General features: G+C 55.4%; 53 protein-coding genes (2 of these 53 running past the window's edge). 34 read left to right on the plus strand and 19 right to left on the minus strand.

The genetic code is table 11. The annotated features are described in order from the left end of the window. Nucleotides 1-1230: the 3' portion of a flagellar hook-associated protein FlgK gene (gene flgK, locus ABFV38_RS08380; protein WP_334762331.1), read on the plus strand. 411 nt of this gene lie to the left of the window's left edge; the window shows 1230 of its 1641 coding nt (coding positions 412-1641); the start codon falls outside the window, past its left edge; the stop codon is at nt 1228-1230. 14 nt (nt 1231-1244) lie between these two features. Further along, nucleotides 1245-2198: a flagellar hook-associated protein FlgL gene (gene flgL / locus ABFV38_RS08385; protein WP_048027417.1), complete on the plus strand. Its 954-nt coding sequence runs from the start codon at nt 1245-1247 to the stop codon at nt 2196-2198. Between the two features lie 74 nt (nt 2199-2272). Here the strand turns inward: flgL and ABFV38_RS08390 are convergent, their stop codons facing one another. Then, complete coding sequence (locus tag ABFV38_RS08390; RefSeq protein ID WP_045910194.1) at nt 2273-3487, minus strand: MFS transporter; 1215 nt, start codon at nt 3485-3487, stop codon at nt 2273-2275. Between the two features lie 109 nt (nt 3488-3596). Here ABFV38_RS08390 and ABFV38_RS08395 point away from each other — a divergent pair, with 109 nt between their 5' ends. Continuing rightward, on the plus strand, nt 3597-4535 hold the full coding sequence (locus ABFV38_RS08395) for a LysR family transcriptional regulator (RefSeq protein ID WP_048027425.1): 939 nt from the start codon (nt 3597-3599) through the stop codon (nt 4533-4535). Between the two features lie 48 nt (nt 4536-4583). On the opposite strand, the gene rne is transcribed toward ABFV38_RS08395, so the two are convergent. Further along, nucleotides 4584-7703: a ribonuclease E gene (gene rne / locus ABFV38_RS08400; RefSeq protein WP_348959102.1), complete on the minus strand. Its 3120-nt coding sequence runs from the start codon at nt 7701-7703 to the stop codon at nt 4584-4586. Nucleotides 7704-8275: 572 nt separating this feature from the next. Between rne and rluC the strand changes: the two genes are divergently transcribed. Further along, complete coding sequence (rluC, locus tag ABFV38_RS08405; RefSeq protein ID WP_048027428.1) at nt 8276-9223, plus strand: 23S rRNA pseudouridine(955/2504/2580) synthase RluC; 948 nt, start codon at nt 8276-8278, stop codon at nt 9221-9223. A gap of 79 nt (nt 9224-9302) precedes the next feature. On the opposite strand, the gene ABFV38_RS08410 is transcribed toward rluC, so the two are convergent. Continuing rightward, entirely contained in the window at nt 9303-9887 is a 585-nt protein-coding gene (locus ABFV38_RS08410) for a nucleoside triphosphate pyrophosphatase (RefSeq protein ID WP_048027429.1), read from the minus strand. 140 nt (nt 9888-10027) lie between these two features. Here ABFV38_RS08410 and yceD point away from each other — a divergent pair, with 140 nt between their 5' ends. From yceD to fabF, 8 genes are all read left to right on the plus strand, one after another. Beyond that, nucleotides 10028-10549, plus strand: a complete 522-nt coding sequence (gene yceD, locus ABFV38_RS08415) for a 23S rRNA accumulation protein YceD (protein ID WP_014883375.1) — start codon at nt 10028-10030, stop codon at nt 10547-10549. 16 nt (nt 10550-10565) lie between these two features. After that, complete coding sequence (gene rpmF, locus ABFV38_RS08420) at nt 10566-10739, plus strand: 50S ribosomal protein L32 (RefSeq protein WP_003857964.1); 174 nt, start codon at nt 10566-10568, stop codon at nt 10737-10739. A gap of 80 nt (nt 10740-10819) precedes the next feature. Beyond that, nucleotides 10820-11854 carry a phosphate acyltransferase PlsX gene (gene plsX, locus ABFV38_RS08425; protein WP_063621375.1) on the plus strand — a complete coding sequence of 345 codons (1035 nt, stop codon included), beginning with the start codon at nt 10820-10822 and terminating at the stop codon, nt 11852-11854. A gap of 6 nt (nt 11855-11860) precedes the next feature. Then, nucleotides 11861-12814: a beta-ketoacyl-ACP synthase III gene (locus ABFV38_RS08430; protein WP_008500797.1), complete on the plus strand. Its 954-nt coding sequence runs from the start codon at nt 11861-11863 to the stop codon at nt 12812-12814. A 15-nt stretch (nt 12815-12829) separates the two neighbouring features. Further along, on the plus strand, nt 12830-13759 hold the full coding sequence (fabD, locus tag ABFV38_RS08435) for an ACP S-malonyltransferase (RefSeq protein ID WP_045910200.1): 930 nt from the start codon (nt 12830-12832) through the stop codon (nt 13757-13759). 12 nt (nt 13760-13771) lie between these two features. Next, nucleotides 13772-14506: a 3-oxoacyl-ACP reductase FabG gene (gene fabG / locus ABFV38_RS08440; protein ID WP_008500795.1), complete on the plus strand. Its 735-nt coding sequence runs from the start codon at nt 13772-13774 to the stop codon at nt 14504-14506. A gap of 154 nt (nt 14507-14660) precedes the next feature. Beyond that, nucleotides 14661-14897, plus strand: coding sequence for an acyl carrier protein (acpP, locus tag ABFV38_RS08445; protein ID WP_003857954.1), 237 nt, complete (start codon nt 14661-14663; stop codon nt 14895-14897). Nucleotides 14898-14988: 91 nt separating this feature from the next. After that, on the plus strand, nt 14989-16230 hold the full coding sequence (gene fabF, locus ABFV38_RS08450) for a beta-ketoacyl-ACP synthase II (RefSeq protein ID WP_348959106.1): 1242 nt from the start codon (nt 14989-14991) through the stop codon (nt 16228-16230). 56 nt (nt 16231-16286) lie between these two features. Here the strand turns inward: fabF and ABFV38_RS08455 are convergent, their stop codons facing one another. From ABFV38_RS08455 to ABFV38_RS08480, 6 genes are all read right to left on the minus strand, one after another. Further along, nucleotides 16287-16742, minus strand: coding sequence for a fimbrial protein (locus ABFV38_RS08455; protein WP_348959107.1), 456 nt, complete (start codon nt 16740-16742; stop codon nt 16287-16289). Nucleotides 16743-16825: 83 nt separating this feature from the next. Continuing rightward, the gene (locus ABFV38_RS08460; protein WP_348959109.1) at nt 16826-17344 is read right to left on the minus strand and encodes a fimbrial protein; all 519 of its coding nucleotides are present in this window, start codon (nt 17342-17344) and stop codon (nt 16826-16828) included. 12 nt (nt 17345-17356) lie between these two features. Then, a complete protein-coding gene (locus ABFV38_RS08465) occupies nt 17357-18343 on the minus strand; it encodes a fimbrial protein (RefSeq protein WP_348959111.1) in 987 nt (328 codons plus the stop codon). A 13-nt stretch (nt 18344-18356) separates the two neighbouring features. Further along, nucleotides 18357-20897: a fimbria/pilus outer membrane usher protein gene (locus tag ABFV38_RS08470; protein ID WP_348959112.1), complete on the minus strand. Its 2541-nt coding sequence runs from the start codon at nt 20895-20897 to the stop codon at nt 18357-18359. A gap of 24 nt (nt 20898-20921) precedes the next feature. Beyond that, nucleotides 20922-21596: a fimbria/pilus periplasmic chaperone gene (locus ABFV38_RS08475; RefSeq protein WP_235404171.1), complete on the minus strand. Its 675-nt coding sequence runs from the start codon at nt 21594-21596 to the stop codon at nt 20922-20924. A gap of 74 nt (nt 21597-21670) precedes the next feature. Beyond that, nucleotides 21671-22219, minus strand: coding sequence for a fimbrial protein (locus ABFV38_RS08480; RefSeq protein WP_348959114.1), 549 nt, complete (start codon nt 22217-22219; stop codon nt 21671-21673). Between the two features lie 407 nt (nt 22220-22626). On the opposite strand from ABFV38_RS08480, the gene pabC reads away from it, so the two are divergent. The 6 genes from pabC (at nt 22627) to ptsG (ending at nt 28629) form a co-directional block, all read left to right on the plus strand. Then, on the plus strand, nt 22627-23436 hold the full coding sequence (gene pabC / locus ABFV38_RS08485; RefSeq protein ID WP_348959115.1) for an aminodeoxychorismate lyase: 810 nt from the start codon (nt 22627-22629) through the stop codon (nt 23434-23436). Between the two features lie 2 nt (nt 23437-23438). Next, nucleotides 23439-24461 (plus strand): cell division protein YceG, encoded by a 1023-nt coding sequence (gene yceG, locus ABFV38_RS08490; RefSeq protein ID WP_048027445.1) that lies wholly within the window; start codon nt 23439-23441, stop codon nt 24459-24461. Continuing rightward, nucleotides 24451-25092, plus strand: coding sequence for a dTMP kinase (tmk, locus tag ABFV38_RS08495; protein ID WP_348959118.1), 642 nt, complete (start codon nt 24451-24453; stop codon nt 25090-25092). Before yceG ends, tmk begins: the two co-directional genes overlap by 11 nt. Then, nucleotides 25089-26093 carry a DNA polymerase III subunit delta' gene (gene holB / locus ABFV38_RS08500; protein WP_348959119.1) on the plus strand — a complete coding sequence of 335 codons (1005 nt, stop codon included), beginning with the start codon at nt 25089-25091 and terminating at the stop codon, nt 26091-26093. Before tmk ends, holB begins: the two co-directional genes overlap by 4 nt. A 10-nt stretch (nt 26094-26103) precedes the next feature. Then, nucleotides 26104-26898, plus strand: a complete 795-nt coding sequence (locus tag ABFV38_RS08505; protein WP_045910206.1) for a metal-dependent hydrolase — start codon at nt 26104-26106, stop codon at nt 26896-26898. Nucleotides 26899-27195: 297 nt separating this feature from the next. Then, nucleotides 27196-28629: a PTS glucose transporter subunit IIBC gene (ptsG, locus tag ABFV38_RS08510; protein ID WP_008500788.1), complete on the plus strand. Its 1434-nt coding sequence runs from the start codon at nt 27196-27198 to the stop codon at nt 28627-28629. Nucleotides 28630-28773: 144 nt separating this feature from the next. Here ptsG and fhuE read toward each other — a convergent pair whose 3' ends face one another. Beyond that, complete coding sequence (gene fhuE, locus ABFV38_RS08515) at nt 28774-30963, minus strand: ferric-rhodotorulic acid/ferric-coprogen receptor FhuE (protein WP_348959121.1); 2190 nt, start codon at nt 30961-30963, stop codon at nt 28774-28776. A 350-nt stretch (nt 30964-31313) separates the two neighbouring features. Here fhuE and hinT point away from each other — a divergent pair, with 350 nt between their 5' ends. From hinT to ABFV38_RS08555, 8 genes are all read left to right on the plus strand, one after another. Then, nucleotides 31314-31673 carry a purine nucleoside phosphoramidase gene (hinT, locus tag ABFV38_RS08520; RefSeq protein ID WP_008500786.1) on the plus strand — a complete coding sequence of 120 codons (360 nt, stop codon included), beginning with the start codon at nt 31314-31316 and terminating at the stop codon, nt 31671-31673. Nucleotide 31674: 1 nt separating this feature from the next. After that, a complete protein-coding gene (locus tag ABFV38_RS08525) occupies nt 31675-32049 on the plus strand; it encodes a YcfL family protein (protein ID WP_045910208.1) in 375 nt (124 codons plus the stop codon). A gap of 10 nt (nt 32050-32059) precedes the next feature. Beyond that, the gene (gene lpoB, locus ABFV38_RS08530) at nt 32060-32707 is read left to right on the plus strand and encodes a penicillin-binding protein activator LpoB (protein WP_045326975.1); all 648 of its coding nucleotides are present in this window, start codon (nt 32060-32062) and stop codon (nt 32705-32707) included. Continuing rightward, complete coding sequence (gene thiK / locus ABFV38_RS08535; RefSeq protein ID WP_348959124.1) at nt 32688-33512, plus strand: thiamine kinase; 825 nt, start codon at nt 32688-32690, stop codon at nt 33510-33512. Before lpoB ends, thiK begins: the two co-directional genes overlap by 20 nt. An 11-nt stretch (nt 33513-33523) precedes the next feature. After that, nucleotides 33524-34549: a beta-N-acetylhexosaminidase gene (nagZ, locus tag ABFV38_RS08540; RefSeq protein ID WP_348959407.1), complete on the plus strand. Its 1026-nt coding sequence runs from the start codon at nt 33524-33526 to the stop codon at nt 34547-34549. 34 nt (nt 34550-34583) lie between these two features. Then, a complete protein-coding gene (gene ycfP / locus ABFV38_RS08545; RefSeq protein WP_111966909.1) occupies nt 34584-35126 on the plus strand; it encodes an alpha/beta hydrolase YcfP in 543 nt (180 codons plus the stop codon). Between the two features lie 238 nt (nt 35127-35364). Then, nucleotides 35365-36669: an NAD(P)/FAD-dependent oxidoreductase gene (locus tag ABFV38_RS08550; protein ID WP_008500780.1), complete on the plus strand. Its 1305-nt coding sequence runs from the start codon at nt 35365-35367 to the stop codon at nt 36667-36669. A 193-nt stretch (nt 36670-36862) separates the two neighbouring features. Further along, nucleotides 36863-37402: a glycine zipper 2TM domain-containing protein gene (locus tag ABFV38_RS08555; protein WP_008500779.1), complete on the plus strand. Its 540-nt coding sequence runs from the start codon at nt 36863-36865 to the stop codon at nt 37400-37402. A 59-nt stretch (nt 37403-37461) separates the two neighbouring features. Here ABFV38_RS08555 and comR read toward each other — a convergent pair whose 3' ends face one another. Further along, nucleotides 37462-38097: a TetR family copper-responsive transcriptional repressor ComR gene (comR, locus tag ABFV38_RS08560; RefSeq protein WP_028015740.1), complete on the minus strand. Its 636-nt coding sequence runs from the start codon at nt 38095-38097 to the stop codon at nt 37462-37464. A 244-nt stretch (nt 38098-38341) separates the two neighbouring features. On the opposite strand from comR, the gene bhsA reads away from it, so the two are divergent. Further along, nucleotides 38342-38599, plus strand: coding sequence for a multiple stress resistance protein BhsA (gene bhsA / locus ABFV38_RS08565; protein ID WP_045910210.1), 258 nt, complete (start codon nt 38342-38344; stop codon nt 38597-38599). 75 nt (nt 38600-38674) lie between these two features. Here bhsA and ABFV38_RS08570 read toward each other — a convergent pair whose 3' ends face one another. The 3 genes from ABFV38_RS08570 to ABFV38_RS08580 form a co-directional block, all read right to left on the minus strand. After that, nucleotides 38675-39640, minus strand: coding sequence for a L,D-transpeptidase family protein (locus tag ABFV38_RS08570; RefSeq protein ID WP_048027456.1), 966 nt, complete (start codon nt 39638-39640; stop codon nt 38675-38677). Between the two features lie 587 nt (nt 39641-40227). Beyond that, nucleotides 40228-43674 (minus strand): transcription-repair coupling factor, encoded by a 3447-nt coding sequence (gene mfd / locus ABFV38_RS08575; RefSeq protein WP_348959127.1) that lies wholly within the window; start codon nt 43672-43674, stop codon nt 40228-40230. A 149-nt stretch (nt 43675-43823) separates the two neighbouring features. Then, nucleotides 43824-44897, minus strand: a complete 1074-nt coding sequence (locus ABFV38_RS08580; RefSeq protein ID WP_348959129.1) for an acyltransferase family protein — start codon at nt 44895-44897, stop codon at nt 43824-43826. A gap of 256 nt (nt 44898-45153) precedes the next feature. Here ABFV38_RS08580 and lolC point away from each other — a divergent pair, with 256 nt between their 5' ends. The 5 genes from lolC to cobB are packed head-to-tail and all read left to right on the plus strand — an operon-like array spanning nt 45154 to nt 50092. Next, on the plus strand, nt 45154-46353 hold the full coding sequence (gene lolC / locus ABFV38_RS08585) for a lipoprotein-releasing ABC transporter permease subunit LolC (RefSeq protein WP_045372942.1): 1200 nt from the start codon (nt 45154-45156) through the stop codon (nt 46351-46353). Then, nucleotides 46346-47047 carry a lipoprotein-releasing ABC transporter ATP-binding protein LolD gene (gene lolD, locus ABFV38_RS08590; RefSeq protein WP_008500772.1) on the plus strand — a complete coding sequence of 234 codons (702 nt, stop codon included), beginning with the start codon at nt 46346-46348 and terminating at the stop codon, nt 47045-47047. Before lolC ends, lolD begins: the two co-directional genes overlap by 8 nt. After that, complete coding sequence (gene lolE, locus ABFV38_RS08595) at nt 47047-48291, plus strand: lipoprotein-releasing ABC transporter permease subunit LolE (protein WP_045352893.1); 1245 nt, start codon at nt 47047-47049, stop codon at nt 48289-48291. The genes lolD and lolE overlap by 1 nt, the downstream gene beginning before the upstream one ends. Before the next feature lie 53 nt (nt 48292-48344). Next, entirely contained in the window at nt 48345-49256 is a 912-nt protein-coding gene (gene nagK / locus ABFV38_RS08600) for an N-acetylglucosamine kinase (protein ID WP_023292773.1), read from the plus strand. A 14-nt stretch (nt 49257-49270) separates the two neighbouring features. After that, a complete protein-coding gene (cobB, locus tag ABFV38_RS08605) occupies nt 49271-50092 on the plus strand; it encodes a Sir2 family NAD+-dependent deacetylase (protein ID WP_021240739.1) in 822 nt (273 codons plus the stop codon). 45 nt (nt 50093-50137) lie between these two features. Here cobB and ABFV38_RS08610 read toward each other — a convergent pair whose 3' ends face one another. Further along, nucleotides 50138-52069, minus strand: a complete 1932-nt coding sequence (locus tag ABFV38_RS08610) for a methyl-accepting chemotaxis protein (protein ID WP_348959132.1) — start codon at nt 52067-52069, stop codon at nt 50138-50140. A gap of 237 nt (nt 52070-52306) precedes the next feature. Between ABFV38_RS08610 and ABFV38_RS08615 the strand changes: the two genes are divergently transcribed. Further along, complete coding sequence (locus ABFV38_RS08615; protein ID WP_348959134.1) at nt 52307-53536, plus strand: HDOD domain-containing protein; 1230 nt, start codon at nt 52307-52309, stop codon at nt 53534-53536. 47 nt (nt 53537-53583) lie between these two features. Here the strand turns inward: ABFV38_RS08615 and potD are convergent, their stop codons facing one another. The 4 genes from potD to potA are packed head-to-tail and all read right to left on the minus strand — an operon-like array spanning nt 53584 to nt 57386. Further along, on the minus strand, nt 53584-54618 hold the full coding sequence (gene potD / locus ABFV38_RS08620; RefSeq protein ID WP_045910216.1) for a spermidine/putrescine ABC transporter substrate-binding protein PotD: 1035 nt from the start codon (nt 54616-54618) through the stop codon (nt 53584-53586). Further along, nucleotides 54615-55406 carry a spermidine/putrescine ABC transporter permease PotC gene (potC, locus tag ABFV38_RS08625; RefSeq protein WP_008500765.1) on the minus strand — a complete coding sequence of 264 codons (792 nt, stop codon included), beginning with the start codon at nt 55404-55406 and terminating at the stop codon, nt 54615-54617. The genes potD and potC overlap by 4 nt, the downstream gene beginning before the upstream one ends. Continuing rightward, on the minus strand, nt 55403-56260 hold the full coding sequence (potB, locus tag ABFV38_RS08630) for a spermidine/putrescine ABC transporter permease PotB (RefSeq protein WP_348959137.1): 858 nt from the start codon (nt 56258-56260) through the stop codon (nt 55403-55405). The genes potC and potB overlap by 4 nt, the downstream gene beginning before the upstream one ends. Beyond that, a complete protein-coding gene (gene potA, locus ABFV38_RS08635; protein ID WP_348959408.1) occupies nt 56244-57386 on the minus strand; it encodes a spermidine/putrescine ABC transporter ATP-binding protein PotA in 1143 nt (380 codons plus the stop codon). The genes potB and potA overlap by 17 nt, the downstream gene beginning before the upstream one ends. A 237-nt stretch (nt 57387-57623) precedes the next feature. Between potA and pepT the strand changes: the two genes are divergently transcribed. Beyond that, a protein-coding gene (pepT, locus tag ABFV38_RS08640; protein WP_348959138.1) for a peptidase T crosses the window boundary here: on the plus strand, nt 57624-57671 show its 5' portion. The gene runs 1176 nt beyond the window's last position; only the first 48 of its 1224 coding nucleotides appear in the window; it begins with the start codon at nt 57624-57626; its stop codon lies beyond the right edge, outside the window.

Consider the following 57671-nt stretch of genomic DNA (forward strand, 5'->3'; position numbering starts at 1 on the left):
GGCGGTCTGGTCAATCAGTTTAAAACCAACGATCAGTATCTTCGCGACCAGGATACGCAGGTGAATACCGCGATTAGCACCAGCGTTTCTCAGATCAACAACTATGCCAAACAGATTGCCAATCTGAACGATCAGATTTCCCGTCTGACCGGCGTCGGCGCGGGCGCATCGCCTAACGATCTGCTTGATCAGCGCGATCAGCTCGTCAATGAGCTGAACAAAATCGTCGGCGTGGAAGTCTCTGTCCAGGATAGCGGCACGTTTAACATCTCTTTCGGCAACGGTTACAGCCTGGTACAGGGCAGCAAAGCCAACCAGCTGGCTGCCGTGAAGTCGAGTGCCGATCCGGCCCGTACTACCGTGGCCTATGTCGATGATGTGGCCGGGAACGTCGAGATCCCGGAAAAAATGATCACCACCGGTTCATTAGGCGGTTTACTGACTTTCCGTACGGAAGATCTGGATAAAGCCCGTAATACCCTGAACCAGATGGCGCTGGCCTTTGCCGATTCGATGAACACGCAGCATGAAGCCGGTTTTGACGCTAACGGTGATGCGGGCGGTAAGCTGTTCAACTTTGGTTCTCCGGCGGTGCTGTCCAACAGCAAGAACGGCGGATCGGCGGTTGTTACGGCCTCTGTGACGGACAGCAAACAGGTCCAGGCGACAGACTATAAGCTGCAGTTCAACGGCACTGACTGGACGATCACCCGTACATCAGACAAAACCAGCTTTACGATGAGCCCGGATGCCAGCGGCAATCTGTCGTTTGATGGTCTTAACGTCAACGTGAGCGGCACAGCAAATACCAAAGACAGCTTTACCGTGAAGCCGGTTTCCAACGTCATCATGAACATGGATCTGGCGATCAGCGACGAGTCCAAACTGGCGATGGCGTCAGTGCAGAACGGCGGCGAAAGTGATAACCGTAACGGCCAGAAACTGCTCGATCTGCAAAACGCGAAAGTCGTGGGGGGCAACAAAACCTTCAACGATGCGTATGCCTCTCTCGTCAGTACCGTGGGTAGCTCAACGGCGTCACTGAAGGTGAGTAGCCAGACGAAAGCCAACGTGGAGACGCAGTTAATCAAGCAGCAGCAGACCATCTCTGGGGTAAACCTCGACGAAGAGTATGGCAATTTGCAGCGTTATCAGCAGTATTACCTGGCGAACGCCCAGGTTCTCCAGACTGCCAGTACGCTCTTCGATGCAATTATCAACATTCGTTAAGGTTGAGGTGAACAATGCGTATTAGCACCCAGATGATGTATGAGCAGAACATGCGTGGGATCACCGATTCCCAGAGCAGATGGCTGAGCTACGGTGAACAGATGTCCACCGGCAAGCGCGTCAACCGTCCGTCGGACGATCCTATCGCCGCGTCGCAGGCCATCGTTCTGTCACAATCGCAGTCGCAAAATAGCCAGTTCGCGCTTGCGCGTACCTTCGCCACGCAAAAAGTCTCGCTGGAAGATAACGTGTTAACTCAGGTGAACACCGCGATCTCAAGCGTGCGCGAGAAGCTCGTTTACGCCTCGAACGGCACATTAAGCGATGACGACCGTCTTTCTCTGGCGACCGATATTCAGGGGATCCGCGATCAGCTTATGAACCTGGCCAACACAACGGATGGTAATGGTCGCTTTATCTTTGCGGGATACAAAACCGAGAGCGCACCGTTTGATGCCGCGACCGGGGATTATAACGGCGGCGCTGAGGCCATCACGCAGCAGGTTGATACGGCGCGTAATATGGCCATTAGCCATACCGGGCAGCAAATCTTCGAAAGCATTACCAGTAATGCGGAACAGCTGCCGGGCGGTGGATATGGCGAGACGAACATGTTCAAAATCCTGGATTCTGCGATTGCGTCACTGAAGACGCCGATTGAGAACGATCCGGCTGCCGCAACGGCGCAAAGCCAGGTGATTGCCAATGCGCAAATCGGCATCAAAAACGCCCAGAACAATATTCTGACGGTCGTTGCGGATGTGGGCACCAAGATGAACGAGCTGGAAAAACTCGATACGCTGGGCGATGACCGCGCGCTGGGTCAGACCAAGCAGATGAGCGACCTGGTTGATGTCGACTGGAACGAAGCGATTTCCTCTTACACCATGCAGCAGGCGGCCTTGCAGGCGTCTTATAAAGCGTTTAGCGATATGCAGGGCATGTCTCTGTTCCAGCTGAACAAATAACATCTTGACCTCTTGGAACATGCCTTGAAACTGGGCATGTTTTACTGCCCAATCCGTCTGGATTGGGCATTTTTTTATGCGGCTTCCGCCGGTACGGAGGCGACACGCGCGCTTTCTATCAGACGGATGGCCAGCGCAATGACGCCACAGACGGTGGCCAGTGCGACCACACCCGTCCAGCCAGCCAGCGAGTAGATATTGCTGCCTAACGCGGATCCCAGCGCCATCCCGATAAAGACCACCGTAAAGAGCAGGGCGTTGAGACGACCACGCGCCTGCGGTTCTAGGCTGTACACCAGGTTCTGGTGGGCGACCAGGCTGGACTGCAGGCCCAGGTCGAACCCGACGGCAGAGATGGCGATCAGCATCAGCTGTCCATGAACGCCCAATGCGGGCATCAGGAACATCAGGGCGAAAGAGACGGTCACAAGAACGGCACCAAGCTGCGTGACTTTTCCTGCCCCCAGTTTGTCCGCCAGACCTCCCGCCAGTGGGGCAGCTAACGCACCCGCGGCACCGGCAATACCAAAACCACCTGCGACGGCACTACCCAGGTGGTAGCGTTCCAGCAGCATGACCGCCAGCGTTGACCAGAAGGCGCTAAAGGCAATCGACAGGAAGCCCTGAGCCAGCGCCGCGCGGCGTAGTGCCGGATAACGACGCCACAGGTGCTCCATCGAACGCATCAGCGCGGGGTAGCTCAGCGTGGAGTGAATGGCAAAACGGGGAAGCACAAACCACATCATCACCCCGATGAACGCGATGCTCGCCGCCGCCAGCTGGTACATGACGCGCCAGCCAAACGCTTCGCCCACCACGCCGCTTACGGTTCTGGATAATAAGATACCCATCAGCAGTCCGGTCATTACCGTGCCTACGGTTTTCCCCTGTTTACCTTCCGGTGCGAGAATGGCCGCGGCGGGGACGATATCCTGCGCCATGGTGGCGGCCATGCCGATGAGCAGGCTTGCCAGCAGAAGAGAATGGATCTGCCCGGTCAGGCTACAGCCGAGAAGAAATAGCGCCAGCGCCGCGCTTTTGATCAGAATTAACGTCCTGCGGTCGTGGCGATCGCCCAGAGGAAGCAGGAACAGGATGCCGAGCGCGTAGCCTGCCTGCGTTAATGTTGGCACCAGGCCCATACCTTCAATGCTCAGATGCAGGTCAGCACCCATCAGCGGCAGCAGGGGCTGCGCGTAATAGATTGATGCCACGCTGAAGCCAGCCCCCAGAGCCAGCATAAAAATCACCCAGCGGCTTACAGCATGGGGAGTTGTTGTTGTGTTCATAAGTTGTTCCTCATTCGTCGTGTGCGGCTATTTTTTATCAGTACGCCTTGCGACGGTAGCGGGCCCGGTGGTAAAACGCTTATACGTTAAACGTATAACTGAAAATGCGATGAAAAGAGCTGAGCGTATAGACAGGGTAGAGCTAATGCGGACGTTTGTCCGCATTGTCGAGGCGGGTTCGCTTTCTGCGGCGGCACGGCAGCTGGCGACAACCCAGGCCACGGTAAGCCGACGGTTGCAGTCGCTTGAAACCATGCTGGGCGTGCGCCTGATGTTGCGCACCACCCACACGACGCGGCTAACGGATGACGGCGAGCGCTGCTATCAGCACGCCCGTCGGGTGATCGACAGCTGGCTGGCGCTGGAAGATGAGGTGGGGCAGACGGAAGATGAGCCGGTAGGCGTGCTGCGGGTGCGCGCTCCCCACGCGTTTGGTCAGGATCAGCTTCTGAAACCTGTAACCGAATTTTTGCAACGCTATCCCCAGCTTTCGATTGAGTGGATGCTCAACGATCGGTCGGCAGATTTTCTCGGTGACAATCTTGACTGCGCTATTCGGGTGGGTGTGGAGGTCGATCCGGCGACCGTATCCGTGCTGCTGGCGGAAGTGCCTCGCTCGGTGGTGGCCGCGCCAGCGCTGCTGGCCCGCTTCCCGGCGGTGAATACGCCGGAGGATTTGCAGCAGTTTCCCTGGATAGCCATCAGCTCTTTCTACCAGCGCCACGTGGAGCTATTTCACGATGCTTCGCCCGCCACCGCGCGGATTGCTATTACGCCACGCCTCAGCACCGACAGCCTGTATGTTGCACGCAATACGGCACTCACCGGGCTCGGTGTGGCGGTCGTATCAAGCTGGACGGTACAGGATGATATTCGGGAAGGGCGGCTGGTGCATTTGCTGCCGGAGTGGCAGCCAGCGGCGCTACCGGTGCATCTGGTCTATCCCTGGTCCCGTTATTATCCGGCACGCTTGCGGCGTTTTCTGGAGCTGATGCGGCAGGTCATGCCGGAGGTGACCGGGATGAGGAAGCCCGTACAGCAGCCATAAAAAAAGCCGACCTTAAGGTCGGCTTTTTACTTTCAGCGTTGTTTGTCGTTATTCGACAGACTGTGGACGCGTCGCGGGTGCAGTCGCCTGATGCGTTGCACTGTGGCCGCCTGCAGCGCCTTTACCGTCGAAGCTGAAGGCCGGGCGAACCCAGTCGCTGTGACGCGGTGCTTCTGGCACGTAATCCGGCGCCGGAGCGCGGGTCATCGGTGCTGTCGCCACGTGGGCAGCGGCTGGTGCAGAGACAATCGGCTCAGGTTTCACTTCAGGCGCTTTCGGTTCTTCAACAACCGGTTCAACCTCAATCTCAACGTCCTGAACGATTTCTTCAGTGGTCGTTTCGACGATGGCTTCAGCGGTGTCTTCCACGGCGGCTACAGGTGCAGCTTCTTCAGCGATTTCCTCAGCCACCACGACATCTTCTTCAGCAATAAGCTGCGGTGCGGCATCAACCGGCGCGGCAATCACTTCCGGATGCGTGGTTTCGACATCAGCTGCCTGAGGTGCTTCCGCTTCAACAACCTGAGGTTCAACCACGGTTGCCGCTTCAGTCACAACGTCTTCTACCGCTGCCGCAGGTGCAATGATCTCTTCCGCAACTGGCTGTTCTTCAACAACCTGCTCCGGACGCGCTACCGGGTAGCGGATCCAGACTTTGCCGGACGCCATTTCTGGCGAAGCACAGGCAATGGTCAGCGGCATTGGAGACTGAGTCGGGTAACGCTCGTCACGATAGCGGCGACGGCGCTGACCGCTGACGCGCAGATGACGTGGGGAACGACGTGAACGGCGCGGCATGCCGGCGTTATCACGGTTTTCACCGTTTTCATCCTGCTCAACGTTGTTATCAACGACCGCTGGCAGGTCAACTTTTGCCAGCTGCGTGCCGGTTGCGCTCTCGCGGGTTTCAACCGCGACGATTGCTGACTCTTCGGTTGCTTCAGAGGCGAAGCGGACTTTCTGAGCAAGCTGGCGCTGCTTACGACGCGGCATGACCTGAGTACGTTCTTCCTGCTCGCCGTCCTGCTGTTCAACCGGCTCTTCGCGGTTCAGGTTTTTGACTTCCTGCTGTGCCTGACGCTTCTCGTCGTTACGGCGACGGTTGCGTTCACGGCGCGGCTGCTGGTCGTCACGCTGTTTGCTCTTCTCAGACTCATCGCCCGCCTGCTGGCGAATTTCACGATCTTCAACATTCTGCTGCTGTTTCTCGCGACGGTTGCGGCGGTTGTCTTCGCGTTGCTCACGGCCTTCATTGTTCTCAGAGCGGTTGTCACGGTTGTCACGACGCTCGCTGCGGTCATTACGATCGCTACGGTCATTACGGTCGCGGCGGTTGTTCTGACGCTTACGGCGGTCCTGCTGACGTTCAGGCTTGGCCGCTTTTGGCTCTTCTTTCGGCTGCTCTGGCTGAACTTCCTCACCGGCAAACATCTTCTTCAGCGCGCCGAAGAAGCGGCTCAGCAGACCCGGCTGCGCCGGCTGGGCTTTCGCTGCCGTTGCTTCTGGTTTCTGCGCCGCAGGTTTGGCCGCTGGTTTTTCCAGGGCTGCTTCCGGTGGGGCTTCTGGCATGATGAAGGTGGCTAACGCAGGCTGCTCTGGCAGTTTACGCTCTGCTGGCTCTTCATCTGAAGGCAGGGCCATCTCTTCTTCGTGCAGCTTCGGCAGCAGGTAGCTGAGCGTTGACGTCTCTTCGCCTTTACGGACACGCAGCACGTGGTAGTGCGGGGTTTCCATCTGATCGTTTGGCACGATGATGCAGCGAACGCCACCCTGACGCGCTTCAATCGCACTGACCGCTGCACGTTTTTCGTTCAGCAGGTAAGAGGCAATTGGCACAGGGACAATCGCGTGCACCTCTTTGGTATTCTCTTTCAGCGCTTCTTCTTCAATCAGACGCAGAATCGAGAGGGACAGCGATTCGTTATCACGCACGGTACCGGTGCCGGAGCAGCGTGGGCAGACGTGATGGCTGGACTCACCCAGCGACGGGCTCAGACGCTGGCGGGACATTTCCAGCAGGCCAAAGCGTGAGATATGGCTAATCTGGATACGCGCACGATCCTGACGCACCGCTTCGCGCAGACGGTTTTCTACCGCACGCTGGTGGCGAACAGGGGTCATGTCGATGAAGTCGATAACAATCAGACCGCCCAGGTCGCGCAGGCGGAGCTGGCGGGCGATTTCATCAGCGGCTTCAAGGTTGGTGTTGAAGGCGGTCTCTTCGATATCGCCACCGCGCGTAGCGCGAGCGGAGTTGATGTCGATAGCGGTCAGCGCTTCAGTGGTATCGATAACGATAGAACCGCCGGATGGCAGGCGCACTTCACGCTGGAAGGCGGATTCAATCTGGGATTCGATCTGATAGTGGCTGAACAGCGGGATTTCACCGGTGTACAGTTTAATTTTGCTGGTGAAATCCGGACGACCCAGCGCGGCGATGTGCTGGCGGGCCAGCTCAAGCACTTTCGGGTTATCGATCAGAATCTCACCGATGTCCTGACGCAGGTAGTCACGGAAGGCACGCACGATCACGTTGCTTTCCTGGTGGATCAGGAACGGAGCAGGGCGGCTTTCCGCTGCTTTCTGGATGGCTTCCCAGTGCTTCAGACGGAAGCTCAGGTCCCACTGCAGCGCTTCGGCGGATTTGCCGACGCCCGCGGTACGCACGATAAGCCCCATGCCATCAGGCAGTTCAAGGCTTGCCAGCGCTTCTTTCAGCTCGGTACGGTCATCACCTTCGATACGGCGAGAGATGCCACCCGCACGCGGGTTGTTAGGCATCAGCACCAGATAGCTCCCTGCCAGGCTGATAAAGGTAGTCAGTGCGGCACCTTTGTTGCCACGCTCTTCTTTATCAATCTGAACGATAACTTCCTGACCTTCACGCAGAACATCTTTGATGTTTGGTCGGCCATGGGCGTTGTAGTTTGCAGGGAAATATTCGCGGGCGATTTCTTTCAGAGGGAGGAAACCATGACGCTCAGCACCGTAATCGACAAATGCAGCTTCAAGGCTTGGTTCAATGCGGGTGATTTTACCTTTGTAAATGTTCGCTTTTTTCTGTTCGTGTCCAGGACTTTCGATATCCAGATCGTACAGGCGCTGCCCATCCACAAGGGCGACACGCAACTCTTCTTGCTGAGTTGCGTTGATTAACATTCTTTTCATCGTAACTTACTCGTTATTCTTACATTGACGACAAAGCTGCGGGCAAGGTGACGCTTTCCGGGGTATGAACCGATGGCCTCGTGTCTGTTCACGTCGCCAACCTCACGGTTGTCGCTCGCTTAAGAGGCGCAGAGTGTCGGTTGCCTGTATTTCATACGGAAACACAGCGCAATTATCAGGGGAATTGCCTGGGTAGAACTCTCCAGAGAACAATCCTTATACCGGGAAGTACTGCAACCCGCAGCCCGCTAACTGCCTGAAAGATCAATACGTCTTACGCCATTGCTGCGTGGATGATCGGTCAGACAAAATTGGTCATTCCGTCAACATCCTTACTTAACCAGGATTTAACACGGAAAACAGCCTCATTATTCCACTGCTCGCCGGGTTATAGCAAGATGACTTTTACCAATTATCACCCGGTTACTCACAGTTTCTTCACTTCAGAATGGCGATTGGTTTAATAACCACCAAATCGGTTGCGCGAAACGGGGGACAGGCCGGATAAAAGTAAATATAAGCATAGAAAAATGAGTGGCGCTAATGGCTGTCGATATTTAGAATCGCCAACCATGAAAACAGAGACTCCAGCCGTAAAAATGGTTGCCATCGCCGACGATGAAGCGGGGCAACGTATCGATAACTTTTTGCGTACCCAGCTGAAAGGGGTGCCAAAGAGCATGATTTATCGCATCCTGCGTAAGGGCGAGGTGCGGGTTAACAAAAAACGCGTGAAGCCTGAGTATAAACTCGAAGCCGGTGACGAAGTCCGTATTCCGCCGGTGCGCGTGGCAGAGCGTGAAGAAGAGACCGTTTCACCAAAGCTGCAGAAAGTGGCGGCCCTGAGCGATGTCATCCTTTACGAAGACGACCATATTCTGGTGTTGAATAAACCGTCAGGAACGGCAGTCCATGGCGGTAGCGGTCTGAGCTTCGGCGTGATTGAAGGGCTGCGTGCCCTGCGTCCGGAAGCGCGCTTCCTTGAGCTGGTGCACCGTCTTGACCGCGACACTTCAGGCGTCCTGCTGGTGGCGAAAAAGCGTTCCGCGCTGCGTTCCCTGCATGAACAGCTGCGTGAAAAAGGGATGCAGAAAGACTATCTGGCGCTGGTGCGCGGTCAGTGGCAGTCCCATGTAAAAGTGGTGCAGGCGCCGCTGCTGAAGAACATTCTGCAAAGCGGTGAGCGTATTGTCCGCGTGAGTCAGGAAGGGAAACCGTCTGAGACGCGCTTTAAGGTTGAAGAGCGCTATGAGTTTGCCACGCTGGTGCGCTGCAGTCCGGTGACCGGTCGTACCCACCAGATCCGCGTGCATACGCAGTTTGCAGGGCACCCCATCGCCTTTGATGACCGCTATGGCGACCGCGAGTTTGATAAGCAGCTGGCGGGGACAGGACTGTCGCGTCTGTTCCTGCATGCGGCAGCGCTGAAGTTTACCCATCCGAATACCGGTGAAGTGATCCGTATTGAAGCGCCGCTGGATGAGCAGCTGAAACGCTGTCTTAAGGTTTTGCGCGGCTGATTTTGTGCCGGGTGGCGCTGCGCTTACCCGGCCTACAAAACCCGTAGGCCCATGCAAGCGAAGCGCCGCTGGGCAAAAGTCACATGATCAGCGGATTACACTCTTCTCGCCGTAACATCTGACACAAGGCAATCAGCGGTAACCCCACCAGGGTGTTGGGATCGCGACCGTCCAGCTTGTCGAACAGCGCAATCCCTAATCCTTCACTTTTAAAGCTCCCCGCGCAGTTCAGCGGTCGCTCACGGCGCACATAATCCATAATCTCTTGCTCGCTGAGATGACGGAAGTGTACGTCGAACGGCTCACACTCGGTTTGCAGATGGCCTGACGCGGAGTTATAGAGGGCCAGGCCCGTATAGAAGGTCACGATAGTACCGCGCGCACGCAGAAGCTGCTGGCAGGCATTTTCCTCTGTATGGGGCTTGCCGGTGATTTCGCCGTCCAGCACGCAAACCTGATCGGAGCCTATAATCAAATGCGAAGGATAGCGTGTGGCCAGCGATTGCGCCTTCTCCTTAGCAAGACGCGTCACCAGATGGCGCGGTGACTCGCCCGGCTGTGGCGTCTCATCCACCTCTGGCGCGGCGCATTCAAACGGGATCCCGAGCTTTTCCAGCAGCATTCGGCGGTAGGGAGACGTGGAAGCAAGGACGAGATTTGGCATATTTTTATCACCAGATATAGCGTATCGATGCCAGCCATTTTAAACTACAGGCCGCAATGTGTGCGAATAATTGGCAAAAGGCAGCTCTGGTTGCCTTTTTCTTTGACTCTATGACGTTACAAAGTTAATATGCGCGCCCTATGCAAAAGGTAAAATTACCCCTGACTCTTGATCCGGTTCGTACGGCTCAAAAACGCCTCGATTACGAAGGTATCTATACTTCCGATCAGGCTGAGCGTATTGCCGAATCCGTAGTCAGTGTGGACAGTGATGTAGAATGCTCCATGTCGTTCGCTATCGACAACCAGCGTCTCGCCGTTTTAACCGGTGATGCAAAGGTGACGGTAACGCTCGAGTGTCAGCGTTGCGGGAAACCGTTTGTACAGCATGTTCACACAACGTATTGTTTCAGTCCGGTTCGTTCTGACGAACAGGCTGAAGCACTCCCGGAAGCGTATGAGCCGATTGAGGTTAACGAATTCGGTGAAATCGATCTTCTGGCTCTGGTTGAAGATGAAATCATCCTCACCTTGCCAGTGGTTCCGGTGCATGATTCTGAACACTGTGAAGTGTCCGAGGCGGACATGGTCTTTGGGGAACTGCCTGATGAAGCGCAAAAACCAAACCCATTTGCCGTATTAGCCAGCTTAAAGCGTAAGTAATTGAGGAGTAAGGTCCATGGCCGTACAACAGAATAAACCAACCCGTTCCAAACGTGGCATGCGTCGTTCCCATGACGCGCTGACTGCAGTTACCAGCCTGTCTGTAGACAAGACTTCTGGTGAGAAACACCTGCGTCACCACATCACCGCTGACGGTTTCTACCGCGGCCGCAAGGTTATCACTAAGTAATCACGCGTCAGCGTGATTAGGCTTAGTGAGGAGCTCCCCGTGCAAACGGGGAACTTACCGAACCAGGCTGCGACGATACCTTGACACGTCTAACCCTGGCGTTAGATGTCATGGGGGGAGATTTTGGCCCTTCCGTGACAGTGCCTGCAGCATTGCAGGCACTGAATTCTAATTCGCAACTCACTCTTCTTTTAGTCGGCAATCCCGACACAATCACGCCATTACTTGCAAAAGCTGACTTTGAACAACGTTCACGTCTGCAGATTATTCCTGCGCAGTCAGTTATTGCCAGTGATGCCCGACCCTCGCAGGCGATTCGTAATAGCCGCGGCAGCTCGATGCGGATAGCGCTGGAGCTGGTGAAAGAAGGTCGAGCCCAGGCTTGCGTTAGCGCGGGAAATACCGGCGCGCTGATGGGGCTGTCGAAATTATTGCTCAAACCGATTGACGGTATTGAGCGTCCGGCGCTGGTGACGGTGTTGCCGCATCAGCAGAAGGGCAAGACGGTAGTGCTCGATTTGGGCGCAAACGTCGATTGTGATAGTACAATGCTGGCTCAGTTTGCCGTCATGGGATCGGTGCTGGCAGAAGAAGTGGTCGGGATCAACACTCCCCGTGTTGCGTTACTGAACATTGGTGAAGAAGAGACCAAAGGCCTGGACAGCATTCGCGAAGCAGCTGAATTGCTCAAACAGGTTCCCTCCATCAACTATATTGGTTATCTCGAAGCCAATGAGTTGTTGACGGGTAAAACGGATGTTCTGGTGTGCGATGGCTTCACCGGGAACGTGACGTTGAAAACCATGGAAGGGGTCGTGCGGATGTTTCTTTCTCTGCTGAAATCACAGGGAGAGGGCAAAAAAAGCGCCTGGTGGCTGATTTTATTGAAGCGTTGGTTACAAAAGAGCCTGACGCGGCGATTCAGTCACCTCAACCCCGACCAGTATAATGGCGCCTGTCTGTTAGGATTGCGCGGCATCGTGATTAAGAGTCATGGCGCCGCCAATCAGCGAGCATTTGCTGTCGCGATTGAACAGGCAGTGCAGGCGGTGCAGCGACAAGTCCCTCAGCGGATTGCCGCTCGCCTGGGATCTGTATTAGCTAAAAGTGACTGAGCGTACATGTATACGAAGATTTTAGGTACCGGCAGCTACCTGCCAAAACAGGTGCGTACCAACGCCGATCTGGAAAAAATGGTAGATACGTCTGACGAGTGGATTGTCACGCGCACAGGTATCCGTGAACGTCGTATTGCCGCGCCAGACGAAACCGTGTCGACCATGGGTTACGAAGCCGCACAGCGTGCTATCGAAATGGCGGGCATTGATAAAGAACAGATCGGTTTGATCGTGGTGGCCACGACGTCTGCCACGCATGCTTTCCCAAGCGCGGCGTGCCAGGTGCAAAACATGCTCGGTATTAAGGGCTGCCCGGCGTTTGACGTCGCTGCCGCATGCGCAGGTTTTACCTATGCGCTGAGCGTAGCCGATCAGTACGTGAAGTCCGGTGCCGTTAAATATGCGCTGGTGATCGGTGCGGACGTGCTGGCGCGTACCTGCGATCCGACCGATCGCGGAACGATCATTATTTTTGGTGATGGTGCGGGTGCGGTGCTGCTGGGGCAGTCCGAAGAGCCGGGTATCATCTCTACGCATCTGCATGCTGATGGCAGCTATGGCGAACTGTTGACCCTGCCTAACGCCGATCGCGTAAATCCGGACAACTCGATTTACCTGACGATGGCAGGGAACGAGGTGTTCAAGGTGGCGGTGACTGAGCTTGCGCACATCGTTGATGAAACGCTGGAAGCGAATAACCTTGAACGCTCCGCGCTCGACTGGCTGGTGCCGCATCAGGCGAACCTGCGTATCATCAGCGCAACCGCGAAAAAGCTGGGCATGTCGATGGATAACGTTGTGGTGACGCTGGATCGTCACGGCAACACCTCTGCGGCGTCAGTACCGTGCGCATTTGATGAAGCGGTACGCGACGGGCGAATCAAACGGGGCCAGCTGGTCTTGCTTGAAGCCTTCGGTGGCGGGTTCACCTGGGGTTCCGCGCTGGTTCGTTTCTAGGATAAGGAATAAAAAATGACGCAATTTGCTTTTGTGTTCCCGGGGCAGGGCTCTCAAACCGTTGGGATGTTGTCTGAAATGGCAGCAACCTATCCGGTCATTGAAGAGACTTTCCGTGAAGCTTCTGATGCACTGGGTTATGATTTATGGGCGCTGACCCAGCAGGGTCCTGCCGAAGAGCTGAACAAAACCTGGCAGACCCAGCCCGCGCTGCTGACCGCGTCCGTTGCGCTGTGGCGTGTCTGGCAGCAGCAGGGCGGTAAAGCGCCCGCACTGCTCGCAGGACATAGCCTGGGTGAATACTCAGCGCTGGTTTGTGCCGGTGTGATCGCGTTCGCTGACGCGGTTCGTCTGGTGGAACTGCGCGGTAAATTCATGCAGGAAGCAGTGCCAGAAGGCACGGGTGGCATGTCAGCCATCATCGGTCTGGATGATGCCGCGATTGCAAAAGCGTGTGAAGAGTCTGCTGAAGGTCAGGTTGTCTCTCCGGTTAACTTCAACTCGCCGGGCCAGGTGGTTATCGCCGGTCATAAAGAAGCGGTTGAGCGTGCCGGTGCAGCCTGTAAAGCGGCGGGGGCGAAACGTGCGCTGCCGCTGCCGGTCAGCGTGCCGTCTCACTGTGCGCTGATGAAGCCCGCTGCCGAGAAACTGGCGGTTGAGCTGGAAAAAATTACGTTTAACGCACCGACAATTTCCGTTGTGAACAACGTCGATGTGAAATGCGAAACCGCGCCGGAAGCTATCCGCGACGCGCTGGTTCGCCAGCTCTACAGCCCGGTACAGTGGACCAAAACCGTTGAGTTTATGGCCTCTCAGGGCGTTGAGCATCTGTATGAAGTCGGCCCAGGGAAAGTCCTCACCGGTCTGACAAAACGTATTGTTGACACCCTGACAGCCTCGGCGATTAACGAGCCGGAAGCGATGTCAGCGGCACTCTCGCAATAAAAGAGGAATACCATGAGTTTTGAAGGAAAAATTGCCCTGGTCACTGGCGCAAGCCGCGGTATCGGGCGTGCAATTGCTGAAACACTGGTTGCGCGCGGCGCGAAGGTGATTGGGACAGCAACCAGCGAGAATGGCGCTCAGGCTATCAGTGAATATCTGGGTGCAAACGGTAAAGGTCTGGTACTGAATGTGACCGAACCTGCATCTATCGAATCTGTTCTGGAAAATATTCGCGCAGAGTTTGGCGAAGTGGATATTCTGGTAAACAACGCCGGGATCACTCGCGATAACCTGTTAATGCGAATGAAAGACGACGAGTGGAACGATATTATCGAAACCAACCTGTCATCTGTATTCCGTCTGTCAAAAGCGGTAATGCGCGCTATGATGAAAAAGCGTCATGGTCGTATTATCACTGTCGGTTCTGTGGTTGGTACCATGGGAAATGCTGGTCAGGCTAACTACGCTGCGGCGAAAGCCGGTCTGATTGGTTTCAGTAAGTCGCTGGCGCGTGAAGTCGCGTCCCGCGGTATTACGGTAAACGTTGTTGCTCCGGGCTTTATTGAAACGGACATGACGCGTGCGCTGACTGATGAGCAGCGTGCGGGTACGCTGGCGGCAGTTCCGGCGGGTCGTCTTGGCGACCCTAAAGAAATCGCCAGTGCGGTTGCATTTTTAGCCTCTGACGAAGCGGGTTACATCACTGGTGAGACCCTCCACGTCAACGGCGGGATGTATATGGTTTAACCACGATGAAAAATATTTGCGTTATTAGGGCGAATGGCCTCAAAATAACGTAAAATCGTGGTAAGAACTGCCGGGATTTAGTTGCAAATTTTTCAACATTTTATACACTACGAAAACCATCGCGAAAGCGAGTTTTGATAGGAAATTTAAGAGTATGAGCACTATCGAAGAACGCGTTAAGAAAATTATCGGCGAACAGCTGGGCGTTAAGCAGGAAGAAGTTGTGAACTCCGCTTCCTTCGTTGAAGACCTGGGCGCAGATTCTCTTGACACCGTTGAGCTGGTAATGGCTCTGGAAGAAGAGTTTGATACTGAGATTCCGGACGAAGAAGCTGAGAAGATCACCACCGTTCAGGCTGCCATTGATTACATCAACGGTCACCAGGCGTAAGTGAACATCTCCAGGCGGTCATTCGACCGCCTGAGTTTTATCTTTTTTAGTCCCACGAATCTCTTTTTTTATCCCTCCCTGGAGGACAAACGTGTCTAAGCGTCGTGTAGTTGTGACCGGACTTGGCATGTTGTCTCCTGTCGGCAATACCGTAGAGTCCACCTGGAAAGCTCTCCTTGCCGGTCAGAGCGGCATCAGCCTAATCGACCATTTCGATACTAGCGCCTATGCAACGAAATTTGCTGGCTTAGTAAAGGATTTTAACTGTGAAGAGATCATCTCGCGCAAAGAGCAGCGCAAGATGGATGCCTTCATTCAATATGGAATTGTCGCTGGCGTTCAGGCCATGCAGGATTCTGGCCTTGTGATTACGGAAGAGAACGCAACCCGTATCGGCGCCGCTATCGGCTCCGGGATTGGCGGTCTTGGCCTGATCGAGGAAAACCATACATCCCTGATGAATGGCGGCCCGCGTAAGATCAGTCCCTTCTTCGTTCCGTCCACGATTGTTAATATGGTGGCAGGTCACCTGACCATCATGTTCGGCCTGCGTGGGCCAAGCATTTCTATCGCCACCGCCTGTACGTCTGGCGTACATAACATCGGCCAGGCCGCGCGCATTATTGCGTACGGCGATGCAGATGCTATGGTTGCCGGCGGTGCTGAAAAAGCCAGTACCCCACTGGGTGTCGGCGGTTTCGGCGCGGCCCGTGCGCTTTCTACCCGCAACGATAATCCACAGGCGGCAAGCCGTCCGTGGGATAAAGACCGTGATGGCTTCGTGCTGGGCGACGGTGCGGGCATGATCGTACTGGAAGAGTACGAACACGCGAAAAAACGCGGTGCGAAAATTTATGCTGAAGTCGTTGGCTTTGGTATGAGCAGCGATGCGTATCACATGACGTCTCCTCCGGAGAACGGTGCAGGTGCTGCGCTGGCGATGGAAAACGCGATCCGTGATGCGGGTATTACCCCGGCTCAGATTGGCTACGTCAACGCGCACGGCACTTCTACACCTGCAGGCGATAAAGCGGAAGCTCAGGCGGTTAAGTCTATCTTCGGCGAATCTGCCAGCCGCGTTATGGTGAGCTCCACGAAATCCATGACCGGTCACCTGTTGGGTGCGGCGGGTGCAGTAGAGTCAATCTACTCCATCCTTGCGCTGCGCGATCAGGCTGTTCCACCCACCATCAACCTGGATAACCCGGATGAAGGTTGCGATCTGGACTTCGTTCCTCACGAAGCGCGCCAGGTTAGTGGAATGGAGTATACCCTGTGTAACTCCTTCGGCTTTGGCGGTACCAACGGTTCTCTGATCTTCAAGCGTGTCTAGCAGATCCTGAAGCCAAAAAAACGGAGCGCATTGCGCTCCGTTTTTTTTTCACTTGATCACTGGTACGTAAAGGTGAGCTGAACGACCGTCCTGAACTCGCCTGCTGTTACCAGCCCCGTCGGGGTATACATTCGTGCAGAAAGCGGGAATACCGCACGGCGACTGGTACCGTCGATATTCACCGCCAGCTTGCCCGCGGGCGGGATCTCCTTGAGATGATCGCGGGTCATGATCTGGAGCGCCATACCTGTTGCACTGCCTTGTGCGTTGGCAAATTTCGTGCCGTCATCTTGATCGGCATTGCCGCTGAACAGCGCGGTCACCTGCGTGGTTGAGAGAGGGCAGCCTGTAAGTGTGAGCTCAAAGTCCTGCCACTCGCTGGTATTGCCAACCTTCGTGTAGTCAACGGCGCGAGCCTGATCAAATGTGACGGTCTGTTCTTTGGTGCCCGTATCTACCGTACAGGCGGAAGCGACGACGGTTCCGCTTAAATTGATATTGGCAGCGTACACTGCATGCGTTCCACTGACTGCTAACAGACAGGCAAGAGCAAGAAGCCGTTTAGTTTTTTGTTGCGCCATTGTCCTGTCCCGACTTACTGGTAGGTAAAGGTTGCCTGCACCTGGCCAACGATAGTCCCCGGCATTACGCTGCCGGTTGATACGGCGCGAGCGCGCATGGCAAGGTCATAGCTGTGAGACGCGGGAATCGCAACGTTTTGCAATGTTGCGCCATTCTTGTAGGCAGTATTACTGGCGCTGTCCGTCAGCTCCAGTTTCAGGTTAGTGGCCGTTCCCGTGTTTTTATAATAATTCCCGTCGGTGTCAGCGGTACCGGCAAAGGCGACGCTGAAAGAGGTGGTTGAGGCGGGGCAACCGGTAAGGCGAAGCGTGACGTTAGTCCAGGGGGTGGCGCTGCCGCTGGTTGACAGCGAGTCCGCCTGAATATTATCACCCAGGTTCACGGTCAGCGATTCGTCACTGCCATTTACCTCGCAGGGAGACGCGATAACCTTACCCGTAATATCAATATTGACCGCCTGGCTGGCCGTGGAATAAAGTCCACCTAAAGCAAGGATACACAGTACGATTTTCTTTCCATTAATAATTTGCATAAACAATCCTTATTAGTTGTATGTTACTTTGAGTTCGATAGCTGATTTGACGTTGCCGGGCCTGACGCTGTCGGCGTCGTCAACAAAATAAGCCACTTTGAAGTCCGGAATTTTATAGTCACCGGAACCGTTGTAGTCGTTTAGCGGCACGGGGCCGTTGACAATATGTGGTGACCCATCAGCATTCTGCACCTGGACAAATACATTTTGCGCATAGCCCTCGCCACTCACGGTATTCATCACGCCGTTTGCAGCATCGTGGGTACCGTATACAGCTGAGAAGTTATAGGAGATCCCGTCAACGGCTCCCGGGCAATTTGTTAAAGAAATAGATGGCGAAGCGGTAGCTAACTGCGCCCCATTTTTGAGGACATTGCCATAAAGCGTAGGTAGACTGATTTCAGTCGGTGCGCTGACTGTACATGCATCCACCTTAGGCTGCGTGCCTATTCCAGCCATAATAACGCCTGACATTACCGCGGGACCTTCGCCGTCCGGGTTATAGACATTAAGGGTCACCGTGGGTGCTGAGGTAATGCGACCCGCAGGAACCTTATCTAACAGTCTGACGAGCCGGTACTGCAAATGGTAGTAAGTTGATATCCAGGTAGCGCTGGTCACGGTCGTCAGGTCGAGCCGGTAATTAGGCGCCGTTGTGGTTTGAGCGGGTGTAAACCCGCTCATACCTGGTACAACTTTAAACTGGATACCAATCCCTGGATTATTTGTTACCCATGAGACGCCATCACCGCTCAGCGTGCCATTGACCGAGAGCTCCATATAGGAGTGGTTACCTTCACTGCTGTTGATTTCATATTTGATAGAACCCGAGTCGCTCCAGGTGCTGCTGGTTTCACCCACTGCAGCGGGAACGGTGAAATCATCAAGGTCATAAGTCATCACATGGAAGTTAACGACCGAAAAATAGTCAGCATGGGCAGGGATGATGGCGAAAAAAGTGCTCATAATCATCGCGGTGAATATAGGTAGCTTCTTCATTACTTGAGTCTCTCTATTGGCAGGTGGCATTGAGTTCAATCACGCCGCTTGCCGGGGTCTCTTCCGGAAGACGGTAGCTGATGCTGCACTGTTCTTTTGAAGCATTACCCCATTTCAGCAACAAGGAACCCTTCTGCGGCATGCCGGTTAAATAAACCTGTCCGCTGTCGCCAACAATGCTGCCTGACGCATTGTCGGAATTTGTCACCATCGCCCCAAACGGCACAGGCTCACCGTTGCTGCGCGTCAGCGTCATGAGCACACGCTTACCAACGCGTGTGTCGAAACGAGCACGAACAATCGCACCGCGCGTTGGCGTGATCTTCTGACTGGAGAGTTCTACGTCAGCACCGTCTGGCAGGGTCGCTGTATCCAGCGACAGCGTGGATTCCCGATACGGTGTGACATAAGGCACGACGGTATAACCGCGGAAGTCGGTTCTGACCCCGGTCTGGTTGCTGATGGTTACGCCATCCGCACCAGGGGCTTCTACCAGTGCGGCGGTTTCACCCAACGCCTGGCTCAGCGTTACGCCGTGGGCATGGGCGACAATACCGCCTTCAATACCGTAGTTAACACGCTTTTGGTCATGGTCGTAGCTGTAGGCGGTATTCGCCCGGGCGTAGGTGCCCTGATAATCCAGGCTGGCATAGCCACCGTTGCCTTCACCGTGGTTGGTTTGACTCTCCTGCACGTTCCAGTTGAGGTTACGATCTTCAAGCAGGGAACCGTTCAACCCGACGTTATGGCTGGTATCACCGCGTTTACTGGCGTTCATGCTGTACGTGGCGTAGCTATTACTTAACCAGCGGTCGAGAGGCATGCTGATACTTAACGAGAAGATCTGATCTTCGTCGTAGATTTTGTCGTTTTCGGAATCCGTTGTATTGCGGTTATAGCTGTAGTTAAGGTTATAGGTGATGCCAGCCCAGCTGTTGCTATAGCCAACGCCGATAGAGCGCATTTTACGGTCGCTGTTCCAGTAGTCCTCGCTCATTGTCGTTAATGACAGTGAGCCCAGGTTTTCACCGATGTTCTGATTTAAAAGAAACTCGGCGCGGTTACGTCGACGGTCGTAATTGTTACGCGATTCGTCGTTACGCCAGGTATCCAGCACCTCAGGCAAGGTGTAGTAGCCCGAGGTGGAATAGCGATACCCGGCGATGGAAATATTCGTCCCGGTTTCCAGGATGTTTTTACTGTAGCGAACGCGCCACGACTGGCCGGTTTCTTTATCCTGATCCTTTTGAATGGACCATGCCTGGGTGCCATCTACCGATACTGCACCGATTGTGCCGAAGTTTTTCCCAAGGCCGGAAAGCAAAGACTGATAGTGCTGCGAGAACTGACCGCCGCCATACACTGTAAATCCGGCTGGCAGACCGTAAATGGCAGTAGCCTGGGTAAACATTTCTTTGTCGATATCGCCATCATAGGGACGATACTGACCGCTGGTCAGACTGTACTTGAAACGACCTTCACGCTGCAGTACGGGTAATGAGGCAAACGCGACGGTTTGATGCTGTTCGCTGCCGTCAGCCTCTTTAATGGTGACATCAAGATCGCCACTGCTCCCTGTCGGGTACATATCGGTGATTTCGAACGCGCCTGGCGAAACGTAGCTTTGATAGATGGTGTAGCCATTCTGCTTAATAATCACTTGAGCGTTCGTACGGGCGATACCGCGCACCACCGGTGCATAGCCGCGCAGGCTGTCTGGCAGCATGTCATCATCAGACGCGAGCTGTGCGCCGCGAAACGGTACGCTGTCGAACATATCCGACGGCGCATTACTGTCACCCACGGTCAGTTGGCTTTTTAAGGGGATAACATTGCGCTGCGCGTAGGTATAAATGGAATCCCAGCTTTCCTGAGCATCGCTGCCGCTTTTGCTACGGTTCCAGGTGCTGTAGTTTCGGATGCGCCACGGCCCCACGTTTAGCCCTGGACGCAGACTCAGGTAGTAGTTGTCAGAATCCGGGATATCGCTGCGACGCCCTTGCGTATTATCGCCGCTGAAGCTGTAGTTAAGCAGCAGGGCATTTATCCCTTCATCAAGCTGCTCGGGTGCGACATAGCCACGCGCCTGGGCGTTAACGGCCGCCTGCGGTACAGAAAGCTGCAGACGCTGGCGCTCAAAGATAAATTCGGCGCTGGCCTGGGGGATCGCGCTTAAATCGGCACAGTTGCCCGCCAGAGCAGGAAATTGTTCAACACGAATGCCGAACTCACGCAACATCTCTGGATTCAGACATGGCTGCAGGGAGCTCTTACCAGCGGCGTCTTTATTCATAATAAAGTCGATATCATACGTGCCAACCGCGGTATTATTGAGTATGACGTCAACACGGTAGGTACCCGGCATCTGGCCGACGCCCTCTTCAAAAGCGGACAGATCGGTCAGATCTTTCCCTGGCCCGTCAATGCCCAGCAGTGCAGGGTCAAAGTATTCGCGGGCCATTGCGCTATTACTTAACGGCATGGCGCACTGCAAAGCGATAAAGCAGGCGAGCTGACTTAAAGTCAGCGTTTTTTTGTATGCGTCTGCATGCATCCCGATATCCTTTCGGTAATGGTATTAGAGGCGCGCGCGATGCTCGACGCCGACGGAGCCAAAATCATCAATCAGAGTCCAGGTCACATCCCCGGTGGCATTGACAGGCAGGGTAAAGCTGGCTGAACTCATCGGTGCGACGTAGGTCGCGTCCTTCACCATGCCAGTACCGACCTTCAGTTTGCTGAAGTTCATGTAGTACGCCGTAGGATTACTGACCGTCAGCGTGTTGCCGCTGCGCTGCCATGTGAGCTTGCCGGTGAGTGTTTCCGGCTGTTGCGTCAGTGATTTTGGTCGGTAGATCAGTTTGATTCGTGTCTTCACCGCAATTTGCAGGGTATTGGCATTGTCCAGTTTTTCGGTTGCCGGAATGGATTTAATATTCATCCAGTAAAGCGATTCGCGATCTTCTGGCAGATTACCGCCTGTGCGTATAATACGCAGTGTGTTTTCCTGGCCTGAACCAAGACGAAAGAGCGGCGGGGTGACCATGAAAGGGGATTTATCCGCGCTGTTTTCACCCGCATCACTCCACGACTGAATGAGATAGGATGATTTATCAGGGTTTTTAACGCTAAGAGAGGTCTCCTTTTTTTCGCCGTTATAAATAACGCGCGTTCCACCAACAATAACGCCTGCCTGAACGGATGCCGTAACGCTAAGCAAGGTTGCAGCAATAATGGGGATGTATTTATTCATGGTGTTACCTTAAAAATAAAGCCGGAGCGCTTCCGGCTTTATGCTTTTTTCAACGGAAAAACCGTTTTCAGTGTTTAGTTATAGGTCAGCGTAAAATTGACGGAAGCATTAGCATCACCGCCCGTTACCGCAGCTTTGGTAGCAATATACCGTGCGAAGAAATCAAGCTTGGTTGATTCCGGCGCGGCTGAACTGCCTTTGATGGTGACGGCTTTAGACGCGGTACCGAGCGGAAGAGCGGAGCTGTCTGCGTTTAGAAGCTGAATGGCGACACCGTCGGCAATGCCCGCGGTGCCGTAGTTTGTTAGCTGCAGATATTCATTATTGGCGGCATCCGGCGTTCCGTCATACTTAACAGAGACAGGTTTACCCAGCAAGTCTGCCGGGCAACCGCTTAATACCAGTGAGAATTTGGTCGTCGCGGCGGTGTCCCCTGCAGCGGCGAATGCGGTTTTTGCCACTTCACCCATTTTAACAGCCTGTGGGTTAGTGACGCTGCTGTCGACCTGACAACCTGCTTCAATGATCTTGCCCGTGAAGTTAACGGTACCATCCTGTGCCATAACGGAAGATGCCATTCCCATCGTGGTGAGCAGTACCGCAGCAGCAAATTTTCCTTTCATTTCAAAAGTTCCTTTTTGGTTTATTTTCTTTGCAAATATTAATCAAGACCACTTAGTAAGTGAGCTTGATTAATAACGAATTGCATGTTACTCCATCTGCAAAGCTTGATTTCATCCTGGGTGGAATTATTGATCGGAACTATAATTCACATAGGGTGATTCTCACAACCAACTAAATTTAAAATACAAATTTAAATTTCCTTAAAATATTCACATTATAAATAATGCGGCATTTAATATATTTATTTGCTGTTCCTTTGTATTTTTTCCATTGCCCAGAAATAACGCGAGTTGTGGCTATGCTTAAAAACTCCGAAATTCTATAGGGTTATCATAATATTGAGGTCAAAAAGCTTGCGATGCTGTCCTTCACCTGACACTCTGGTACGGCTGTGTATGGAGGGCAAATGTTTCTGATTAATGGCGAAGTGATTGATAAACTGGCAGCAAACGATCGTGGGGTTCAGTTTGGTGACGGCTGTTTCACCACTGCACGTATTGATGCCGGAAATGTTGTGATGTTAGCGCGTCATCTGGCTCGCCTTCAGGACGCCTGTACCCGACTGGCTATCCCGTTCCAGGACTGGGAATTACTCAGTGACGAAATGCGTCGCCTGGCGCAACCTCATCCGGAGGGCGTCCTGAAAGTGACGATCACCCGCGGGGCGGGGGGGCGAGGTTACAGTACGGCAGGGTGTCAGCATCCAACGCGCATCCTTCATGTTTCCCCTTATCCTTCTCACTATGTCCGCTGGAAAGCGGACGGCGTGACGCTGGCGCCCAGCCCGGTACCACTCGGGCGTAATCCTTATCTGGCGGGTCTCAAGCATCTGAATCGCCTTGAACAGGTCCTAATTCGTACTCATCTTGAACAGACGGACGCCGATGAGGCGCTGGTCCTTGACAGCGAAGGGTTCATTACGGAATGCTGTGCGGCTAATTTGTTCTGGCGACAGGGCAGGAACGTGTTCACCCCCGCGCTGGATCAGGCTGGCGTGAATGGCATAATGCGCCAATTTTGTTTGCAGCAGCTGGCACACTCTGACTTTCACGTTGTCGAAGTTAACGCAAAGGAAGAGGTGCTACAGACTGCTGATGAAGTCATCATTTGCAACGCGCTGATGCCTGTTGTGCCCGTTCGCGCCTGTGGCCAGCTACGCTGGTCGTCGCGCGAGCTGTTTCAGTTTTTAGCCCCGATATGTGAGCAAACCAGATAGTCATGAAAAAAATGTTGCGCTTTGTCCTTCTCCTCATTGTTGCGCTGGGCGTTGCTGGCGGAGCAGGCGTATGGAAAGTTCGCCAGCTGGCAGACAGCAAGATCCTGGTTAAAGACGAAACGATCTTTACCCTGAAAGCGGGAACCGGCCGCCAGGCGCTTGGGGAACAGCTCTATGGCGATAAAATTATCAATCGTCCACGGGTATTCCAGTGGTTATTGCGTGTGGAGCCTGAACTGTCACATTTCAAAGCCGGTACCTATCGCTTTACGCCGGGAATGACCGTCAGAGAGATGCTGCAGCTGCTGGAAAGCGGCAAAGAAGCCCAGTTCCCTCTGCGATTTGTGGAAGGGATGCGCCTGAGTGATTACCTCAAACAGCTGCGCGATGCGCCGTATATCAAACATACCCTGAAGGATGACAGCTACCAGACGGTGGCCGACGTGCTCAAGTTTGAGCATCCCGAATGGGTGGAAGGCTGGTTCTGGCCAGATACCTGGATGTACACCGCCGGTACGACCGATGTGGCGATCCTGAAGCGGGCGCACAAAAAAATGGTCGCCGCCGTGGATGCGGCCTGGGAAGGGCGAATGGAGGGTTTACCTTATAAAGATCAAAACCAGTTTGTCACCATGGCCTCGATTATCGAGAAAGAGACCGCCGTTGCCGCCGAGCGCGATCGGGTGGCGTCAGTATTTATCAACCGTCTGCGCATTGGCATGCGCCTGCAAACCGACCCTACCGTCATCTACGGCATGGGCGAGAGCTATGCCGGTAAGATCTCCAGAAAAGATCTGGAGACGCCAACGGCGTATAATACCTACGTGATTAGCGGTTTACCGCCTGGCCCGATTGCCACGCCGAGCGAGGCTTCTCTCAAAGCCGCCGCGCATCCGGCGAAAACACCGTATCTCTATTTTGTGGCTGATGGAAAAGGGGGACACACCTTTAACACCAACCTTGCCAGCCACAATCGCTCTGTTCAGGACTATCTGAAGGCACTTAAGGAAAAAAATGCTCAGTAAATACATTGTCATTGAGGGACTCGAAGGGGCGGGTAAAACCACCGCCCGCAACGTGGTGGTGGATACGCTGAAATCGCTTGGCGTCGCCGACATGGTCTTCACCCGCGAGCCGGGCGGTACGCAACTTGCGGAGAAACTGCGCAGCCTGGTGCTGGACATTAAATCCGTTGGCGACGAAGTTATCACTGACAAAGCCGAAGTATTAATGTTCTACGCGGCGCGCGTACAGCTGGTTGAGACGGTGATCAAACCCGCCCTGGCCGATGGCAAGTGGGTCATCGGCGATCGTCACGATCTGTCGACTCAGGCTTATCAGGGCGGTGGACGCGGTATTGACCAGACCATGCTGGCAACGCTGCGCAATGCCGTACTGGGGGATTTTCGTCCCGGCCTGACGCTCTATCTGGATGTGACCCCGGAAGTGGGTCTTAAACGCGCCCGCGCGCGCGGCGAACTTGACCGCATTGAACAAGAGTCGTTCGATTTCTTTAACCGCACCCGTGCCCGCTATCTTGAGCTGGCCGCACAGGACAGCTCCATTCGTACCATCGATGCGACGCAGTCCCTGGACGACGTCACGCGTGACATTCAGCAAACCGTGACGCAGTGGGTGCAGGAGCAGCAGGCATGAAATGGTATCCATGGTTGCGCCCGCACTTTGAACAGCTGATCGGCAGCTATCAGGCGGGGCGGGGGCATCATGCGTTACTGATTCAGGCATTGCCGGGAATGGGCGATGATGCATTGATTTATGCCATCACCCGTTTTCTGATGTGCCAGCAGCCGGAAGGGCATAAAAGCTGCGGCAAATGCCGCGGCTGTCAGCTGATGCAGGCGGGCACACATCCTGACTACTACACGCTTGAGCCTGAGAAGGGGAAAAGCGCGCTCGGTATCGATGCCGTGCGGGAAGTCAGTGAAAAATTGTACGAACACGCGCGGCTGGGCGGCGCTAAAGTGGTCTGGCTTAAAGACGCCACGCAGCTGACCGAGGCGGCAGCTAACGCCCTGCTGAAAACCCTGGAAGAGCCGCCGGTAAAAACGTGGTTTTTCCTCTCGTGCCGTGACCCGGGACGCTTGCTGGCGACGCTGCGCAGCCGCTGTCGTCTCCATCACCTTGCTGTGCCTCAGGAATCGTGGGCGCTGAGCTGGCTGGAGCGAGAGGTGACAACGTCACCTGAGAGTGCGCTGGCCGCCTTGCGCCTGAGCAGCGGCGCGCCCGCAGCGGCGCTGGCATTGCTGCAACCTGACGTCTGGTCGCAGCGAGAAACGCTTTGCCGGGCCGTCGAAACGGCACTGAATAACCACGACTGGCTAAGCGTATTGCCTGCGCTTAACAGCGATCAGGCCGTTGAGCGTCTGCACTGGCTGGCCTCGTTGCTGCTGGATGCCCTCAAACTTCAGCAAGGGGCAACGCTGCTGACCAACCCGGACGCGTGGACACTGGTGAATACGCTGGCGAACCGCCTCTCAGGGAGGATTCTTCATGCGATGCTTCATGAAATTTGCCAGAGCCGAGAACAGCTTTTAACCGTGACGGGTCTTAATCGCGAGCTTTTACTGACCGACCAGTTACTGCGTATTGAACACTACCTGCAACCCGGCACCACACCGCCGGTTTCCCATCTCTGAGAGAGACATTATGTTTTTAGTCGACTCACACTGCCATCTTGATGGCCTGGATTATCAATCCCTGCATAAAAACGTGGATGACGTGCTGGAAAAAGCCGCCGCCCGCGATGTGAAATTCTGCCTTGCGGTAGCGACGACGCTGCCGGGCTATCGCACGATGCGCGAGCTGGTGGGCGTTCGCGATAACGTGGTGTTTTCCTGCGGCGTACACCCGCTGAACCAGGATGAAGAATATGACGTTGACGATTTGCGTCGTCTGGCGGCGGAAGAGGGCGTGGTGGCAATGGGCGAGACCGGGCTGGACTATTTCTACACGCCGGAAACCAAACCGCGCCAGCAGGCGTCCTTCCGCAACCATATTCGCATTGGCCGCGAACTGAACAAGCCGGTTATCGTCCACACCCGCGATGCGCGTGCGGATACCCTGGCGATCCTCCGGGAAGAAAACGTGACGGATTGCGGTGGCGTACTACACTGTTTCACAGAAGACAGAGAAACGGCGGGTAAACTGCTTGATTTGGGGTTTTATATCTCGTTTTCCGGGATTGTGACGTTCCGTAACGCTGAGCAGCTGCGTGATGCTGCACGTTATGTTCCGCTCGATCGCATTCTGGTAGAGACCGATTCTCCCTATCTGGCGCCGGTTCCGCATCGCGGTAAAGAGAACCAGCCCGCGATGACGCGAGATGTGGCTGAGTACATGGCCGTCCTGAAGGGCGTCAGCATCGAAGAGCTGGCCCGCGTGACGACAGAAAACTTCTCCACGCTGTTCCATATTGACCCTGCCCGCCTGCAATCTGTCTGATACACCTGTTTTTTTTAGGCTCGTAATTAATAAATAAACCGAGTAAAGTTCACCGCCTCATTTGGGGCGGTGATGCTGTTTTTTGACACATCCGGACATGCTTTTTGTAAATAACTGAAAGTTTTTCGACCGTCTTAAGCTGAAACGTGATAGCCGTCAAACAAACTCAGAGGGAATTATTTTACTCTGTGTAATAAATAAAGGGCGCTTAGATGTCCTGTCCACGGCACGGTACTCCCCCCGGGCCAATGCGTGAAAGCGTAAAAAAAGCACAAATACTCAGGAGCACTCTCAATTATGTTTAAGAATGCATTTGCTAACCTGCAAAAGGTCGGTAAATCGCTGATGCTGCCAGTATCCGTACTGCCTATCGCAGGTATCCTGCTGGGTGTCGGTTCTGCTAACTTCAGCTGGCTGCCAGCCGTGGTGTCCCATGTGATGGCCGAAGCAGGCGGTTCTGTCTTTGCTAACATGCCACTGATCTTCGCGATCGGTGTGGCTCTGGGCTTCACCAATAACGACGGCGTATCTGCGCTGGCTGCAGTGGTTGCTTACGGCATCATGGTAAAAACCATGGCTGTGGTTGCGCCGCTGGTTCTGCATTTACCGGCAGAAGAGATCGCTGCGAAACACCTGGCAGACACCGGTGTTCTCGGCGGTATCATCTCCGGTGCGATTGCAGCGTATATGTTCAACCGCTTCTATCGCATCAAGCTGCCTGAGTACCTGGGCTTCTTCGCGGGCAAGCGTTTCGTTCCGATCATCTCTGGTCTGGCAGCGATTTTCACTGGCGTGATCCTGTCCTTCATCTGGCCACCAATCGGCTCCGCTATCCAGACCTTCTCTCAGTGGGCTGCTTACCAGAACCCGGTTGTGGCGTTTGGTATCTACGGCTTCATCGAGCGTTGCCTGGTGCCATTTGGTCTGCACCACATCTGGAACGTTCCATTCCAGATGCAGATTGGTGAATTCACCAACGCAGCAGGTCAGGTATTCCACGGCGATATCCCACGTTACATGGCGGGCGACCCAACTGCAGGTAAACTGTCTGGTGGCTTCCTGTTCAAAATGTACGGTCTGCCAGCAGCGGCGATTGCTATCTGGCACTCTGCGAAGCCAGAGAACCGTGCAAAAGTGGGCGGCATCATGATCTCCGCAGCGCTGACCTCGTTCCTGACCGGTATCACCGAGCCGATCGAGTTCTCCTTCATGTTCGTTGCGCCGATCCTGTACGTTATCCATGCGATTCTGGCGGGCCTGGCGTTCCCAATCTGTATTCTGCTGGGTATGCGTGACGGTACGTCCTTCTCTCACGGCTTGATCGACTTCATCGTTCTGTCCGGTAACAGCAGCAAACTGTGGCTGTTCCCAATCGTCGGTGCGTGCTATGCCGTTGTTTACTACACCATCTTCCGCGTGCTGATTAAAGCACTGGACCTGAAAACCCCAGGCCGTGAAGATGCGACAGAAGACAGCAAAGCGGGCGCGACCAGCGAAATGGCTCCTGCACTGGTTGCTGCGTTCGGTGGTAAAGAGAACATCACGAACCTGGACGCGTGTATCACTCGTCTGCGTGTGAGCGTTGCTGACGTCGCGAAAGTAGACCAGCCGGGTCTGAAAAAACTGGGTGCAGCTGGCGTAGTTGTTGCAGGTTCGGGTGTACAGGCGATCTTCGGTACTAAATCCGATAACCTGAAAACCGAAATGGATGAGTACATCCGCAACAACTAAGTTGTGACCCTGGGGAGACTAAGGCAGCCGAATGGCTGCCTTTTTTATTTGTGCTGTTTGTCATGCCCGGCGGCGCTGCGCTTACCGGGCCTACGAAATGCAAATGTAAGCCGGGTAAGGCGTAGCTGCTACCCGGCTTAACACTCAGAAGTCGTAGCTCGCGCTCACCGAGACGTTCAGCGGCGCGCCATAAACCACATAAGATCCGACGTAATCGTAATACTCTTTGTCGAACAGGTTGTTGACGTTCGCCTGAACAGCAAAATCTTTGGTGACCTGATAACGGCTGAACAGGTTAACCAGCCCGTAGCTGCCTTGCTCCGCGCGGGTACGGCCAGCCGGCGCGCCATCCACATCCGTCCACACCTTGTTTTGCCAGTTCACGCCACCGCCCACGGTCAGTTCCGGCAGCATTGGCAGTTGATAACGGGTGAACAGCTTCATGGTTGTACGCGGCTGATCGGAGCTGACGGCGTTGCCATTCTTATCTTCCGCAATGTAGCGGGTCGCGCCGAAGGTCAGCTGCCAGTTATCGGTCAACGCACCGTTGAGCTCGAACTCAATCCCTTTGCTCACTACGCCGTCCAGCGATTGGTAAATTGACTCACCGCTCGGCATATAGGTATAGGTATTGCTTGCTACGTTATCCTGCTCAATGCGAAATATTGCCAGCGAGGTGGTAAGACGGGTATTGAACCAGTCTGCTTTCACACCGGCTTCGTAGCTTTTGCCCGTAGTGGGGTCGAGATAGCGTCCGCTGGCGTCCCGCTTGTCCTGGGGCTGGAAAATAGAGGTATAGCTGACGTAGGTCGACCAGTCTTCATTGATGTCGTAGACCAGGCCCGCGTAGGGCGTTACGTCATCTTTGGTACTTTCCAGACGAGTGTCCGGGGAGCCCGCAGGGTTATAGCGAATGTTATAGTGGGTATAACGCGCGCCGAGGATCAGATGCAGCGGATCGGCCAGTGAGAAGCGGGCGGAGGTATACCCTGAGGACTGGCGAATGTCGTCCTGGCTGTAGAGTTTCCACGGCGTCCACTGCGGGTCGGCAATGTTACCGTTCCAGTTCTTAAAGTTACCCACATCAACCATGCCGTAAACCGCGTCAGGCATTGAGTTGTCGTAATGGTTACGCTGGCGACTGAAGCTGCCGCCGAACATCATTTCGTGCTGACGGCCGAAGAGATCGAAATCGCCGCGCAGGAAAGCGTCCACGGCATCCTGTTTCCGTTCGCCACGGTTCCAGCCGCCGTAGCCAACCATGCCTGCACCGGTCTCTTTATCCGGATAGCCGGACATATACATCAGCTTAGAGTCGAAGTTGGTTTCAGCATGCATGCCGTTAATGTGTGCTTCCCAGCCATTATCGAAACGCTGAGTCAGGTTAGCGAAGATGCGGGTGCTGTCTTTATCAGACCAGGCCCAGTCAGGCGCGACGGTCTGGCTGCGATCGTAATGGGTTTTACTCCCGTCACTGTACCAGGTCGGGAGTCCGCCCCAGGTTGGGTCGGCGGTATGGCTTTCCTGATATTCGTATCCCACAGAAAGGGTGGTGCTGTCGGTGACGTCCGCATCCATCACGCCATAGAGGAATTTCTTTCGGTAGTGATAGTTATCCACGAAGCTGTCGTTGTCCTGATAACCTGCGATCATCCGGCCCCGTAGCTTACCTGACTCCACCAGCGGCGCCTGCAGATCCAGCACGTAGCGCTGTTTATCCCAGCTGCCGTAGCTGGCCGAAACATTGCCTTTGAATTCATTGCTGTCCGCATGCTTACGCACCATGTTGACGTACGCTGCCGGGTTGCCCGTCCCGGACATCAGGCCGGTGGCGCCGCGTACCACTTCGATGCGGTCATAAATCGCCGTATCGGCGGCAGTATCGCCAAAGTTCCACACTTCGCTGATGGAGGTTGGCAGGTCGTCATAGGCGTAATTACTGACGAAAAATCCGCGCGAGTAAAACACGGTACGGTCGCTGTCCTGCACCTGCGCCGTTACGCCCGTGGTGTTGGTTAACACCTGGCCGATGGACTGCAGGTTCTGATCGGCCATGCGCTGCTGGCTAATCACGCTGACGGACTGCGGGATATCGCGGGGAACCAGCAACAGCTTCGTGCCGGTGGTGGTGGTTTTGACGCTGTAATCCCGCTCCTGACTTGCGGAAGGATCCTGCGTTTGGTCAAAACCGCCGTCAACAACAACGGTATCTTCGGCTGTTGATGCAGCGAAAGCGGCGGCTGGCGTCAGTGCCATAGCAATGCAGCCTGCCAGCAACGAAGGCGTTGCGACAGGCTGACGTTGCCCATCCCTGGTGTGATGAATGAAAGACATGATTAAACCCTTATGAACGATGAAGAGGGTATGCGTCAGTCCCGCGGACGCGGGCTGGCGTCGTTTTCTATGTTAAAAATGCGCATGAAAATGCAAATGCGAAATATACGCATTGCTATTAATGCTGTAAACAGATGTGTCGACCGGAACTGAAATAATGTTTCAGCCCATTAAGGCCCGCGAGCGGTCACTCTTCACTCAGCTGATAAACATTAAGGAAAGAAATCGAGGGAGGAGGTTGAAAGGACAGGAGAAACTCGCTCATACTCTTGAATTGTGTCACACCCTCATCCAGAGCGTGTGTTAACAGCGGACGCATCGCGCCTGATTAATCAAAAAAGGAATAGGTCATGGCTGAAGAAACGATTTTCAGTAAAATTATCCGTCGCGAAATTCCGTCGGATATCGTCTATCAGGATGAACTGGTAACGGCTTTTCGGGACATTTCACCTCAGGCTCCGACGCACGTCCTTATCATTCCCAATATTCTGATTCCGACCGTAAACGACGTAAAAACCGAGCATGAAGTGGCATTAGGTCGTATGCTGACGGTGGCCGCGAAAATCGCCGAACAGGAAGGGATTGCAGAAGACGGTTACCGTCTGATCATGAACTGCAACCGCCATGGCGGCCAGGAAGTTTATCATATTCACATGCATCTGCTGGGTGGACGTCCTCTGGGGCCGATGCTGGCACATAAAGGTCTTTGACATGCGTAAAGGGCGTATTGCAGCGCTGGTAATGACGATGATGATTGTGGGGTGCAGTTCGCGCCCGGCGATCCCCGTGAACGATGAACAGACGCTGGTGATGGAATCCTCCGTGCTTGCCGCGGGCATCACGGCGCAACAACCCGCGCTGACCATCAGTGAAATTAATTCATCTGCCTCCTCTACGCTCTTTAATGAAAGACACGAACCCGTGACGGTCCACTACCGTTTTTTCTGGTATGACGTAAGAGGTCTCGAAATGCATCCGCTGGAGGCGCCGCGCAGCGTCACCATTCCGGCCAGATCGTCGGTAACGCTCTATGGCAGCGCCAACTATCTGGGTGCGCATAAGGTGAGACTTTATCTTTATCTCTAAGGGGTGAACCTTGATTAAAAACTTGAGCCGCTATGCGCTCGTGACAGCTTTCGCGCTGTTCCTGGCGGGGTGTGTGACCCGAACTGAACAGCCAGCGCCTGTGGAAGAGGCGAAACCGGGCACTGAACAGCCGACACAGCCAACGCAGCCGCAGCCAACCGTGCCGTCCGTACCGTCTATACCGGCACAGCCAGGCCCGATTGAGCATCCGGACCAGACGTCGCAGCCCACGCCGCGCGTGCGCCATTACGACTGGAACGGCGCAATGCAGCCCATGGTCGGCAAAATGCTGCAGGCACAGGGCGTGACGGCAGGTAGCGTGTTGCTGGTTGATAGCGTGAACAACCGTACCAACGGTTCGCTGAACGCGGGCGAAGCGACAGAAACGCTGCGCAATGCCCTGGCAAACAACGGTAAGTTTACGCTGGTCTCGGCTCAGCAGCTCGCGGTAGCCAAACAGCAGCTGGGCCTGTCGCCGCAAGATAGCCTCGGCACACGCAGCAAGGCGATCGGCATTGCCCGTAACGTTGGCGCACAGTATGTGCTGTACTCTAACGCCACCGGTAACGTGAATACACCGGCCCTGCAGATGCAGCTGATGCTGGTTCAGACAGGCGAAATTATCTGGTCAGGTAAAGGTGCGGTTACGCAACAATGACAGCACGCGTGAAGAGATTCTGACGCGCTATTTTCCTCAGTACCGCCTTATCGCGCCGCAGGCCCACTCCGGGCTTGGCGGCGCGAGTTGCATTATAGCGCAGGGCGAACGACGTCTGGTCTTGCGGCAACATCACGACCCCTATGCGCCTGCCTCCCATTTCCGTCGTCAGTTTCGCGCCCTGAGGCGTCTTCCGTCAGATCTCGTGCCTGCCCCCCGTTTTTTCAGAGAGAGCTGGATGGCCGTCGACTATCTGGACGGTGACGTGAAAAGCGCGCTGCCGGACACGCCGGCGCTCGCGGCGATACTGTATCATCTGCACCGACAGCCACGTCTGGGATGGCGAATCACGTTATACCCGCTGCTGGAACGCTACTGGCAGCAGGCCGCGCCTGACAGACGCACCCCATTGTGGCTGGCGCATCTCAAGCGGTTGCGTAAAACGGGCGAGCCGCAGCCGATTCGGCTCTCGCCGCTGCACATGGATGTTCATGCCGGAAATATTGTGCATACGTCAGCGGGCATCAGGCTCATCGACTGGGAATATGCCGGAGATGGCGATGTGGCGCTGGAGCTGGCGGCAGTCTGGACGGAGAGTGACGCTGCGCAGCAGGCGCTGATCAGGGACTACGCCGAGGCGGCACATATCAACGCCGACGCGCTGAGGCGTCAGGTCAAACGCTGGCGGCCCTGGGTCGTCATGTTAATGGCTGGCTGGTTTGAAATGCGCTATCAGCAGTCCAGAGACAAACACTTTATTGCGCTGGCAGACGATGCCTGGCGTCAGTTACAAACGAAAGGATAAGAGAGGTGGATGTGGGTCCAGTCATGTTGGATGTAGAAGGGTTTGAGCTGGATGCGGAGGAGCGTGAAATTCTGGCGCATCCGCTGGTGGGTGGTCTGATCCTGTTTACCCGCAACTATCACGATCCGGCGCAGCTGCGTGAGCTGGTGCGTCAGATCCGCGCCGCGTCGCGCAATCATCTGGTGGTCGCCGTCGATCAGGAAGGCGGCCGCGTGCAGCGTTTTCGCGAAGGGTTTACCCGCCTGCCGGCGGCCCAGTCTTTTGCCGCGCTGCTCGGCACGGAAGAGGGCGGGAAACTGGCGCAGGAGGCCGGCTGGCTGATGGCCAGCGAAATGATTGCCATGGATATCGACATCAGTTTTGCCCCGGTTCTGGACGTGGGGCATATCAGCGCCGCCATTGGCGAGCGCTCGTACCATGACGATCCGCGCATTGCGCTGACCATGGCGACCCGGTTCATTGACGGCATGCACGATGCCGGGATGAAAACCACCGGGAAACACTTCCCGGGTCACGGGGCGGTAACGGCGGACTCACACAAAGAGACCCCGCGCGATCCGCGCCTGGAAGCGGAAATTCGCGCCAAAGATATGTCGGTGTTCAGGTCGCTTATCACTGACAACAAGCTGGATGCCATCATGCCTGCGCACGTGATTTACAGCGACGTTGACCCGCGCCCTGCCAGCGGCTCTCCGCACTGGCTGAAAACCGTTCTGCGTCAGGAACTGGGCTTCAATGGCGTGATCTTCTCTGACGATCTGTCGATGGAAGGGGCGGCGATTATGGGCAGCTACGCTGAACGCGGTCAGGCGTCGCTGGATGCAGGTTGCGATATGATCCTGGTCTGCAATAATCGTAAAGGTGCCGTGAGCGTGCTGGATAACCTGTCGCCGATCAATGCAGAGCGTGTTACACAATTGTATCATAAAGGTTCATTTAGCCGTCAGGAGCTGATGGATTCGGCGCGCTGGAAGACGGTCAACGCCCGGCTTGAAGACCTGAATGAGCGCTGGCAGGCACATAAAGCCAGCCTGTAAACCCTCCCGGAAGGCGTAGCGTGGTGAGAAGACGATGATCATCTATTTACACGGTTTTGACTCAAACAGTCCTGGTAATCATGAGAAGGTGCTGCAGCTGCAGTTTATCGATCCGGATGTACGGTTGATCAGCTACAGCACGCGCCATCCGAAGCATGATATGCAGCATCTGCTCAAAGAGGTGGACAAGATGTTGCAGCTCAACGTCGACGATCGGCCGTTGATTTGCGGCGTGGGGCTGGGCGGCTACTGGGCAGAGCGGATTGGCTTCCTGTGTGACATCCGTCAGGTGGTATTCAATCCCAACCTTTTCCCGAACGAAAACATGGAAGGCAAAATCGACCGCCCGGAAGAGTATGTCGATATTGCGACCAAGTGCGTCAGCAATTTTCGTGAGAAAAACCGTGACCGCTGTCTGGTGATCCTGTCGCGTCACGATGAGGCGCTCAACAGCCACCGGGCTGCAGAACTTCTGCATCATTACTATGAGATCGTCTGGGACGAAGAACAGACCCACAAGTTCAAAAACATCTCCCCACACCTGCAGCGTATCAAAGCGTTTAAAACGCTGGGTTAATTCCTTGCCTGCAGGCGTCGAAGCCCGGCCGCGAAAGCGTGCCGGGCTTTCTTTTTGACCAGAATTGTCTACTTTTAAGCCATCAAAACTTGATGCATATCAATTTTGGTATGACCAATGCGCCTGACGTGGTATTCTCAATGCACCTGAATGGTTTCAGTGCTGTAACCTGTTGTTAATTAAGGGTTATTTTTATAACTTTTAATTAACAATTGGTTAATAATTTGAGGGGGTCACGTTGACTACGCCATTGAAAAAGATAGTGATTGTAGGCGGTGGTGCTGGCGGGCTGGAGCTGGCGACACAGTTGGGTAAGAAGCTGGGTCGCGGTAAAAAAGCCAAAATCACGCTGGTGGATCGTAACCACAGCCACCTGTGGAAACCGCTGCTGCATGAAGTGGCGACCGGCTCTCTGGACGAGGGCGTGGACGCGCTCAGCTATCTGGCGCACGCGCGCAACCACCATTTCCAGTTCCAGCTGGGCTCGGTGGTGGACATCAACCGTGAAAGCAAAACCATCACTCTGGCAGAACTGCGTGATGAAAAAGGGGAGCTGTTGGTTCCTGAGCGCAAGCTGCCGTATGACACGCTGGTCATGGCGCTCGGCAGTACCTCCAACGACTTCAACACGCCGGGCGTGAAAGAGCACTGTATCTTCCTCGATAACCCGCACCAGGCGCGTCGTTTCCATCAGGAAATGCTGAACCTGTTCCTGAAGTACACCAGCAATATGGGTGCGAACGGTAAGGTAAATATCGCCATTGTCGGCGGCGGTGCGACGGGCGTTGAGCTGTCTGCGGAGCTGCACAATGCGGTGAAACAGCTGCACAGCTACGGTTACAAAGGGTTAACGAATGAAGCGCTGAACGTCACGCTGGTCGAAGCCGGTGAACGCATTCTGCCTGCGCTGCCTCCGCGTATTTCCGGTGCGGCGCACAATGAACTCACCAAGCTGGGCGTGCGGGTGCTGACGCAGACCATGGTGACCAGCGCCGACGAAGGCGGCCTGCACACCAAAGACGGCGAGTATATCAAAGCGGATCTGATGGTCTGGGCGGCCGGTATCAAAGCGCCTGACTTTATGAAAGATATCGGCGGCCTGGAAACCAACCGCATTAACCAACTGGTCACGGAGCCAACGCTGCAAACCACGCGTGATCCTGAAATCTTTGCTATCGGTGACTGCGCCTCCTGCGCCCGTCCTGAAGGTGGATTCGTGCCGCCGCGCGCACAGGCCGCACATCAGATGGCAAGCCTGGTCCTGCACAACATTCTGGCGCAGTACAAAGGCAAGCCAATGAAGGCCTATGTCTACAAAGACCATGGTTCTCTGGTGTCTCTGTCAAACTTCTCTACTGTCGGCAGCCTGATGGGTAACCTGATGCGCGGCTCGATGATGGTAGAAGGGCGCATTGCCCGCTTCGTGTATATCTCCCTCTACCGTATGCACCAGATTGCGCTGCACGGCTACTTCAAAACCGGGCTGATGATGCTGGTGGGCAGAATCAACCGCGTGATCCGTCCGCGTCTGAAGCTGCACTAATCTTTCACTCCCTCCGGGCTCTCCGGAGGGAGTTTTTAGCATTTCATGCTGTAGATCACAGATTGAGTGCTTAAGAGTTCTCCTAAATACAATATATCTCCTCTGAACGTCCCTTTTTTGATCCTTTATCTGATTGGCGAAGCCGTGCCTCCATTGCAAAATTGTTACCAATAGCAACAAAGGAGGAAGTCCCGTGAATAAATCAATGTTGGCGGGTATAGGGATTGGCGTCGCGGCTGCGTTAGGTGTGGCTGCCGTTGCCAGTCTCAACGTATTAGATCGCGGCCCGCAGTATGCGCAGGTGGTTTCTGCTACACCGATTAAAGAAACGGTAAAAACGCCTCGTCAGGAGTGCCGTAACGTCTCCGTGACGCATCGTCGTCCGGTGCAGGATGAAAACCGTATCGCCGGTTCAGTTCTGGGCGCGGTAGCGGGTGGCGTGATTGGTCACCAGTTCGGGGGCGGCCGGGGTAAAGATGTGGCGACCGTAGTCGGCGCGCTGGGTGGCGGCTATGCCGGTAACCAGGTGCAGGGCGCGATGCAGGATAACGATACCTACACCACGACTCAGCAACGCTGCAAAACCGTCTATGACAAGTCGGAAAAAATGCTGGGCTATGACGTGACGTACAAAATTGGCGATCAGCAGGGCAAAATCCGCATGGACAAAGACCCTGGCACGCAAATTCCACTGGATGGAAATGGTCAGCTGGTTCTGAATAACAAAGTGTAAAAAAGATGTTCTCTGAATTTAGCTCCTCATGCGCTCAGGCTGAGGAGCTTTTTTTTGCTTTAGATTTTGAGGAGCTCAGGCCACAGTCGCAGCGTGGTTTCGCTAATATTCTGCAGTTTTTCCAGCGTTGCCCCTTCACGGGCGCTGATCGACATCCCCTGCAAAATACAGCTCAGGTATTGTGCCAGCAGTTGGGGGTTGCACTGCGCAGGGATTTCACCGCGCTGCTGGCGCTGTGCCAGAAAGGCGCTCAGCGTCTCCTCCTGCATCGCATGACGCGATTTCACCGTATTGGCAATCTCTTTCGAGGACGCCGCCAGGGTGGCAGAGGTGTTAATCATAAAGCAGCCCGCAGGCGTATCTTTACTGGTGAAGCAGGTCGCGACGGCGGTGAAGTAATCCCGAAGCGCCTGTTCGACGCTTTTCTCTTCACAAAATAGCTGGGCTTCATGTTTCGCCGCAAAACGCGAAATGTATCTGTCCAGCACCGCCCTGAACAGCCCCTCTTTATTGGTAAATTCGGCATACAGCGTCGGCGCTTTGGCTCCGGTAGCTTCTACCAGATCGGAAAGCGAGGTTGCTTCATACCCATGTTGCCAGAAGAGAGTCATGGCCTTATCAAGCGCTGCATCCCTGTCAAACACTTTTGGTCGGCCACGGCTTTTCTTCGCACAACTCGTGACGTCGGTTGTCATGTGCCGTTGGTCCTCTGTTGGTTTGGTGAATAACCATTATAAAAATAAACGCAACCTACCACCAGTGCTGAATGCTTAAAAATATATTAATCATATCTATATGAAAAATAACGACTTTAAAATTAAGTTAATGGTCGTTATAAAATTATGTTGACGCGTGACCTGGATCACATTTATGATTTACATATCGATCGTTAACTAAATAGATAACGACCTCCAAATTCATCTGCTAAAGGTAAACATCATGAAAAACGTAAAAACCCTCATCGCTGCTGCTGTTCTGAGTTCACTTTCTTTCGCAAGCTTTGCGGCTGTCCAAGTACAGTCCACCCCGGTCGATCAGCATAAAGTCGGGACGATCTCTGCGTCTGCCGGTACTAACCTGGGTTCACTGGAAGATCAGCTGGCACAAAAAGCGGAAGAGATGGGTGCTAAATCTTACCGCATCACCTCTGTGACCGGTCCTAACACCCTGCACGGCACCGCCGTCATCTACAAATAAGTCGGGCATAAACCCTCATTTATGCCACTGCAATAAAAAACGCCCTGCTGAGCAGGGCGTTTTTTTATTTATGATTTACATCGATTGCTGGATTACATCATGATGCCGGGTGACATCGGTCGGCATGCCTGAGCGGGCCTCCATTGCGCGCTCCATCACCACGCTGTTGGTATTCGCATTCGTTTTGAAGCTTACCATTGCGGCATTCAGGTTAATGGGCAGCGTCTGCGGGTCATCGCCAATGTTTTTCGATAGCGGCTGGTGAATTTCGACCAGCCGCACGCCGCCCGGCTCCTCAGAAACCTTAATCGGCGTATTGATGATATTCACTTTGGTACCCGGCGTAACAACGTTAAACAGCGTTTTGATATCGTCATCGCGCAGACGAATACAGCCGGAGCTGACGCGCATGCCGATGCCAAAGTCCGCGTTCGTTCCGTGCAGCAGGTAAACGCCACCGTAGGCCGCCAGGCGGATCGCGTGGTGACCCATCGGGTTATCCGGGCCTGCCGGCACCACGGCCGGAAGATCGATGCCCTGAGCTTTATAACGGGCACGAATATTGGCCGTTGGCGTCCAGGTTGGATTCGCGCGTTTATCCGAGACGGTTGTGACCATCGTCGGCGTCAGGGTGTCGCCGCCCAGCTGACCAATACCAATCGGGTAGACGGTCACCTCATTTTTACCCGGCGGGTAATAGTACAGACGTAGCTCCGCCAGGTTTATCACAATCCCCTCGCGCGGGGCGTCCGGCAGGATAGTCTGTAACGGGATAGTCAACACGCTGCCTGCACGCGGGACGTAGGGATCGACGCCAGGGTTCGCCTGCAGCAGAGCCAGAAAACCGACGTTATATTTTTTGGCAATGGCTTCCAGCGAACCGCCATTATTTTCAACCACATGAAAGCGGTTTTCCCCCACCACTTTGCTGCCGGGCGGAGGAAGAGGCCAGGTATTTGCGCGAGCAGGAAGCGCCACCGCGACGGTGGCTGCCAGCGCAAACAGGGTTAACCAGCGAGTAAAACGCGAAAAGGTCATCATCACCATAATCCATGCAAATGATAAGGTTATTGTTTTATAAAGCGTTAATGATAATTATGGCGAATGGGTGTGTCGGGAAGATCGGGTGAAGTGCAAAGAGTTTGTAAATTGTCCCCCCGTAGCGCTGGGCTAACAGGGGAAGGGATCCCCATAAAATAATGCCTGCACGGACGACCCCCTCTCCCTTGAGGGAGAGGGCTGGGGTGAGGGGGAACATACGACTCTGGTGGTCATTCCGTTCACTTTATGTTCCTTAGTACTCTGTAACGACATGACCTGTGAACGTGCCAGGGTGGCTCAGTGCAGTCGCCACCACCCTGGCGACCCGGGCTCCCGGCGGTAAATCGCCGCTACGCGGTACCTTCGGCTTATTCCTTCCGGCTTTTCGGGGACGGGCGGAGGTAACATCCCTGTAAAGCCCGCCCTCTCGGCGCATCCCTGCTCCTCGCCCCGGCCTGCAGGAAACGCCTCAGCGATTTACAGCCGGACCAGGGTGTCGCTGTAAGCTATTCATTTTCCGGAAGCAACTTTCATCGCTTCCGGTTAATAAACTACATGAAATTCCTCAGTTAAGAGGGGAATGGAGGTCAGGCGATCGCGTTCTCTTCCAGCTGGCGCATAAAGTTACGCACCCAGTCCATGCGGGTTTTGCGCTCCGTCAGCTCCTGGGTAAATTTCAGACGCGTTGGGCCATCCAGACGGAAATGCTGCGGCTGTTTTTGCAGCAGACCGATGAGCCACATCGGGTTGACGTGGTTCTTCTCCGCGAACTCAATCACGCCGCCTTTTTCGTTGCCTTCAAGCTTGCGAATGCCCAGCTTCTGCGCCTGCTGGCGCAGGCGAGCGATATCCAGCAGATTTCGCGCCGCATCGGGCAGCAGACCAAAGCGGTCGATCAGCTCAACCTTAATCTCTTCCAGCTCGTTTTCCGTCTTCGCACTGGCGATGCGCTTGTAGAACGACAGTCGGGTATTCACATCCGGAATGAAATCGTCCGGTAGCAGGGAAGGCATACGCAACTCGACCTCGGTCTGCTGGCTGGTGAGATCTTCCAGCGACGGCTCGCGCCCGGCCTTCAGGGCATCAACCGCGTTTTCCAGCAGTTCCATATAGAGCGAGAAGCCGATGGTCTCCATCGAGCCACTCTGGTCTTCACCCAGCAGTTCACCGGCACCGCGGATCTCGAGATCGTGCGTGGCCAGTGCGAAGCCTGCACCGAGGTCTTCCAGAGAGGCGATGGCTTCCAGACGCTTTTGCGCGTCGGTGGTCATCGCTTTTGGATGCGGCGTCAGCAGCCAGGCGTAGGCCTGATGGTGCGAACGTCCGACGCGACCGCGCAGCTGGTGAAGCTGCGCCAGGCCAAAGTGATCCGCACGTTCAATGATGATGGTGTTCGCGGTCGGAATGTCGATCCCGGTTTCGATGATGGTGGTGCACACCAGCACGTTAAAGCGCTGGTGGTGGAAGTCGTTCATCACCCGTTCCAGCTCGCGCTCGCGCATCTGCCCGTGACCGATAGCAATGCGCGCTTCCGGCACCAGCTCCGCCAGCCTGTCCGCCGCTTTCTGGATGTTTTCCACGTCGTTGTACAGGTAATAGACCTGACCCCCGCGCAGCACTTCACGCAGAATGGCCTCACGCACCACCAGATTATCGTACTCGCGGACGAAGGTTTTCACCGCCAGACGGCGCGCCGGCGGCGTGGCGATAATCGACAGATCGCGCATGCCGCTCATCGCCATGTTCAGGGTTCGCGGTATCGGCGTTGCGGTCAGGGTCAGGATATCGACGTCGGCGCGCATCGCTTTGATGCGCTCTTTATGACGCACCCCGAAGCGGTGCTCTTCATCGACGATCAGCAGCCCCAAATCTTTCCACTTCACGTCGCTTTGCAGCAGCTTATGGGTGCCGATCAGAATATCGATCTTGCCTTCGCAGGCCTGCTCCAGGATCTGCGTCTGCTCTTTGGTGCTGCGAAAACGCGACAGCATCTCGATGCGAACCGGCCAGTTGGCGAAGCGGTCGCGGAAGTTGTCGAAGTGCTGCTGAGCGAGCAGGGTGGTCGGCACCAGCACCGCCACCTGCTTGTTGTTTTCCACCGCAAGGAAAGCGGCGCGCATCGCCACTTCGGTTTTACCGAAGCCGACGTCGCCGCAGACTAAGCGGTCCATTGCCAGCGGCTGGCACATGTCGCTCAGCACGGCGTTGATGGCCTGAGCCTGATCCGGCGTGGTTTCAAACGGGAAGCTGTCGCAGAACAGCTGATACTGTTCCTTATCATGCTTAAACGCGAAGCCCTCTTTGGCCGCGCGCTGGGCGTAAATATCCAGCAGCTCGGCGGCCACGTCGCGCACTTTTTCCGCGGCCTTCTGGCGCGCGCGCGCCCAGGCATCGCCGCCCAGCTTGTGCAGCGGCGCGTTCTCTTCAGCACCGCCCGCGTAGCGGCTGATCAGATGCAGGGACGACACCGGGACATACAGTTTGGCGTCGTTAGCGTAGGTCAGCATCAGGTATTCACCTTTAATGCCGCCCGCCTCCAGCGTGGTCATCCCCTGATAGCGTCCAACGCCATGTTCCAGGTGAACAATCGGCTGGCCCGGATGCAGTTCGGCCAGGTTGCGGATCAGCGTGTCCGGGTTGATGGTTCGACGGCTGTCCTGACGACGGCGCGCGACGCGCTCACCCAGCAGGTCGCTTTCGCAAATCAGCGCCAGGTTGTTGAGCGTGTCGATAAAACCGTGCTCGGCGGCGCCAATCATCAGGTAACGGCCGTTTCCGGTCGCTTCGCTCAGGCGCAGGATGCGCTTCGGCGCCACCTTAATGCGTCCCAACAGCTCACCTAACGCTTCGCGGCGGCCTTCACTCTCAACGGAGAACACCACCGGGCCGGTAAAGGACTCCAGGAACTTGCGCAGATTATCCAGCGGGGATTTCTGCTGCGCCTGGACGGCCAGGTCCGGCAGCGTCCGGAAGGCGAGGTTGGTGTTGGCGGCCTTATCGGCAAGCGAATCGGTTTTCAGCTGCATGCGCGGCCAGCGCTTCAGCTCGGCGTTGAGCTCGTCGGTACGCAGCCACAACGCTTCCGGCGGCAGCAGCGGACGCATCGGGTCAACGCCCCGGTTTTCGAAGCGAGCGCGGGTTTCGCTTTCAAAGCGGCTGGCGCTGGCGTCGATATCCCCGGTGTTAACAATCAGGGTATTCGCCGGGAAGTAGCTGAACAGGGCAGGGAGCGGCTCGCTGAAGAACAGCGGCTGCCAGTATTCGATCCCGGCAGGCAGCGTGCCTTTGCTGACCTGCTGATAAATATGTTCCGCGTCGCGCTTCACCTCGAACTTATCGCGCCACTGGCTGCGGAACAGTTCGATAGCGGTTTTGTCCGTCGGGAATTCATGTGCGGGCAGTAAATTGATGGACTCCACTTCCTCCAGCGTGCGTTGCGTGTCGGCGTCGAAGACGCGCAGGCTGTCGATTTCATCATCGAAAAAGTCCAGACGATACGGCTGGTCGCTGCCCATCGGGTAAAGGTCGAGCAGCGCGCCGCGGGTCGCGTATTCCCCGTGCTCCATCACCTGGTCGACGTGGCGATAGCCGGCACCGTCAAGCTGCGCGCGCAGGGCATCACGGGACAGGCGCTGGCCTTTTTTCATCACCAGCGCGTGGCCGTGCAGGTAGCTGTGCGGACAGACGCGCTGCATCAGGGTATTCACCGGCACAATCAGCACGCCGCGCTGCATGGTCGGGAGTTGATAGAGCGTCGACAGGCGCGAGGAGATGATCTCCTGGTGCGGAGAGAAGCTGTCATAGGGCAGCGTTTCCCAGTCGGCCAGGCTGAACACCAGATTATCGGTGAACTGGCGAATTTCGTCGTGCAGGCGCAGGGCGTTTTGCATATCCGGGGCAACCAGGATCACCGGGCCAGTATGACGCTCGGCGATTTCCGCTACCAGCGTGGCGCACGCTGCGCCCGTGAGTTCACCCAGCTGGCGCTGGTCGCCCGCTTTGACAGGCAAGGAATAACGATAGTGTTCAGGCATGGCTATGTCAGAGTCTCTTATGGATATACCAACAGTATTGGGGCATATCACTGATACGCAATGTCTTTATTATCCTCGATCGTTTTACATAAGCAAATCGTAACCGCACGGCGGGATTATACGCCCCCGGAAGGGGGGCGGTGAGGGCATTAACGGGTCGAAGGTGACAGGGTCAGCGTAGCGGGAGGAGAGAAGAAAATGTCGCCAAACAGCGCGGTGGAGATCTTACGGACCCCGAGTCCGGCAAGGGTACAGATCAGCAGGCTGGCAAACGGATAGACAAGAATTAGGGATAGCTCGGCCCAGACCGGCCAGTAAGCGGCATTCATCTCGCCGATCAGGAACAGGCTGAAGGCCTCAATGAGGATGCGATGAGTGGTATAAATCGCAATGGTATTAGAGCCAATCACGTTCAGCAGGTTGTCAGGGTGAACGGCATAGCGCTGCTCAAAGCTGTAGAACAGCTTCATGATCAGCACAATCGACAGCAATGAGAGCAGCAGTGGAACGTTAGCAAACCACAGCACCACGGAGACGGCGGCGAAAGCGCCGGTTGTCAGCCAGTTGCGGCGCAGGCTGAGGTTTTTCATCCACGTCATCAGCGCTGCGCCATACCACGCCCCGAGGCTGTAGTAGATCATGTTGCGTACCACGCTGTTCATTCCCCACCACGGCAGCGGCAGGAAGTTGATCGCGATGCTTGCCAGCGCCAGCAGCCCCAGCATCGGCAGCTTCCAGCGGCTCAGCAGTTTACACAGCGTGAAGTACACAACCAGGGCATACAGATACCACAGGCTGGTGCTGGCGGTGAGCATGCCTCGCACAAATCCCCGGAGGGAATCGGCGTAGGCCGCGTTCGACGAGGTGGCAAGCTCACGCTCGGGCGCCAGCCAGGCGTTCAGGTGGGTCAGCGCCTGCCATTGCAGAATTCCCCACAGCGCTAGGACCCAGACAATGCTCCAGACTCGCTTGTCGAGGCTGGTTCGCCAGTCCACCTCATCAATATAACGACGGATCAGATAGCCGGAGATAAAGAAAAAGACCGGCATACGGAAGGGGGCGAGGTAGAGATTAAAATAGACCCAGCATTTGGCGAGAAGGCCGGAGAGCGGGTGTTGCAGCCCGATCAGGTGCGGATAAAACGTGATAACCGAATGATAGATAACCACCAGGCAGATACACAGCCCTTTTATCTGGTTAATCCATAATGCTTTTTGCTTCATTGTTCGCAACTACCTTATTGCCATAGACGAACGAACAATTGTTGTTAAACGAAACCGGGCTGTAATGGGTAACAGTCTGTATCAGGAGGTTTTTCGGAAAAGGTGGAGGTTGCGAGGGGCGGTTTCAGACATTAGTACCCTGATTTATCTGAATTTTTCGGAAAAATGATTACCAAAGCTTACGGTTTCAGTCATTTACGCTTAACGGATTCGCTTATATACTCGTGGGTCTGCTATCAGCAAACAGACGGACTTCATGTATCAACCTGTCGCACTCTTCATAGGCTTACGCTACATGCGTGGGCGCGCCGCGGACCGCTTCGGTCGCTTTGTCTCCTGGCTTTCGACTATTGGCATTACGCTTGGCGTGATGGCTCTGGTGACGGTGCTTTCCGTCATGAATGGCTTTGAGCGCGAGCTGCAAAACAACATCCTGGGGCTGATGCCGCAGGCCGTTCTCTCATCGACTAACGGTTCGGTTAACCCGCAGCAGCTGCCGGAAAGCGCGGCGAAGTTACAGGGCGTCACGCGCGTTGCGCCGTTGACCACCGGTGACGTGGTGCTGCAAAGCGCCCGCAGCGTGGCGGTCGGCGTGATGCTGGGTATCGACCCGGCACAAAAAGATCCGCTGACGCCGTATCTCGTTAACGTGAAGCAGACTGACCTGGAAGCCGGGAAATACAACGTGATTCTGGGTGAGCAGCTTGCCGGTCAGCTTGGCGTCAACCGTGGCGACCAGCTGCGCGTGATGGTGCCTTCCGCCAGCCAGTTTACGCCGATGGGGCGCCTGCCAAGCCAGCGCCTGTTCAACGTAATTGGTACCTTTGCCGCCAACAGCGAAGTCGATGGCTACCAGATGCTGGTTAACATCCAGGACGCGTCACGCCTGATGCGCTACCCGGCCGGAAATATCACCGGCTGGCGCCTGTGGCTTGACGCGCCGCTGAAGGTGGATACCCTCAGCCAGCAAAAACTGCCGGACGGCACCAAATGGCAGGACTGGCGCGAGCGTAAAGGCGAGCTGTTCCAGGCCGTGCGGATGGAGAAAAACATGATGGGGCTGCTGCTGAGCCTGATCGTCGCCGTGGCAGCATTTAACATCATCACCTCGCTGGGGCTGATGGTGATGGAGAAGCAGGGCGAGGTCGCTATCCTGCAAACCCAGGGGCTGACGCCGCGCCAGATCATGGCCGTGTTTATGGTGCAGGGCGCCAGCGCCGGTATCATCGGTGCGCTGCTCGGTGCCGTGCTGGGGGCACTGCTTGCCAGCCAGCTCAACAACTTAATGCCGATTATCGGCGCGCTGCTCGACGGCGCAGCGCTGCCGGTGGCTATCGAGCCGCTGCAGGTGGTCGGTATTGCGCTGGCCGCGATGGCCATTGCGCTGCTTTCAACGCTTTATCCTTCCTGGCGCGCCGCCGCCACTCAACCCGCTGAGGCTTTACGTTATGAATAAGATCCTGTTGCAATGCGACAACCTGTCCAAACGCTATCAGGAAGGCACTGTGCAAACCGACGTGCTGCACAATGTGAGTTTTAGCGTGGGCGAAGGCGAGATGATGGCGATTGTCGGCAGCTCCGGCTCCGGTAAAAGTACCTTATTACATCTGCTGGGCGGGCTGGATACCCCAACCAATGGCGACGTGATTTTCTCCGGCCAGCCGATGAGCAAAATGTCCTCGGCGGCGAAGGCCGAGCTGCGCAACCGCGAGCTGGGCTTTATCTACCAGTTCCACCACCTGCTGCCGGATTTCACGGCGCTGGAAAACGTGGCGATGCCGCTGCTGATTGGCAAAAAGAAACCCGCAGAAATTAACGCCCGCGCCAGCGACATGCTGAAAGCGGTAGGGCTGGGCCATCGCGGTAACCACCGTCCGTCGGAGCTGTCCGGCGGCGAACGCCAGCGCGTGGCGATTGCCCGTGCGCTGGTCAACAACCCGCGTCTGGTGCTGGCGGATGAGCCCACCGGTAACCTGGACGCCCGCAATGCGGACAGTATTTTCCAGCTTCTGGGCGAGCTGAACGCCTCACAGGGTACCGCGTTCCTGGTGGTGACCCACGATCTGCAGCTGGCAAAACGCATGGGGCGCCAGCTTGAGATGCGCGACGGTCATCTGAACGCGGAACTGACCCTGATGGGAGCTGAGTAATGGCGTCACCGTTATCGTTACTCATCGGTTTACGTTTTAGCCGCGGCCGCCGTCGCGGCGGCATGGTGTCGCTGATCTCCGTCATCTCGACCATCGGTATTGCGCTGGGTGTGGCGGTGCTGATTGTCGGCCTGAGCGCCATGAACGGTTTTGAGCGCGAGCTGAATAACCGCATTCTGGCGGTGGTGCCGCACGGGGAGATCGAACCGGTTAACCAGCCGTGGACGAACTGGAGCGATGCGCTCACCAAAGTTGAAAAAGTGCCGGGCATCGCCGCGGCCGCGCCCTACATTAACTTTACCGGGCTGGTGGAGAGCGGGGTTAACCTGCGCGCCATTCAGGTGAAAGGGGTGAACCCGGCGCAGGAAGCGCGTCTCAGCGCGCTGCCGAACTATGTGCAAAACGGCGCGTGGGCCAACTTCAGGGCGGGCGAGCAGCAGATCATCATGGGTAAAGGCGTTGCTGATGCCCTGAAGGTGAAGCAGGGCGACTGGGTGTCAATCATGATCCCCAACGCCAGCGCCGATCACAAACTGCAGCAGCCAAAACGCGTGCGCCTGCACGTTACCGGTATTCTTCAGCTGAGCGGCCAGCTTGACCACAGCTTTGCGATGGTGCCGATGGAGGATGCGCGCCAGTATCTCGACATGGGCGACAGCGTGACGGGCATTGCGATTAAGGTGAACGACGTCTTTAACGCCAACAAACTGGTGCGCGACGCGGGCAGCGTGACCAATAACTATGTCTACATCAAAAGCTGGATCGGCACTTACGGGTATATGTACCGTGATATCCAGATGATCCGCGCCATTATGTATCTGGCGATGGTGCTGGTGATTGGCGTCGCGTGCTTTAATATCGTCTCGACGCTGGTCATGGCGGTCAAGGACAAGAGCGGCGACATCGCCGTGCTGCGTACCCTCGGAGCAAAAGACGGTCTTATTCGCGCCATCTTCGTCTGGTACGGTTTGCTGGCGGGTCTGTTCGGCAGCCTGTGCGGCGTGGTGATTGGCGTGGTGGTTTCCCTGCAGCTGACGCCGATTATCAACGGGATTGAAAAGCTTATTGGTCACCAGTTCCTGTCGGGTGATATCTATTTTATTGACTTCCTGCCGTCTGAACTGCACTGGCTGGATGTTTTTTATGTGCTGCTTACAGCACTTTTACTGAGTCTGCTGGCAAGCTGGTATCCGGCGCGTCGCGCAAGCCGAATTGATCCGGCGAGGGTATTAAGTGGCCAGTAATTACGTCATGATCTAGCGGCTTTCGGGTCGCCAGATCGAAAGAGGAATGCGTTATGTATTATGGATTTGATATTGGCGGCACCAAGATTGCGCTCGGCGTGTTTGATAAAGACCTCAAACTGCAGTGGGAAACCCGCGTTCCCACGCCGCGCGACAGCTACGACGAATTTTTAACCGCCATTGCCGCGCTGGTGGCGCAGGCCGATGAACGCTTTGGCGTGAAAGGCAGCGTCGGCATTGGTATTCCGGGCATGCCGGAAACCGACGACGGTACGCTTTACGCGGCCAACGTGCCTGCCGCCAGCGGTAAACCGCTGCGCGCCGATCTCTCTGCTCTCCTTGAACGCGACGTGCGTTTAGACAACGATGCCAACTGCTTCGCGCTCTCTGAAGCCTGGGATGATGAATTCCGTCGCTACCCGCTGGTGATGGGGCTGATCCTCGGTACCGGCGTCGGCGGCGGAATCGTCATCAACGGTAAGCCCATCACCGGCCGCAGCTACATCACCGGCGAGTTTGGTCATATTCGCCTGCCGGTGGATGCCCTCGAGGTGGTGGGACGTGATTTTCCGCTAACCCGCTGCGGCTGTGGCCAGCACGGCTGTATTGAGAACTACCTTTCCGGCCGCGGGTTTGCATGGCTTTACGAACACTTCTATCATCAGAAACTTGAGGCCCCTCAAATCATTACCCTTTGGGAGCAAGGGGATGCGCAGGCGCGTGAGCACGTCGAGCGCTATCTGGATCTGCTGGCGGTATGTCTGGGCAATATTCTCACTATCGTCGACCCGGATCTGCTGGTGATCGGGGGAGGGCTCTCAAACTTTACCGCGATTACGGAACGGTTGTCCGGGCGTTTGCCCCGACACTTATTGCCGGTTGCCCGCGTGCCGCGTATTGAACGCGCGCGACACGGGGACGCAGGAGGCATGCGCGGAGCCGCATTCCTTCATCTCACCGATTAGTTTACGAGGTTACTATGCTGTCGCGTCGCCAGGGTCGACTCAGCCGTTTTCGCAAAAACAAACGCCGCTTGCGTGAGCGTCTGCGCCAGCGGATCTTTTTCAGAGACAGAATGATGCCAGAAGCGATGGATAAACCCAGAGTGGTGGTGCTGACCGGGGCGGGGATCTCCGCCGAGTCAGGAATTCGAACCTTCCGCGCGGCGGACGGGTTGTGGGAAGAGCACCGCGTGGAGGATGTCGCCACGCCGGAAGGCTTTGCCCGCGACCCGGATCTCGTGCAGGCGTTTTATAACGCCCGCCGTCGTCAGCTTCAGCAGCCTGACGTCGCGCCGAATGCGGCACATCTGGCACTGGCGAAGCTGGAAGAGGCGCTGGGCGATCGTTTTCTGCTCGTAACGCAGAATATCGACAACCTTCACGAGCGGGCCGGTAACAAGAACATCATCCATATGCACGGCGAGCTGCTCAAGGTTCGCTGCGCCTGGAGCGGTCAGGTGCTGGACTGGAAAGAGGACGTGCTGCCAGAGGATAAGTGCCACTGCTGCCAGTTCCCGTCGCGCCTGCGTCCGCACGTGGTCTGGTTCGGCGAAATGCCGCTGGGAATGGATGAGATCTACAGCGCGCTGGCTATGGCCGACGTTTTTATCGCCATCGGCACATCCGGTCATGTTTATCCGGCGGCGGGGTTTGTCCACGAAGCGCGACTGCACGGCGCGCATACGGTAGAACTCAATCTTGAGCCAAGCCAGGTGGGTAGCGAATTTGAAGAGAAACACTACGGCCTGGCAAGCACGGTTGTTCCGGAGTTTGTCGACAAGCTGCTGAAAGGGCTGTAACGCGAATCGCGTGAAAAGGCACCCGCTGGACGGGTGCCTTTTTATTTAAGAATGAAAGAACGCCAGCGTCTTCTCCAGCGATTTAGCCTGCTCGTCCAGCGAGAGCGCCGCCGCTGAGATCTGCTGAACCAGTGAAGCGTTCTGCTGGGTGGTGCTGTCCATCTGGTTAACGGCGGTACTGACCTGGCTAATCCCCCGATTCTGCTCGTCCAGCGCCTGAACAATGTCGTTGATGACCAGATGCACGTGCGACACCGCCTCAATCACCTGTTTCATCATTACGCCGGTCTCATTGACCAGCTCAACGCCTTTGCTGACGCGGCCTGAGGACTCGGCAATCAGTTGAGAGATTTCTTTGGCCGCGTTAGCGCTTCGCTGGGCAAGATTGCGCACTTCACCTGCGACAACTGCGAAACCGCGCCCCTGTTCGCCTGCGCGCGCCGCTTCAACGGCCGCATTCAGCGCCAGAATATTGGTCTGGAAGGCGATGCCGTCGACGATGCTGTTAATCTCACCGATCTTACGCGCGCTCTCATCAATCTCCCCGATCACCATTACCACGTCGTTTACCAGCGTTTCGCCATGCCCGGCGAGGCTCGCGGCGCGATCGGTCAGCGTGGTGGCCTTGTGGGCGTTGTCGGCGTTATTCTTCACCGTAACCGAAATCTCTTCCATGCTGGCAGCTGTTTCAACAATCGCCGCCGCCTGTTCTTCGGTACGCGAGGCGAGGTCAAGGTTGCCCGCCGAAATTTCGCTGGTCCCGCCGTGCACCGAATGGCTGGCTTCGCTGATGTTGCCGACGATGCGCTTGAGCTGCGTCTGCATGGTGTGCAGGGCATAAAAAATGCTGTGGGTATCCCCGGAACGTACCGGGATGACATTGTTCAGATCTCCCCGGGCGACGGCCAGAGCAATACCGGCAGCCTCGGAAGGTTCTCCCCCCACCGGACGGTCAACCTTGCGGGTAAAGATCTGGGCCATCACCAGGCTGACCGCAATGATGCTTAACACCATCAGGACGATGGCTTTCAGTAAAAATGCGCGCGCTTCGGCCATCACTTCGCTGACCGGGGTGATAATAGCCAGTTTCCACGGCGTCTGGCTGTTGCCGACGGCGATGTCCTGCCAGGTGATAAACACCTCTTCCTTCAGCAGCGGATCGTTTACCCGGGTGACGTCATGACCGGCAATCTGACCCGCGTAAGACTTGCCTGCAGCCCGTTTGTCCGGGCTGGACACCACGTTATTGCCCGCAGACAGGAGGAGGGCGTAGCCTGTGCCGTTCCACGGTTTAATTGCGCCGATCGTGGACTGCAGCGTGGCGAGCGAGAAGTCAGAGGTGACCGAGCCCAGAAACTGACCGTCACGCATGATGGGGGCGGCAATCGAGGTGAGCATCACGTCCACGCCGTTGTAGGGGTAAATATAGGGTTCGATGATCACATCTTTATGCCGCTGTTTCGGCAGCAGATAATAATCACCGCTGCCGGGCGTTTCGATGTCCGTCAGCAGGTGCAACGCCGGTTTGCCGGTGGCATCGCGGTCGACGTAGCGGGCGTAGCGCCCGGCAGGATCTTCACCGCTCTGACCGGCAAAGGCGGCATCTTTATCGTCAAACGCGTTGGGCTCAAAGGCCATCGACATGGAGAGAAACGACGGGTGAGCCGAGAGGTAGTGGATGAGCAGCTGGTTCAGGCTCTGGCGATCGGATACCCCCGCCTCGCGCAGCGCCAGGGCGCTGTTGCCCATATCCCGGGCGGCAGTCAGGGCGGAATCCAGCTGTTTGCTGACCTGTAAAGCCTGTACCTCGGCTATCTGGCGGATATGTTTTTTGGCCAGCACCTCTTGCTGCGCCATCCACTGCCACATCATAAACCCGATCGTTGCCGTAAAGCCCACCGTCACGGTGAGGAAAATGGACAATAGCATCAACGTCTTGACTCTTATTTTTTGTTTTCGGACCATGGCGTCTTTCATTCTCATCTCCCGTAATGTCGTGCATGTCGGGCAGGCACACAGTACTTATCGGATATTTCGTTCTCTTTCTGTAGAGCGCCGGATATATTTAATTTAAATTCCAGAATATTAAATCCCGTTAATTAGTGTGGATGCTTTTATTTTGTGCATTCAATCAAAATAGCGCTCGATAATGCTCGTTATCATCGTGTAGAAAGAGGATGCTAATAAATATTAAGTGGTAGAGGAGGATGGGATATGTACGGATTTATCGCGCGACAACCCATTTTTAACCCAGAGATGAATACCGTGGCCTATGAGCTGCTTTTCAGAGACGGGATGACAAATCGTTTTCCGGATGTGTCGGCGGAATATGCCACGTCCAGGATGATATCCGATCAGTTTTTATGTGTGCCGTCCCAGCGCATCGCCGGGGCACATACGTCGTTTATTAATTTCCCTTCAAGGATGGTCATTGACCGCAGTGGCGAAGCGCTTGATAAAGAGAGCGTGGTGATTGAGATCCTTGAAGATGCTGTGCCGGGGGCCGAACTGCTGCAGGCCGTCAGGGAGATGAATGCGCATGGCTACCAGTTTGCGCTTGATGATTTCACCCTTGCGCCAGAATGGGATGCTTTTTTACCCTATATTTCGATCCTGAAATTCGACGTCAGAAATTATACTTTAGCGCAAATTAAAGCGTATCTGAAAGCACGTAAACATCTGACCGGTCATATTAAATATCTCGCTGAAAAAGTTGAGACTAAAGAGGAATTCAACCAATACAGGGACGAGGGGTTCTCTCTGTTTCAGGGCTATTTTTTCTGCCGTCCTGAGGTCATTAAATATAAACGGCTGTCGCAAAATCAGCTGGCGATTTTCCGGCTGCAAATGGAGGTCGGACGCAATAAACCTGATTTTCGAATCATCGAGTCGTTGATAAAAACGGATCTGACGCTCTCTTATAAAATCATGCGCTATATGAAGCATACGGCGTTTAAACATGTCGGCGCCTGTAATTTCAGCAAGTTAACCCTGAGCGAGGTGCTCAGGTATCTTGGCGAAAATCAGCTCCGACGGTTTGTTGCCGTCGTGGTCCTCGCCAGTGCGGGTAATGACACCGTCAGCGAGCTTTACCCGTTAAGCATGATGCGCGGCAAGTTCTGCGAACTGATTGCAGAGACGATGAAAGACCCGATTCTGGCTGAAAATGCGTTCATGTGCGGCCTGTTTTCTTTGCTCGATACCCTTCTTGAGCTGCCGATGGCCGAGTTGATGAAGCAAATTGCGGTACCGCAGAGCGTGAGCAACGCGCTGTGCTATCAGGAGGGGCAGTTAGCCGACATGATCAACCTCTGTCGCTACTATGAACAGCAGCGCTGGGACGAGGCAACCCGGGTTCGTCAGGCGCTGGGTCTGTCTGATGAGGAGGTGGTGGAGGCGATGCGAAAGGCGACGATCTGGGCAGGAGAGAATGCGGTCAGTTAATTCCCCCTCACGCCGTACAGGCGGCGTGAGGAGGGGCGCGAGACCGTTTAGCGGCCCGCTTTTAACTTCTGGTAATACTCTTCGTAGAGGCGGCTGGCGTCGCCGACATCGTTCTGCCATTCACCTTTGCTGATGGTTTCGGCGTCCGGGTAGAGCGACTTATCGTTAGCCACGTCAGGCTTCAGCAGCTTGCGTGCGGCCAGGTTGGGCGTCGGGTAGCCAATCGTCTCGGCAACCTGTTTCGCCACGTCAGGGCGCAGCAGGAAGTCGATCAGCTTATGCGCCCCGTCCACGTTTTTCGCGTTGGCCGGGATTGAAAGACTGTCCATCCAGAAAATCCCGCCCTCTTTTGGCCAGACAACCTCAAGCGGCGTACCGGCCTGGCGGGCGACATACGCGGAACCGTTCCACACCATCCCCAGGTTCACTTCGCCTTCCATATACGGGTTTGCCGGGTTATCGGAGTTGAATGCCGCCACGTTAGGCATCAGCTTTTTCAGCTCGGTATACGCCGCTTCAATCTCTTTTGGATCCGTCGTATTGCCCGAGTAGCCCAGCTTGCGCAGCGCGATCTGGAACACTTCACGTGCGTCGTCGGTCAACAACAGGCTGCCTTTGTACTCCGGTTTCCACAGGTCGGCCCAGCTTGTCACCGATTTCGGGTCGACGGCCTCGCTGTTAACGCCAATCGCGGTTGCCCCCCAGATATACGGAATGGAGTAGTCGTTATTCGGGTCAAACGGCTTGTTGAGCATCTCCGGATCGAGGTTTGAAAAATGGGTTAGCTTCGTTTTATCGATCTTCTGGATCATGCCCTCTTTGCGCATTTTGTCGACAAAGTAGGTGGAAGGAACCACCAGATCGTATGCGCCGTCTTTGTAGGTTTTGAGCTTGGCATACATGGTTTCATTCGACTCGTAGGTCGAGTAGATCACCTTGATGCCCGTCTCTTTGGTGAACTGTTCCAGCAGTCCCGGCGGCACATACTCGGTCCAGTTGTAGAAGTAGAGTGTTTTGCTGTCATCAGCGTGCGCGGCACCCATGCCAAGCACCAGCGCCGCAGCGGCGAGCATTTTTTTCATTTCATTGTCCCCTGAGATTTTGTTTTATCACGAGCAATAACCTGGCTGGCGATCACCAGAACCAGCGAAAACACCAGCAGAATGGTCGCCAGCGCGTTCACCTCAGGTGAAACGCCGACTTTCACCATCGAATAGATTTTCAACGGCAGAATTTCATAGCTCGGCCCGGTCACGAAGGAGGAAACCACCACGTCATCCATCGACAGGGTAAAGCTCAGCAGCCATCCGGCCGCCACGGCGGGCATCGCCAGCGGCAGGATGATTTTGCGCAGGATGGTCATTTCGCTGGCGCCCAGATCTTTCGCCGCCTCCAGCATGCGCACGTCGAACCCTTTCAGGCGCGCAAAGACGGTCACCACCACAAACGGCAGGCAGAAGGTGATATGGGAAAACAGCAGCGACCAGAAGCCAAGCTGTACACCCAGCAGCATAAACAGCACCAGCAGCGAAATCGCCATCACGATGTCCGGCGACATCATCACCACAAACAGCATGCCGCTGACGAACGGCTTACCGCGAAAGCGATAGCGATAGAGCGCCACGGCGGTCAGGGAGCCAATCAGCGTGGCGAAGGTGGCGGAGAAGATCGCCATCGTCAGCGAGTGCTGAGCGGCCTGCAGCAGGCTGTCATTGTTCATCAGCAGGCTGTACCAGTCGGTGGTAAAGCCCTGCCAGTTAATCCCAAAGCGCGAGCTGTTAAACGAGTTCACGATCAAAATAATGATCGGGATATACAGGTAAGCGTAAATGGCGGTCATAAAACCGCCGCGAAGCAGTCGACCGATCATTCGAGTTCCACCTTCTTATTCAGCAGCCGTGAGGCGCGCCAGTAGACCAGCAGCATCAGACCCATCACCACCGTCAGCGTGATGCTGGTGGCGGACCCGAACGGCCAGTCGCGGATGTTGAGGAACTGGCTCTTGATCACATTCCCAATCAGCAGGTTTTTCGCCCCGCCCATCAGGTCAGAAACGTAGAACAAGCCCATCGCCGGGAGCATCACCAGCAGACAGCCCGCGATAATGCCGGGCATGGTCAGCGGGATGATAATGCGGATAAAGGTCTGGAACCTGTTGGCACCCAGATCTTTTGCCGCTTCCAGCAGCGGTTTATCCAGCTTCTCAATGCTGGAATAGAGCGGCATCACCATAAACGGCAGCAGGATATAGACCAGACCGATAATCACCGCGCTTGGGGTGAACATGATGCGGATCGGCGTATCGATCACTCCCAGCCACAGCAGAAATTCATTGAGGTAGCCTTTGGTGCTGAGGAAGATTTTCAGCCCGTAGATGCGAATCAGCGAGTTGGTCCAGAACGGCACAATCAGTAAAAACAGCAGCAGGGGCCGCACCTTTTGCGGCAGACCCGCGAGGAACCATGCGAACGGATAACCCAGCACCAGGCAGGCAATCGTGGCAATCAGCGCCATATTCAGCGAGTGCAGCAGCACGTCAAAATAGAGCGGATCGAGCAGGCGCACGTAGTTGTCCAGCGTAAAGACCAGCGAAACGAAATGGGTATCGTCGCGGGTCAGGAAGCTGGTGGCGATAATCATCAGGTTGGGGAGAAAGACAAACAACACAAGCCAACCGACGATCGTGGCAATCACCACATTCTGGAACTTACTGGTGTTCTTCATCAGCCAGTACAACCTCCCAGCTTTCTACCCAGTTGATAACCATTTTCTGGTCGAGAGAGTGGTCGAAATCAGGGTCGTCCTCGTTAAAGAACTCGCTGACCATCACCATTTTGCCGTTCTCCAGCTCGACGACAGACTCCAGCGTCATCCCTTTGTAGTTGCGCTCGCGGATATAGCCGATTAACCCTTCGGCCTCGGCGTTGCCGTGGATTTCATCGACGCGCAGATCTTCCGGGCGCAGCAGAACGTTGAGCTTTTGTCCCTTTTCGACGGGGAAATTCACTGTGATGGCGCACTCCCGTCCTTCGACGCGGGCCCGGACGCGCTGGTCGTCCAGACGTTCGATCACCGTGGCGTCGAAGATATTGATTTCACCAATGAAGCTGGCGACAAACAGGTTCTTCGGCTCTTCGTAGATTTCACGCGGCGTGCCGTCCTGCTCGATTTTACCGTCACGCATCACCACGATGCGGTCGGACATGGTCAGGGCCTCTTCCTGGTCATGGGTGACGAAGACAAAGGTAATGCCGAGCTTGCGCTGCAGAGCCTTGAGCTCGTTCTGCATCTGCTTGCGCAGCTTGTAATCCAGCGCGGAGAGGGATTCATCCAGCAGGAGCAGACGCGGCTTGTTGACTACGGCGCGGGCGATGGCCACGCGCTGCTGCTGGCCGCCGGAAAGCTGATGCGGTTTTCGCTGGGCAAACGTCTCGAGCTGCACCATGCGCAGGGCTTCGGTGACGCGCGGTTCGATTTCATTCGCCGGGGTTTTTTGCATCCGCAGGCCAAACGCCACGTTTTCAAACACGGTCATGTGCGGGAAGAGGGCATAGCTCTGAAAGACAGTGTTGACGTGGCGGTCTTCGGCGGGAACCTGGGTGATGTCCTGGTTTTCAAGATGGATATGGCCGTTATCGACGCTTTCCAGCCCGGCGATAAGGCGCAGTACGGTTGTTTTGCCGCAGCCGGAGGGGCCTAGCAGCGTCAGAAACTCACCGTCATTGATGGTGAGAGTGAGGTCGGAAATGACGTCCTTGCCATCAAAACTTTTACGAATTCGTTCCAGTTTCACCAGCGGTGAACGGGTTTGTGTATTCAATTTTTGCGCTGTCCCATATAGACGCCTCAGGCAGCAGACTGAAGCGGGGTTTGTGTGTAACCACCTTGGTGACTCGTAATGAGGGCGGACATTCTACGGCAATCCCTTGCAATCGCCAATCCTTGTCACTGATTCATAAGCTACATTTACTAACGCATAACGATATAAACGGAAAATATTCTCGTTTGCGGGATAAAAGTGACCTGACGCAATATTTGCGTTTTGATGCTTATTGATAATGTTGTCACAAAAAGTGAGGGTGACTGCATGGATAAATTACTTGAGCGTTTTTTACAGTACGTTTCGCTGGATACC

Source organism: Enterobacter cloacae complex sp. Mu1197, assembly GCF_040059225.1.
Classification (GTDB): Bacteria; Pseudomonadota; Gammaproteobacteria; order Enterobacterales; family Enterobacteriaceae; genus Enterobacter; species Enterobacter quasiroggenkampii.

Bases quoted from the DNA above. Each gene is read 5' to 3' on its own strand.
- yceG (WP_048027445.1), top strand. From the start codon at position 23,439: ATGAAAAAAATGTTGCGCTTTGTCCTTCTCCTCATTGTTGCGCTGGGC.
- ABFV38_RS08525 (WP_045910208.1), top strand. From the start codon at position 31,675: ATGCGTAAAGGGCGTATTGCAGCGCTGGTAATGACGATGATGATTGTG.
- potD (WP_045910216.1), bottom strand. From the start codon at position 54,618: ATGAAAAAAATGCTCGCCGCTGCGGCGCTGGTGCTTGGCATGGGTGCC.
- ABFV38_RS08430 (WP_008500797.1), top strand. From the start codon at position 11,861: ATGTATACGAAGATTTTAGGTACCGGCAGCTACCTGCCAAAACAGGTG.
- comR (WP_028015740.1), bottom strand. From the start codon at position 38,097: ATGACAACCGACGTCACGAGTTGTGCGAAGAAAAGCCGTGGCCGACCA.
- ABFV38_RS08505 (WP_045910206.1), top strand. From the start codon at position 26,104: ATGTTTTTAGTCGACTCACACTGCCATCTTGATGGCCTGGATTATCAA.
- fhuE (WP_348959121.1), bottom strand. From the start codon at position 30,963: ATGTCTTTCATTCATCACACCAGGGATGGGCAACGTCAGCCTGTCGCA.
- ABFV38_RS08465 (WP_348959111.1), bottom strand. From the start codon at position 18,343: ATGAAGAAGCTACCTATATTCACCGCGATGATTATGAGCACTTTTTTC.
- ycfP (WP_111966909.1), top strand. From the start codon at position 34,584: ATGATCATCTATTTACACGGTTTTGACTCAAACAGTCCTGGTAATCAT.
- ABFV38_RS08580 (WP_348959129.1), bottom strand. From the start codon at position 44,897: ATGAAGCAAAAAGCATTATGGATTAACCAGATAAAAGGGCTGTGTATC.
- lolD (WP_008500772.1), top strand. From the start codon at position 46,346: ATGAATAAGATCCTGTTGCAATGCGACAACCTGTCCAAACGCTATCAG.
- tmk (WP_348959118.1), top strand. From the start codon at position 24,451: ATGCTCAGTAAATACATTGTCATTGAGGGACTCGAAGGGGCGGGTAAA.
- flgL (WP_048027417.1), top strand. From the start codon at position 1,245: ATGCGTATTAGCACCCAGATGATGTATGAGCAGAACATGCGTGGGATC.
- potB (WP_348959137.1), bottom strand. From the start codon at position 56,260: ATGAAGAACACCAGTAAGTTCCAGAATGTGGTGATTGCCACGATCGTC.
- acpP (WP_003857954.1), top strand. From the start codon at position 14,661: ATGAGCACTATCGAAGAACGCGTTAAGAAAATTATCGGCGAACAGCTG.
- rpmF (WP_003857964.1), top strand. From the start codon at position 10,566: ATGGCCGTACAACAGAATAAACCAACCCGTTCCAAACGTGGCATGCGT.
- lolC (WP_045372942.1), top strand. From the start codon at position 45,154: ATGTATCAACCTGTCGCACTCTTCATAGGCTTACGCTACATGCGTGGG.
- yceD (WP_014883375.1), top strand. From the start codon at position 10,028: ATGCAAAAGGTAAAATTACCCCTGACTCTTGATCCGGTTCGTACGGCT.
- rne (WP_348959102.1), bottom strand. From the start codon at position 7,703: ATGAAAAGAATGTTAATCAACGCAACTCAGCAAGAAGAGTTGCGTGTC.
- pabC (WP_348959115.1), top strand. From the start codon at position 22,627: ATGTTTCTGATTAATGGCGAAGTGATTGATAAACTGGCAGCAAACGAT.
- holB (WP_348959119.1), top strand. From the start codon at position 25,089: ATGAAATGGTATCCATGGTTGCGCCCGCACTTTGAACAGCTGATCGGC.
- fabD (WP_045910200.1), top strand. From the start codon at position 12,830: ATGACGCAATTTGCTTTTGTGTTCCCGGGGCAGGGCTCTCAAACCGTT.
- ABFV38_RS08410 (WP_048027429.1), bottom strand. From the start codon at position 9,887: ATGCCAAATCTCGTCCTTGCTTCCACGTCTCCCTACCGCCGAATGCTG.
- mfd (WP_348959127.1), bottom strand. From the start codon at position 43,674: ATGCCTGAACACTATCGTTATTCCTTGCCTGTCAAAGCGGGCGACCAG.
- ABFV38_RS08395 (WP_048027425.1), top strand. From the start codon at position 3,597: ATGAAAAGAGCTGAGCGTATAGACAGGGTAGAGCTAATGCGGACGTTT.
- ABFV38_RS08480 (WP_348959114.1), bottom strand. From the start codon at position 22,219: ATGAAAGGAAAATTTGCTGCTGCGGTACTGCTCACCACGATGGGAATG.
- ABFV38_RS08475 (WP_235404171.1), bottom strand. From the start codon at position 21,596: ATGAATAAATACATCCCCATTATTGCTGCAACCTTGCTTAGCGTTACG.
- lolE (WP_045352893.1), top strand. From the start codon at position 47,047: ATGGCGTCACCGTTATCGTTACTCATCGGTTTACGTTTTAGCCGCGGC.
- fabG (WP_008500795.1), top strand. From the start codon at position 13,772: ATGAGTTTTGAAGGAAAAATTGCCCTGGTCACTGGCGCAAGCCGCGGT.
- ABFV38_RS08570 (WP_048027456.1), bottom strand. From the start codon at position 39,640: ATGATGACCTTTTCGCGTTTTACTCGCTGGTTAACCCTGTTTGCGCTG.
- hinT (WP_008500786.1), top strand. From the start codon at position 31,314: ATGGCTGAAGAAACGATTTTCAGTAAAATTATCCGTCGCGAAATTCCG.
- ABFV38_RS08470 (WP_348959112.1), bottom strand. From the start codon at position 20,897: ATGCATGCAGACGCATACAAAAAAACGCTGACTTTAAGTCAGCTCGCC.
- potC (WP_008500765.1), bottom strand. From the start codon at position 55,406: ATGATCGGTCGACTGCTTCGCGGCGGTTTTATGACCGCCATTTACGCT.
- nagK (WP_023292773.1), top strand. From the start codon at position 48,345: ATGTATTATGGATTTGATATTGGCGGCACCAAGATTGCGCTCGGCGTG.
- bhsA (WP_045910210.1), top strand. From the start codon at position 38,342: ATGAAAAACGTAAAAACCCTCATCGCTGCTGCTGTTCTGAGTTCACTT.
- ABFV38_RS08610 (WP_348959132.1), bottom strand. From the start codon at position 52,069: ATGAAAGACGCCATGGTCCGAAAACAAAAAATAAGAGTCAAGACGTTG.
- cobB (WP_021240739.1), top strand. From the start codon at position 49,271: ATGCTGTCGCGTCGCCAGGGTCGACTCAGCCGTTTTCGCAAAAACAAA.
- ABFV38_RS08615 (WP_348959134.1), top strand. From the start codon at position 52,307: ATGTACGGATTTATCGCGCGACAACCCATTTTTAACCCAGAGATGAAT.
- rluC (WP_048027428.1), top strand. From the start codon at position 8,276: ATGAAAACAGAGACTCCAGCCGTAAAAATGGTTGCCATCGCCGACGAT.
- ptsG (WP_008500788.1), top strand. From the start codon at position 27,196: ATGTTTAAGAATGCATTTGCTAACCTGCAAAAGGTCGGTAAATCGCTG.
- ABFV38_RS08460 (WP_348959109.1), bottom strand. From the start codon at position 17,344: ATGCAAATTATTAATGGAAAGAAAATCGTACTGTGTATCCTTGCTTTA.
- ABFV38_RS08390 (WP_045910194.1), bottom strand. From the start codon at position 3,487: ATGAACACAACAACAACTCCCCATGCTGTAAGCCGCTGGGTGATTTTT.